The organism is Mesorhizobium abyssinicae, assembly GCF_049887195.1.
Lineage (GTDB): Bacteria > Pseudomonadota > Alphaproteobacteria > Rhizobiales > Rhizobiaceae > Mesorhizobium > Mesorhizobium abyssinicae.
This window is the reverse complement of the sequence record NZ_JARAKC010000023.1, coordinates 1-57,671: the sequence shown is the minus strand read 5'-3', so window position 1 is coordinate 57,671 and position 57,671 is coordinate 1. Positions and strand designations below refer to the sequence as shown.

Here is a 57,671-nt window from a genome sequence, read left to right as displayed (position 1 = left end):
GTGCGCGCGCGACCGCCCTTGGTCCAACTGGGCTTCAGGGCGATATGGTCGCCACGGATGGCTTCCTCCGGCTGGAACTTCATGGCTTCCTCGCGCCGCAGGCCGAACGCGGACTGGAGCAGTAGGGAGGTCTGAATATAGGGGCACTCGATGTCGCCGTGCTTGGCGGGGTCGAGAACCTGTGCGCGGTTGCGGGTGACCTCGCCGCGTTCGGCGACGCCGTACGCGGCATTGTCACGGTTGACGACGTTGGGCTTATTGATCTTCTCCGCCCACCACCGCAACCAGGTGAGGCGGTTGCGGACACTGGCGTCGGTGGTGTCGCCGTCCAGCCAGCGCTCGACAAGCGCCTCGACGTGCTTGGGTTTAAGGGAGCTCGCGGCCGGCAATTTGTAGCCGAGGTCCGCCAGGTCATTGGCCATTGCGGTCAGGCCGCGCCGGCGGTTGTTCTGAGTGCCGTAAGAGCCGTCCCGGTTGCGTTGGCACAGCCGCACCAGGTCCATGGTTAGATCGTCCATCTTGCTCGCTTCTTATTTTTGGCTGAGTGTTGATGGCCGATGCACGTCCGTAGATCGTGACACCCCGCGAAGGTCATTCGCGGCATGGCCGGAATGCGTAGTCTTCCTTACGGTATGAGCCTCCCGAGCCAGCCGGAGGGCTGGCCGAAGTGGTTTGCCCTGTTGGGCGTCCGGTCACCGAGAGGTCGAGACCGGAGATGTGCCCGCCGCGGCGGCGCACGAATCGATTGAGCAGGCATGTGTGCTCTCCTTTTGCTGGGGAAATGGTCGGTGAGATGGATCGGGTTTTCTTGACCCGCCCGGATAGTGAATGGGGTTGCCCGCCAATGGCCAGCACATCGCGCCGGAAATGATTGCCGGGTGCGCAACCGAGGCGCAGCGTCATTTGCAGGTCATGCGGCAACGTTTGCGCAAACCCATCGTCCACCGAGGCTTTGAGGGCGGTCTGTCACTCCCCAATGGATTGGCGAGTGACAGACCGCCGGCCGCTCGCTTTGTCGGACATCCTATGTCCAACCAAGCCGGCTCATTCCTCCGCGCGCCAGGCCAGCGCCGCTGGCCCAGCACCCGAATGACTCGGCGCGCGAGCGGTTGGCATCGTCCAGGCCGAAGCCAGGCTATCGTGGCCACTGTTCGCGTGTTTTCAGCGGTGAATCGCCGCGCCCCTCGATTGGAGAACGAGTCAGCCGCCTGGCGGCGTTTCTGCGTCTTTCGCTCCTTTGTGCCAGCCACGGTCAAAACGGCCAGCAATGGGTCGTGTGTGCGCCGTCCACGCCGGTCTGCAAGGCATCCAACCGTCTCCCTGCGGGACCCTCGGTCGGACCCTCCGTTGCAGGCCGGCTCAGTCGTACTGCGCCTTGAGCACCCGACCGGCCGCAATGACGTGGCCGGAATATCAAAGGAGAAAGACGATGTCAGAAACCACCACCAAACGGCCGACCCACACCGTATTCGTTGTCGAGGGCGAGGGCGATAAGACCACCTGGACCGAAATCGGCGCGCTGTGGAGCCACGATGACCGCAAGGGCTTCAACCTCAACCTGAAGGCCATGCCGCTCAGCGGACGCCTGGTGATCCGCGAACGCCGCGCCAATACCAAGGCCAAGGAAAGCGTGGGGGCATGAGCCCCCACCGCTTTGGCGGCGCGGTGAGTGTCGCCGGCCACACGCTCGCGGGCAGGGCTGCCGTGCCTACCCGATGCCGGTTTATTCCAACCCAGCGGCTGGGACCTGTCCCGGCAGTCGCTGCCGTCACATGTCCCAAGAATACCGTGCTGCACGGTGACTGCATCGAGATCATGGCCGGGCTACCGGCGGAATGCGTCGATTTTATCCTTACCGACCCGCCGTACCTTTGCCGCTACCGCGATCGGAGCGGGCGTACGATTGCCAACGACAATGACTCGCGCTGGCTGAAACCCGCATTTGCCCAAGCCTATCGCGTTCTGAGGCCGGACAGTCTTTGCGTCAGCTTCTACGGTTGGAATGCGGCCGACCAATTCCTTGACGCGTGGCGCTCGGCGGGATTCCGCATCGTTGGGCATCTGGTTTTCAGCAAGACCTACGCCTCGTCGACGCGATACGTCGCGGCACAGCATGAATGTGCCTACATCCTTGCAAAGGGACACCCACCGATGCCTTCAGAAGCGCTTCCCGACGTTTTGCCGTGGCGCTACACTGGCAACCGGCTTCATCCTACAGAAAAGCCGGTGGACCCCCTGCGTAAGCTTGTGGATGCCTTCTGCCCTGCAGGCGGCGTAGTCCTGGACCCGTTTTGCGGGTCGGGCTCTGCGCTCGTTGCCGCGCAGGAGTGCGACCGCACCTGGCTCGGCATAGAACTCGATGCTCGACACGTTACGACGGCGCGGGGCCGAGTGCCCTCCTAGATTGGTAGGGCTGCGAAGGGCGCCTGTTCAAGGCGCCCTTCGCGTCGGCTGGCACGTTTCGGTCAGGGGGGCAAGGACCAAACTGCCGCCGATTTGTTTTCTTAATTTAGCTAGGTGCAGGCTGGGTTGGGAGCTCAAAAAGAAGGGAACCGCGCCGCCATTGCCCCTCCAACGTGGCCTAAACGGCGAAGCCATTCAACAGAGATTTTGTCGGTGATGGTGATTCTCTACTGTTCCAAGCATTGTTGTTGCTAAAATATCACGACATGTATACAAAAATGGCACACATTAGACAAATGAACGAGTGAAATGTGGAGTACATTTTAGCAATATGACTTTGAACCGATTTAGATGTGCTATCAAGACGATAATCCAAAAAGCAATTGTAACTGAGGCATGGTTCTGATTTTTCGGCCATGAAACTATGTTGGCTACCACGCCCGCCGGAAGTTGCCACCGCCGTGGAATAACCTTATGGAAAGAGTCAGGTCGAAGAAAATCGGCGCGCGGCCGCCACCACGTCGCACACCATGTCCTGTTCGAGGACCTCGATGCCCGCAAAGCGGTGAAAAGCCACCTCGCGCGAGTGCAGTGGCTCGTGACGACCGGCCACAAGGGACTCTGCTGGGACTGAGAAGCAGTATACACCTCTACGGACCGTGCACGGCGTGTTCCGACCGCGTCAGGGTTTCGCCAAGAGCAGCTTCACCTTGGACAATCTTATACGGGCCAGTCGTCGCGCTGAATTCTGGGATGCCTCTCTGCCGCCTTCAACGAGGAATACCAGCGTCATCAACTCGATCAGAAGATCGTCGATCGCCGTCGAGGTCAACTGAGAGCAGCCTTCGAACTGGCGGAGCAAAGTCCGAGCTTCCGCAACGGCATTGGCGCCCCCGGCATCGATTAAAGATTCGAGCTTGTCGAAGCAATCCAACGCCTGACACCTTGGCTATTTCAATAGGCTATCGCAGGGCAAGATATATCAGTGCCACCATCACCAAGACCAGAGTAGAGCCGACACACCTCCTGACGAATACTTCCGACAGTTCGGATGCACCTTTGTGTGCCGGCTCTTCAGTATTCCGAATTTCCACCTCAACAACTTGCCGTCAGTTCGTCCTGAGGGCTTATCGAGAAGCCCGTAGCCGCCGTTAGGCGATCTGCAAGGTCAGTCTTCTCCCAGGAGAAGGACCCGTCCTGGCCTGCCTTGCGGCCGAAATGGCCGTAGGACGAGGTTTTCGCGTAGATGGGCTTGTTGAGGTCGAGATGACGGCGGATGCCCGACGGCGACAGGTCCATCACCTCGCGCAGCGCCTCCTCGAGCTTGGCCTCGTCCACCTTGCCGGTGCCGTGCAGGTCGACGTAGATCGACAGCGGCTGAGCGACGCCGATGGCGTAGGAGAGTTGGATGGTGCAGCGGTCGGCGAGCTTGGCCGCCACTACGTTCTTGGCGAGATAGCGCGCCGCATAGGCAGCCGAACGGTCGACCTTGGTGGTGTCCTTGCCGGAAAAGGCGCCGCCGCCATGGGGTGCCGCGCCGCCATAGGTGTCGACGATGATCTTGCGCCCGGTGAGGCCGGCATCGCCGTCAGGCCCGCCGATGACGAACTTGCCGGTCGGATTGATGTACCAGTTGCAGTCCTCGGCGATCTTCAGATCGCCAAGCGCCTCGCGGATATAAGGCTCGACGACCTTGCGGACCTTCTTGGAATCCCAGTTGGAATCGAGGTGCTGGGTGGAGAGCACGATCTGCGTGACTTCCGCCGCCTTGCCGTCGGCGTAACGCACGGTGACCTGGCTCTTGGCGTCCGGGCCGAGCCTGCCGGCCTCGCCATTGCCTTCATGGCGCGCGGCAGCCAAGAGCTCGAGGATCTTGTGGCTATAGTAGATCGGCGCCGGCATCAGGTCGGGCGTCTCGCGGCAGGCGTAGCCGAACATGATGCCCTGGTCGCCGGCACCTTCCTCGCCCTGGCGGTCGGCGGCATTGTCGACACCTTGGCCGATGTCGGGCGACTGGCCGTGCAGCAGCACGTCGATCTTGGCGGTCTTCCAGTGGAAACCGGACTGCTCGTAGCCGATCTCGCGGATCGCCTTGCGGGCGACCGACTTGAACTTGGTCGGATTGACGACCGGATGGCCGGAGGCATCCGTCAGGATGTTGCCTGCCTTGTCCTTCTTCAAGAGTGTGTCGGGGACGCGGACCTCGCCGGCGATGACGACGCGGTTGGTCGTGGCCAGCGTTTCGCAGGCGACGCGAACCTTCCACGGATCCATGCCTGTCTTCTTGGCTTCGCGATAGACCAGATCGACGATTTCGTCGGAGATGCGGTCACAAACTTTGTCGGGATGACCCTCGGAGACGGATTCCGAGGTGAAGAGATAATTCTGCAGCGTCACGGGTGTCCCCTCTGAAAACATCGGCGGGCTGCCGATTTGGCGCGCCACGTGTTAGCGGTGGCGGGCGGCCTCCGTCAAGCACTACTGACGTCGGAACCGGTCGGTAATCTATATTCACATCAGTTTTGTGACAAAATACGAAATGCAAATAGCTAACATACCCCAGGAGCACCGCCGATGTTAGGTATATGCGGAGGATATTATTTTATACGGCGACAACGTGCGACGCAGATATGCTTCAGATAGTCATATCAGAAGAAAAAAACCCAAAGAGGTCGAGTAAATTCGGACGCTCTTCATTGGCGATGGGCATTTTGTCACGCTGGACTGCGTCGCCCCGGATAACGAGATAAATGACATTTAGGAAGTACCCTGCCTGCAGCACCAAGGCGGCAACGGCGGCCCAAATCAACGAATACCGGATCGAGCCGGTCATAATATATATCGTCATCAGAAAAATCACTAAAACGGCAGTCGCACCCACCAGAAACCGCGGGAAATACATTTGTTTGCCCCAATAACCCGGCTTGCCATCGACATCTTCATTTGGCGGGCGCTTCGGTGAGCGGTCGGACCCGACGATGAAGGCCGATTTCCAGCCAATCTCTCTACAGTAAGGATATGGTTGAGTCTACTGGAACATCTTTGCGGACAACAAAAAATCAGCCAATTATTACAATTGCGAATTTTTCTATAAAAAAAGTTTGGCTTCGCGTGACTCTGTTTGTATGATCCAAAATTCCTTGGAATCCCTACACAGTGCACCAAATGGCGATCCCAATCGCCAGGACTGTTACGATTATCCAGAATAAACATGCCTGGTCTCCGTTTTGGCCGTCATCGAACAAATTTCACTCTCCATCTCCTCCAAATCAAATAAACCCAACCGCAACTATCGCTTAATCAGCGTGCCTCGACACGACGTCGTTGAACCTGATTCGATTAGCCTGCGCTTGGAAGTGCTTTGTAAAACATAGTTTTTTGCAACTGAGACATGATACATCCCATCGTCGCGCCACCGGTTCCTCAGACTTTTGAAATTGACAGAGCAGCGTTCTAGAACAAGCCCGATATCAAAATCCCAACATAATGCATTTGCCATGAGCAGCATCGTCCGAACATCGGTGAATTTTTAGTTAGGGAAACCTACCACGAAACACTAGACCTGCGCCCGGGCGACATGGCAGAAGGCGGGCGGGTCGTTGGCGGAGACACTGATGCCGGAATATAACGTACTTTGCATCGGCAATGCCATTGTCGACATCATCGCGCAGTGCGACGATGCCTTTCTCGAGACCAACGGCATTATCAAGGGCGCGATGAACCTCATCGACACCAAGCGCGCCGAACTGCTCTACAGCCGCATGGGGCCGGCGATCGAGGCTTCGGGCGGCAGTGCCGGCAACACGGCGGCGGGCGTGGCGAGCTTCGGCGGCCGCGCCGCCTTCTTCGGCAAGGTTTCGAACGATGCGCTCGGCGACATCTACACCCACGACATCCACGCCCAGGGCGTGGCCTTCGACACCAAGCCGCTCAAGGGTGAGCCGCCAACGGCGCGTTCGATGATCTTCGTCACGCCGGACGGCGAGCGCTCGATGAACACCTATCTCGGCGCCTGCGTCGAATTCGGCCCGGAGGATGTCGAGGCCGACAAGGCAGCCGGCGCCAAGGTGACCTATTTCGAGGGTTATCTGTGGGATCCGCCGCGCGCCAAGGAAGCGATCCGCCAGACGGCCAAGCTGGCGCACGCGGCAGGCCGCGAAGTGTCGATGACGCTGTCGGATTCCTTTTGCGTCGACCGCTACCGCGACGAATTCCTCGAGCTGATGCGTTCGGGCACCGTCGACATCGTCTTTGCCAACAGCCACGAGATCAAATCGCTTTACCAGACCGCTTCCTTCGAGGAAGCGCTCGCCGCCATCCGCAAGGATTGCAGAATAGCCGCAGTCACCCGTTCCGAGAAAGGCTCGGTCATCGTGCGCGGCGACGAGACCGTCACCATCGAGGCGACGAAGATCAAGGAACTGGTCGACACGACCGGCGCCGGCGATCTCTATGCCGCCGGTTTCCTCCACGGCTACACGACGGGACGCGACCTGAAGGAGTGCGGTAACCTGGGCTCGCTGGCTGCCGGTATGGTGATCCAGCAGATCGGCCCGCGGCCCCGGCAGAGCCTGCGCCGCGAGGCCGAGCAGGCCGGACTGCTGAAGGGTGTTTGAGGCTCTGCGTCCCATCTTCCCGCCAGATCGCGAGCTGCGGGGGGGCAAAGTTGAACTACTCGCGTGGAACGGAGATCAAGCAAGTCCGAAACGTTTAACCATAGTGCCAATGTGGTTTTGGTTCTGTACCCAAAAACATAACCCCAAGCTTGTCCGCTCGGCGCCACTGGACCACTGCCTTATAACCTACGCCATCAGTTGGGATGTAAAGAACGAAGTCATTCGGAACACGGGAGTCCGCTGGTACCTGTAGCTCAGCCCCTTGGGAATGCATATTTCGAACGGTGCATTTGACTTCAGAATTTGAAATACCTGTCAGAATTGATGCTCCTTTTAGAACACGCCTCCGGCCAAGTTTTCGGGTATCTTCAGCGTTGTTCATTAGAACGCCCATGAGTCAGTAAGGGAAAGCTTGCTTCGTCCGTTCATTTACTTTACCGCAGCGCGGTAAGCAAGGCCTGTTATTGAGGAAAGGACACTTGCGCCATTCCTACGGGCGGCAGTAGTACGGTCGACCATTGACCATTTTCATGGTGCCATAGGCGCCGGGACCGCAAGTGGCCGGAGGGCCGTCGGCCAGTTGCAGGATTGTGGCGGAGACGGTGCCGGAGACGTCGAGGCTGGCGGCGGGATTGGTGACGCCGACGCCGACGTTGGTAGCGAAATAGGCTCTGCTGCCGCTTACAGTACCTGTCGTGGAGATGCCGCTCGCGACCCAGACGCCGTTGTAGTAGTAGCCGGTGGTGACCCCGGATTCGGTAATGGAAATGCTGTTGGTGTTGCCGTTGGCGACAACCTGAGCGGTGCCGGAGACGATACGGTCGGCGGTGGCGACGGTAGAGGAGGTGTCGGCAAGGTTGGCCCAGCCGCCGGAGCCGTAGCAGACCTGGAAGGTGGAACCGTTATAGCGGAGGGCGCCGGAGCGGTTGGTGTCGCAGGTTTCGCCGCTGTTGGAGAACTTAAGGGTACCGGAGATATCGAGTGTGGTGGACGGTGTTTTACCGGGCATGGCCACACCCATGGAGCCTTGGGTGGTGGCGATACCGCTGTTATCGATAATGAGGCGGGTCAGCCCGCTGGTGCGCAGAATCACGCCGTCGGCGCTATTTGTGCCCATTACCATGTTGCCTGCGGAGTAGTCGATGATACCCACCGAAGAGGGCAAGCCGGCGCGGCTGATAAAGATCGTGCTGCTGGAGGCGCCATAGAGGTGCAGAGTACCGCTGGGGCTGGTTGTACCGATTCCGACGTTGCCGGAGAAGTAGCCGTTGGTGCCGGAAATGGGGCCGGTGGTGCTGACCCCCTTACCGACGTAGACCCCGGCGGTGGAGACCTCCACCACGTTGCCATCACCGAGGACGACTTGATTGGATTTGTTGGGCTGGGCGTTGAAGCCGACGCCGGTGACGTTGCTGTAAGTATTGGATACGCCGCCTGTGAAGACGGCATAGGCGCCAAGGGCGGTGACGTTGCTGCCGATGTTGTTCCGCGCTGCAAGATACCCCAAGGCGGCGGCATTGAGGCCGGTATTGTATTGGCCCGCGTAGGATCCGATTACGGTGGAATTAGAGCCTGTATTATACTTCCCGGTCGCCACCCCCATTGCGACCAGGGCGTAGCCGGAGTTCAACTGCCCGGCTTCTTCACCCACCGCCGTCACGTAGGCGGACGTATTGTCCTTCCCGGCGAAATAGCCGACGCCCGTAAGGTGGGTCTGGGTGTTGTTCTGCCCGGCAAAGCCACCGACCAAGGTGGAATAGTCCCCGCTGTTAATCTGCCCTGCGGCATAGCCCAAGGCGGAGAGATAGAGGCCGGTGTTGGTCTGGCCTGCCAAGTACCCAGCCGCCGTTATGCTGTTGCCTGTATTGTTCTGGGCGGCATAGGTACCCATTGCGGTGACATTGGTGCCGCTATTGTTCTGGGCGGCGTAAGCACCCGTAGCTGCAGTGTTGGCGCCAGCATTGCTATAGCCGGCGTAGGTTCCTACCAGCGAGGCCGTGCTGCCGGTATTCTGGTAGCCCGCGCCATAGCCGAGTGCCGTTACGTTGCCAGCGTTGTTAAGGCGTGCTGCCGAGGCGCCAAAAGCCGTGACGCCGGTGCCGGAGCTGCTGAGGCCGGCACCGCTGCCCACGACCACGACGTTGGTGCCGGTGACGATATCGAGCAGGCCACGGATGGAGAGGTTGCCGTTGGGGCTGAGGGTGGCGACAGAGGTGCCGGAGGTAAGGCGGTCGGTGACCGTGCTGACGCCGGTGAGGCCGGACCCGTTGCCGACGAAGTTGGTGGCGGAGACGGTACCGGAGACTTCAAGAGCGGTGGTGGGGGTCGCGGTGCCGACACCGACTTGCCCAGTGCCGAGGATGCGCATTAGCTCGGTGCCGCCAGCCATGAAGTAATGGTTACGAGCACTGTTGTAACTGCTGTAGTAAAGGTTTCCGCTGGAGCCGTTAAGGCTGGAGTAGAGGCCGGTTATGTCGCTCAGACGGATAATGGGGGATGAACCCATAATGTTGAGCGACGTGCTGGGGGTTGCCGTGCCGATGCCGACATTGGTGCTGAAGTACCCGCTGGTGCCGGAGATGCCACCGGTGGTGCTGACGCCTTTGCCGACGTAAACGCCGGCTGTGCTCACTTCGACAACGTTGGCGTTTCCCAAAACCACCTGGTTGGACTTGTCGGCCGTATAAACGGCATAGCCCAACAGGGTGACGTTGCTGTAGGTGTTGGACGTGCCAGCCCAGCCCCCGACGGCGGTGACGTTGTTGCCGGTATTGGTCTGAGCGGCGGCATGGCCAACCGCTGTGAGTGCGGTGCCGCTATTATACTGCGCGGCGAAATCGCCAACTCCCACGACGTTGGGGCCAGCATTGCCGTACCCAGCCGACTTCCCCACGAAAGTGGCAGCGCTGCCGGTATTGATCATACCAGCCGAGCTCCCCAGTGCCGTTAGGTTGTCTGCGGTGTTGGAGGTGCCGGCCCAGCCCCCGACGACGGTGACGTTGTTGCCGGTATTGGTCTGTGCGGCGGCATGGCCAACCGCTGTGAGTGCGGTGCCGCTATTATACTGCCCGGCGAAATCGCCAACTCCCACAACGTTGGAGCCAGCATTGCCGTACCCCGCCGACTTTCCCACCAATGTAACGGCGCTGCCGATATTGGTCATGCCGGCGTTGGTGCCAACGGCGACAACATTGGTGCCAGAATTGGTTAACCCCGCATTGTTGCCGAGCGCGACCACATTGGTGCCGGTGACGATTTCAAGCCTCCCGGCCACGGTCAGAGCACCGGTCGGATCGATAACCGCCGAGCTTGTGCCGCTTACGATGCGATCGGTTGTAACTGTGAGGCCGGTGAGGCCGGACCCGTCCCCCACGAACGTGCCCGTAATGGTCGAGCCGCTAACAATCGGCGCGTTGGATGGACAGCCAATGTCGCCTCGTGAGGCTTCTCCATAGCAAAGCCGGTTGCCGGTGATGCCCATGGTGGTGGAGACGTTAACGACTGCGCCCCAGTCCTGCCCCCACGCCGGCCCTGCCACCAGCACGGCGGGGATCAAGAGGCGGAAAAGGAGGCGCATAAGTCACTGTACCGCAACCTTAACCGGTTGGCGTCGCTGTTGACGCCAAATGGGGCAACCGTCGTTGCGGGTTCGCCACTGCTGTGATTAAGGATGATGAGCGTGAGGTAGGCAAGCGAGAAGCCGAGCGCCAGTCCGAAACCCGGAAATGACGCTCGGCTGTCTGAACCGGCACCCCGCTTTGCGGGTGCTGTGGTCATGCTGTTCTGGATCGTCGTCGCATTCGGTCGGTATGCCCATGAGGCTTACCGGCCGTCCGTCCTCACTGGCCCGGCTTGTAGATCTGGTCGAATATACCACCGTCGCCGAAATGGTAAGGCTGCGCCTTCTTCCAGCCGCCGAATTGCGGGTCGTCGATGGTGACCAGCTTGATTGGGGGCAGCTTTGCAAGGTCCTCGGCCGGAACCAGGTCGGGCTTGGCCGGACGATAGTGGTTCTTGGCGATGATGGTCTGGCCTTCCTTCGAATAGAGCCAGGAAAGATAGGCCTCGGCCACCTTGCGCGTGCCTTTGGCGTCGACATTGGCGTCGACGACGGCGACCGGCGGCTCGGCCAGGATCGAGGTCGGCGGGTAGACGATGTCGAAATTGTCGGCGCCGAATTCGTCGAGCGCCAGATAGGCGTCGTTCTCCCAGGCGATCAGCACGTCGCCCAGGCCCTTCTGCGCAAAGGTGACGGTCGAACCGCGGGCGCCGCTGTCGAGCACCGGGGCATTGGCATACAGTTTGCCGATGAATTCCTTGGTCTTGGCCTCGTCATTGCCATCATGCGCGTTGGCATAGGCCCAGGCCGCGAGATAGTTCCAGCGCGCGCCGCCGGAAGTTTTCGGATTCGGCGTGATCACCTGGACGCCGTCCTTCACCAGATCGCTCCAGTCGTGGATGCCCTTGGGGTTGCCCTTGCGCACCAGGAAGATGATGGTCGAGGTGTAAGGCGCCGAATTGTTTTCGAATTTCTTGCGCCAGTCGGGGTTGATCTTCTTCGACTTCGAGACGATGGCGTTGATGTCGCCTTCGAGCGCCAGGGTCACCACGTCGGCATTGAGGCCGTCGATCACCGCCCGGGCCTGGGCGCCCGATCCGCCATGCGATTGCTGGATGGTGACGGTTTCGCCGGTTTCTGCCTTCCAGTGCGCGGCGAAGGCCTCGTCATAGGCCTTGTAGAGCTCACGTGTCGGGTCGTAGGACACGTTCAAAATGGTGGTGTCGGCAAACGCGAATCCGAGCGTGCCGAGCTGGACGGCCCCTGCCAGTAAAGGGGCAAGTAGCCATGTCTTGAGAGATCGAGTCATTGTGGTCTCCGTTTGCGATCTCATCAATCTACTAATTTAGTAGGAATTGGAAATGCGCTGCCGCTTCGTTTTTGGACCATTCGCGATTAGGTCATTCCAATTCTTCCGGAGGACACGAAATGGACTACTCGCGGGAATGGAACTGAAAGCCCTCGTCCAGAATCTTGCGAGCAGGCAAACTGACGATGGCGGCAGCCAAATTGCATCCAACAGTTCGGACCTGTTGGGCGCTGGTAGCTGTGCCAGACCAGCTCATCGGCAGAGAGCCCGAGAAGTACAGCGAGCTGATCGGGAAGATCACCGGCGTCTGATTGCGCGGTCCGTCCGGCGACGTTCACGGCTGGCGAAATGGGGCTTTCGCGTGCGTTACCTGCGAAGATAATAGGGCTAACAGGGGGCAAGGCTAACCGCCCGCTTTTCGCGCTGTGTTCTCGTGCGTAAGTAAAAGCTAATATGCAATCGGCGCACGTAAATGCCGCCCCTTGAGGCGGCATTTGGCAGAACCAACGTTAGTTGATGGTGTTGGCAGCGTAGCAGAGGATTACGGAGTTGGCCGTAGGCTGGGCAGACGGGATGGTGGTTGCGCCGCCGCTGGTGCTGTTCAAGCAGGCGGTGGTGCCGTAGATCACACGGCCCTTGGTGGCATCAACGCTTCCATCAATGGCTTTGTCGGCTTCCTTGGCATCGGCCAGTGGCATATCGGCAAACTGGACGACCAGGCGCTGGTCGGGACCGGCGGTAGCCATGGTGTTGACCTGTTGCGTAATGGTGCTGGTGGTGGACGAGCCGCTGCCGAAGTTGTGGTAGACCACGGCGGAGGTGCCAGCACCGCTGGTGCGGAAGCCGGGGAGGATGTTGCGCAGGTTGGACTGGTCGATGGTGCTGGCCCAGCTGGCGGCGGGGATGGTCTGGTTAACCAGCACCGCCATGTTGGTGGTCGGCGTGCCGGCGCTGGACAGCGCGTTTTGCGGCCACAGGCGTTGGCCGGAGTAGAACTGGCCGTTGGCGTCTTCAACCTGCTTGAGTTGGGCACCGGCCTTGGTACCGCTCGAGCGGTTGAGCAATTGCCAACCGACCGTGATGATCACGAGGGTGATAAGAATAGCGATGATGGCGACGATCAGAATGGTTTGGTCGATCGTATAGCCCTTGTTGGAGGTAAGACGGTTGAATAGGCGATTGAAAGTAAGTTGCATTCTCAGGGGGTCCTTTGCTGATTGTTGGTCTTGAGACCTATGGTACCCCGCTCCAGATGTTCTGACAGGCAAAGGAGAAATTTCTGACAGCGCTGTGTGTGATTTGTGCACTGAACCAGAGGGTTGCGCTGCCCGACGGCAAAACCGCCGCGGCGGATTTCGGTTCGGCAGGAGCGCCAATGGCGTCGTTGCGACCTGGTGGATAACGGCCACGCCGGGGCGCACTTGGGCGGCCGGTTATTGTCGCGCCGCAACAAAGGGCAGCGAGAGAACCGGCTGACAGAGGTTGGAGGCTGCTGTCATCCCCCCAAATTGTATTCCTACGTCAAACCCGAAAGCTCAGCTTTCGAGCGAGGGGGGCGATTCACCCTGGGGCCTGGCGGTTGGCTTGCGACCGAAGCCAGCGGATTTGGCAACGAGGGACCGCTGGGCGGCATAGTTGGGTGCTACCATAGGATAATCCGGGTCGAGTCCCCACTTTGCCCGATACTCCTCCGGCGTCATGCTGAAACGGGCTCTGAGGTGCCGCTTAAGAGACTTGAGCTTTTTCCCGTCCTCCAAGCAGACGATATAGTCGGGGAACACGGACCGCTTCCGATTGACGGCCGGGACAGGCTCAGGTTCTCGGAGCGCAGGCGGTTGCAAAATGCTCCTCAGCGCAGAACTGACACTTGCGATTAAGTCAGGAACGGCGGCGGCGGGGATCGCGTTGCTCCTGACAAACGCCGCGACGATGGTGGCCGTCACAGCCACCACGTCCACTGTTACGGGTTCAGTTTTGTCATCATCCATAGACATGCTCTTCGCCTTTCGCTGGCCCTCGTATTCGAGACACTGGCAGCACCATCTTGTGCGAGGGCGTTAACTGCACCGCCACGTTGGTGCTCGCCAAAAATAGCCGTAGGTTGTCGCTTCCGCATTGGCCGGGATGTCTGTCAGGATATAAGCGCTTTGCTTGCCGCGCTTGGCATGTGCCCTGCCATCATCTCCAGATGCCACGGTCAGCCTGCGCCATCCGATTAATTTCACGTAGGTTCTCCAACTTTCCGGCGGTTCCACCGGAATCGGCCGTCTCTTCGTTTCCTCTTGGAAGATACCTCCAACCAAATCCGACCCGAGAACTGTCGGATCTCCCGATTCCGACCGGCTGCGACCCCATACGGCATTTTGTCGCACGACCATTTTTTGTCCCCTTTCAGACCATGGCAGGCTCTCCGTCGCCATCCGGGAGATAGCATGGGACCTCCTTTTCGAACGCTAAATCCACGGTTGTACCCCTGCGTTACTATTACTTTTTGGCCGACCGGTCGGCTGGGACGGGGTTGCGGTGGCATTCGCAGGGCTGATCCTGCCGCGACACGGTGGTCCGCGCCGCCTGCGAGGCCGATGCTGGCTTCGCGGAAGTCCTTGGCAATCGATCCGCTCGGCGGCTGGGTACCATGAACCTTCCGATGGCCCCTACGGGCTCTTGGCGCGATTTGTGACGGACAGTCGCCATCATTGCGCATGCCAGCATCACCAGCGATACGTGGCGGTGCCATCCATGCCAAGAGCGGGTTTCATTATGGTCGAGGCCGAGTTCGGTCTTCGCAGCACGAAGGCCTTCCTGGGCAATCCCGCAACATTGCTGCACCGCAATCAACGTATCGATCGGGGTCCCGGCCGGAGACCAGGTAGAAAAGTAACGTAGGACGCGGTTTGCCTCGCGGTGTACCAAGAGGGCTGGAGTCCACAGCCCAGACCGGGTTTTGTCGTGTTCTGCCACATCCAGTTCAGGGAAGGGGCAGTAGGCCCATGCTTCAGAGCTTTCACCTCCTTCTTCCAAGGGCAAGCTGCGCCACAGGCAAGGATCGATGTTCCGTGCGATTTCCTCGGCCGTGCCGCCTGTGGCGGTTTGGCAACCGAAGTGATGGTTGGGGCTAACCCCAAGCACGTACCCCTTACACCAGCGGCGCAGGGTCATCTCAACATCGGCGCCACCTAAGATGCGGTCGGCGGCCACCCAGTTGAAGGGAACGTCCGCAGCCTGGGCGCGGCCGATCATTTCCAGCGCCAGATGGGACTTTGTAGCAAAAGGGATGCCCGCAGGCACGTGGGTCCGCGCCAAGCGGGAAGGGTCGTCCGTCCAAGCCTTGGGCAGGTAAAGGGCGCGATCAATGAATGCATATCCGTGCTTGGATACGTAGGCTCCAAACAGGCCGATCTGGCAGTTGGCCATCTTGCCCGTTGAGCCATTGACCTGCCGCGCCACCCCACAGGATGTCTTGCCCTGTTTGATAAAGCCCGTCTCGTCTATCGCTAAGACCGCATCGTTGTCAGCCAGAGTTTCGAGTGCGAATTTGCGTACGATGTCGCGCAGGAGGTCTGCGTCCCACTTGGCTCTTCCAAGAATGGCCTGCTGGCGCCACGGCCCGGGGTCGCCCGCAGCCTCAGCGCGCATCCAGCCGGTCTTGCGGTGCTCATCCCGGAGCAGGCCTTCGAGGAATAGACCAGCTGAAATCGCCACACGCTCCTGAGGGAACAGCCTCCTGATCCGGGACTTCACATCGTGCAGCGTCGCTGCCCAAATTCTCAGAGTCGTTTCAATCGATTCAACCACCGCCAATAACCCCTTTTGCCAGCCCGAACAAAAGCGAAAAAAACCGAGTAAACCTGTTGCGAAACGCAACTGTAATACTGGCTTCTTTCTCAGCATTCTTTTAGCGAGACAATAACACCCCGTCGACAATTTAGGCGGCGCACAACTCTCACATTCTGTTGTTAGAAACAAGCTTGACTTAGCAAATTCGCGTTGGCATAACCCCGATGCAAACGAAAAGAGAAGCATCTTTCCCAAGCGAGCAAGGATAGTGCAGGAATAAATTTGCTCATCTGGCCGTTATATTAGAAAATGGCGGCGGTGTATCATGTGTTAAAGAAACTCAGCCAAATGCTAGAGACCGTGTTTTCTAGCAAGTGGGGGCGAGTGTCAGCGTGTATCAAGGGTGTCGTTGAAATCTAGGTGAAGACGCTACGTCGAAGCAACAATATGACTGGCGGAAACCTGCCAATGTTTTGGAAGGCTTTGATGCATGGCAATGTATGGGCGAGACGCGCGATAATATTCGATATCTAATCGCAGATATGTCTTTTGGGTCACTTTATAGCGGCAGGTTAAAGCCGGATACACCGGACTAAAGAGGGCCGGATGAACGGTTCGTGGATAGCGTGCCGCCTGCGAAGACTCATAGTCAGCGCAACGGAGGCACTTTCTACTGGCCCACGCTTGCGACGGCGGTTGCTGATCGACGGGTAAGGGCGCGGGGTGAATGAGAACAGGAAGTCGGGCTGAAACGATGGAAATGTCCGAAGTGCCGCTCTCGATGGCCGCAGCCAGTGCCAATGGCATTGCCCACGTAACGGGCGGGGACCCAGCAAAGGTTCTTGCCGTCGCCGAAAACCTGCAACCCGAAGTCGCATCCTCCATTTTCGAGTTGGTCGAGGCTGGGCGGGCTTACGAAGCCCTGGCGTATCTAGATCGCCAGGAGGGTGCCCTCCAGTCTCCGGAATTGCGCCGGCTCCGTGGCGATTTGGTGCGCGCACTCCAAGTTTTGGAAGCCCACCGTCGCCCTGCGCATGGCGAAAGCACTTCATTGGCCGCGCTCGACTGCATTCTTGATGCCCAGTCGGCCCGCCGGGTCCCGCCGCCGCCCACCAAGCGTTTGACGGGAGTGGCACTCATGACAGGCCACCTGGGCGCCGGGGGAGCTGAGCTCCAGATGGCGCGGACCGCAGAGATGCTTGCCGGGGCGGCGGGTAGCCAGCAGAAAATAGCGGGCGTGAAGCTCTCGCGTCCATTCCATGTGGTTGTCAATTCGCTGACGCCGAACACCAACCGTCCGCTCAACTTTTTCGGCCCGGTTCTCGCACGCAAGAACATTCCTGTTTGGGCTTTGGAGGACTTGCCCCCTGCCGGCCTTGAAGACAGCCTCATAAGCGACGAGACGACCAGGGCTCTCTTGCCGCTGCTCTACCCGAACATTCGGAAAGGCCTGCGTCTCGTCTCCTGGTTCCAGCAGCAGAAGATTCAGGTCGCCTACATATGGCAGGACAACGCCATTCTGCATTTCGCGGTGGCGGCGTTGCTTGCAGGAGTGCCCCGCCTGGTGCTCAATTTCCGGGGTATGCCGCCGGTTCTGCGCTGGAAAGAACATCTCCCGGAATTCGAAAAGCTTTACACGGCGCTCGCCGCAATGCCGGGTGTCACCTTCGTCTGCAATAGCAGCAAGGCGGCATCAGCCTATTCGGACTGGATTGGGTGTTCGCGTGATGCCTTCCACGTGATCTCCAACGGATCCGACCTCCATTCTGCCCACCCCACTGCGCGCGAACTGAAAACCTGGTCGGAGTTCGACGCCCGGACACGGGATGCCACCATAACGATCGGTGGCATCTTCCGGATGCACCCCAACAAACGGCCGTTGGAATGGGTGCAGTTCGCCCGGTATTACCTAAATTCGCATCCAAAGGCGCGGTTTGTGTTGATAGGCTCGGGGGTGTTTTTTGAAACGGTCCGTGATCTCGTACGCACCCTTGGGCTCACCCGCCGGCTACTGTTGGTCCAGCAGACGAAGGCCGGAACCTACTGGCTCAAGAAGATGGACGTGTTCCTCCTGCTCTCTCGGTATGAAGGCACCCCGAACGTACTGATTGAGGCTCAATTAGCCGGGGTTCCCGTCGTCTGCACGCCGGTAGCGAACGCGACCGACACCTTTGTTGACGGGGTTACGGGACTGGCGACCTCAGTTGCCATCGATGTCGAGGACATAGCCGCAAAGGTTGACCAGATAGCGACCCACGCTCGCTTGGGGGATGCCGTTCCCCATTACGCCCGCCGCCACATCTCTGCCCGTTACTCGGCTCGGTCGATGATCGAGCACACCGTGCGCGTGCTGTCGGGTCAGCGTGACGAGTGGCGCATTTCGGTTGGGTGATTTCGTGACACGATTTGAAAACAAGGAACAAGATATGCCCGGAACCCCCAATACTCCCAAGCTCGCCGTGAAGGTAAGAGGCACGAGGATTGCAATTGCCTTACAAGAAATCGAGGACGCTTGGGAGGCGGAGGACTATGCGGGTGCGGCTATTTTGAGCCGGCAGCTTTTGCAGTCCGACCCCGGCGCCATTCAGGGTTTGGTCCATCTCGCCCGCGCGGCCGCGCTCATCGGCGACTGGGATGACGTTGCTGAAGCGGGCGGAGCACTGGTTCGGAGTAGCCCGAAAGATGCTTTCGTGGCCGCTGGCAAGCTAAACCGTGCCGGACGCGCGTTGGAGGCGGCCAAGATTTTCGCCCAATTAAACGTGCAGGAAGACTGGTTCGATGCAGAGGCAGCCAATCTGGCTCGCAAGGATGCCGATCTACTGATCGCCGCAGGCGAAGCCGCCGTGACGAAGGAAGACAGCGAGGCAGCGAACGTCATATGGGTCGCCGGCGTCCAAATTGCGCCGCGGAGCCAGATTCTCGCTGGCAAGGTGCGACGTCTAACACGGGGTCTGAAGATGGCCCTTGCCAATCTGGATCCCGATAAGGATCCGGACGACTATGCCGACGTTTGCCGTGACTTGGCGTGGGTTAACCCCAGCAACCTTGCGGCGGCCGTAAGGTTTGCGCGAGCGAGCGAGCGATCAGGCGAGACCACCGCTGTCGATGCGTGGCTGAAGGTGCTTTCGTTGGCGCCCGATAACGAGGCAGCGGCGGCGCGGCTTGGCAACCTCGCCGGTAAGGGCCAACTGGAAGACCACGCAATATCGGGTCTGCTCGCTCTCGGGCGCGGCGAAACGTTCGACCCAATCATCAAGGTGTTGGCCGCTGGGCGAGATGCAAGAGCCAGGAAGGCCCTCGACAAAGACATCCGTTTGGCAACCCAGCGGGCCGCAAAGTTGAAACGCGAGGCAAACCCCAAAGCCTACTTGGCTGCCTGGAAAGATGTTTTAGCCCTCGAACCCGATAACCTGCGCGCCGCTCGGAAGGTGATTGGCGGAGCCGGCCACTTGCGTGACTACGCAGCTTTAGTGGACGGCTGGGCGGCTTACCTGGAGATCACACCAGAGGCGGCCGGGGCCGACCGCTTGGCTGCGGCAGCCCTGCGCGCCGGTGATGAACAGCGCGCGCTCGAGTGTCTCGCGCGCAACCGACTTACCGGCGAATTGCCCAAAGCAAGGCTCAATGCACTTTGCAAACGTGTTCTCCAAGCGGGCAAGGTCGCTTTGCGGGATTCGGAGTTTGACTTCACCCTGGCTTGTTATCAAACGCTGACACTGGTCGACCATGCCGGGGCGGACGGTCTGCGGTTTGCTTTGGCCAACGCGTTGGCCGCAAGTGCCAGGAGATCGGAAATTGAGGGTGATCGGGCTGGGGCAGTCGCCCAGGCCGAGCAGGCGCTGGAACTCGTTCCGGATCATGCTGCGGCGCTCACCCTGGTTGCACGCCATCGGGGCGATAAGGGGCCTAGCCACCTTTCTCGAGCGCTGCGTGATCAAGACAGCCACGGAAGTAACGCGGCACTTGAATTGACGGAAAGCTGAGCGGCACATTTGCAAAGCTACATGTAGTCGTCGCAGTCACGAGAAGTATTGAGCAAGCCACGAGTGCTACGAACCTCACGGAAAGGTTCTCGAAGCAAGAGCGGACATCGGAGAGACGGACGTGAAGATCGTAGGTTCCCGAGAATTAGTTGAGAATGCAAATGCATCCGGTGCAGCAAGCAGAGCATCGTCTACCCTTGAGTCTTCGGCGAAGCCGAAAAGACGGAAGCAGCCTCCAAAGGCTGCAACGCCGACAGCCGAGCCAGTACCTCCTGTTGACATGAAGGAAGTTGGTGAAGCCGTCCGCCGGATCAAGCAGGCATGGAAGGATAAGGACTATCCCGGCACGGCGACTTTGAGCCGCAGACTGTTAGGATGGGAGCCGGGCAACATATTCGGCCTGCTCTACTTGGCACGCGCCGCCGCGTACACCGGAGAGTGGAAAGACGTAGCTGAAGCCGGGGCAGCGATAGTCCCACATAGCCCGCGTGACGCTTTCAACGCCGGGCGCAAGCTCAACCGTGCAGGCCAAACCCTTCAAGCTGCGCAGATCTACGCCAAACTGGAAATTCATGAAGACTGGTTCGACGCCGCCGTTGCGGATCTGGCCTGGAAGGAAGGTGTTTCGCTTCTCAAGGCGGGGCAGATAGCCGACAAGGATGGGAATCACGGCCTTGCCAAGGTGCTTTGGGTAGCGGGCCTGCGGATCGCTCCGCGGAATGAAGTGCTGGCCCGCCGTGTGCGGCAGCTTGTGCTACAAGCGATAAAGACAGCCAAAGGCCAGGACCGAAACAAGGACGTTGTGGCCTATGCCGATGCCTGGCGCGAAGTGCTTTGGCTTTCTCCGTCAGACGTGCTCGCGGCGGCCAAGCTGGCCTGGGCACACGAGCGCCTTGACCACAAAGATGCCATCGACGCGTGGCTCAAGGTTCTTGCAATCGCACCGACGCACGAAAAAGCCCTTGATCGGCTTCGCTACCTGGCATTGCGCCACGACCTTGAAGATCGTGCGGTCCGAGGGCTTGTTCAATTGGATCAGAACGAGGCTATCGAGGCACTGGTCAAAGAACTGTCCGAAAGCCGGGACGCCAAGGCCCGTGAGAGTCAAGACAGTATCCTCAAGGTGCGGCTGCGCGAGGCATTGGCTCGCGCTCGTGGTTTGGATCGCGATGCGGAACCTCGGAGCTATTTGGGCGCATGGAAAGATGTGCTGGTCCTCGATCCGATGAATCTCGGCGCCGCCAAGAAAATCGTACAAGTTGCGAGGCAGTTGGGAGACTACTCGGAGCTTTTGGAGGGACTGATCACCCTTCTTGAGATCACCCCGGATGACACCGTCCTTCGAGGGCGGCTCATCAAAACTGCGCAGCGTGCGGGTCGAGAGCAGCGCGCGTTAGAATGGCTGGCCGACCACGGGCTGGCGAACGTGCCGAAGGACCAGGTTCAAATCCTTCGCAAGCGGGTATTCAACACCTGCAAGCACGCCCTCCGGGCATCGGACCTTGATGCAGCCATGGGTAGTTTCCGCACCCTACAGCGCATCGACGGGCAAAATTCCTCGATCACGGCGCTAAAGCCGGCTGTTTTAAAGAGGGCGGTCTCAAGCGCTTGGGAGGCTGAGAAGGCTGGCAACCCGGCCTTAGCTGTTCCCTTAGCTCGACAAGTCCTGGATATCGAACCGGATCACCCGATTGCGCTGAAGATAGTAGCCAGGGATCTGTTGCGCCATGATCGTTGTGAGGAACTGGTGACTCTATGCCAGCCCTTTATCAAGCCCGGCCCGGAATATGTAGCTGTGCAAAAGCTGCTGGACCGGGCGAGCGCCAAGCTGGCGTGTTGACCAAGATGAATATGGGTCGCTTTCCGGCCGAACGACCTCCCGCATAGCGGCGGATCAAACCTCCTTCGGCCTTTCGCCCAAAATCCTCACCGGGAGGCCGTGTGCCTCCCGCTAGCTCAAGCCGCTCTATTCGTCAGGTCCGGACCAGGAGTTATGCAGTGACGGCCAAGATCATGAAGCTAGCCGCGGGTAGGGCGGCTGCAGAAGAGCCTGAGGTCGCTCTCGCATCCCGCGTTGCGGAGCTCGAAGAGCGCCTTGCTGAAACCGAACTCTTCAATAATCACCGCGTGCTGAGGTCACGGATTGAAAGGTTAGAGCGAGACATCACCACCTATCGCGAAGCGCGGGAGACGGCCGACTTCGCCAACATTGACCTGCGGCAAGCGCTGGAACAGTCCACTGCCTCGGCCGACGCAGTAAAGGCCTCTCCGGCCTTTCGCTTGGGCACTTTGCTTATCGAGACGTGGCGAGATTGGCGTTCGATAGGCGGACTGCCGAGCGCTATATCGCGATGGTTGCGCGAGAACCGACAGCAGCAGGAAAACGCTGAAGGACTGCTGGTCCCTGACGGTTCGGTGACGGAATACACCGCAGCAACAGAAAGAGCGTTAGAGATTGCTGGGAAACAGGGCCTACAAGAAGCCAAACGCTGGATCGCCGATCAGCATTTGCGGGATTCTGTGGCCGCAAGGGCGCTTTCCGAACTCGCGTCCTTTGCACGAAGGAATGATCCGAGTGAGGCCGTTCGTTTGGCGGAAGCTGCCCTGGAAGTGGATCCGCACGAGAACCGTGTCAAGCGTCTTGCTTTTCTGATGGCTGAATCCGGATCGGTTACGAATGCCGCCCAACTTTTGCGTTCGGCGATCGGACGGGGCGCGAGGTTCAATGCAGCAGAGGAGGCCCGTGGGCAGGAAATGCTGGCGATGGCCGATCTGGCGTCGACGGGCCTCGTCTTCGTTTCTAAGCGGAAATGGGCACCGGCGGTGGGGTCAGCGAACCGACGAGTGCTCATTCTTGCTCCGCAAGCCTTCCCATATCACTGGTCCTCACTTTCGATGCGGACCCACGCCGTCGCGGAGAGCCTCGTACAGTCGGATATACTAGTCGACGTGGTTACCGCCCCCGGCTATCCCGATATCGGCAACAGCAACGTGGATCAGGCGAAACGACCACCTTCACGCAATGTGGATGGCATCGACTACCACCTTCTTCCGCCTGTCAAGGCGCGGCCAGGCGTCACCAACGAATACGTCCAACAGACTTCGCTTGCCTTGATGTCATGCATGCGGCGCCTGAAAACGACAGTTCTCATCGCCCCCCTGGAGTTGATGCATAGCTACCCAGCCGTAGTGGCATCACAGAGATTGGGTGTGCCACTGTTGCTGGACTGCTGGAGCGCCACCCCGGAGGAGAGCCAGTGCCACACCGAGCGTGGGCGGATTATGTCACGGACCGAAGACTCTTTGCTTCACTACGCGCAAGCCGCCGTGGCGCGCACGCCCGCCATCGCTGCCCGGCTAAGCCTCGCAGCACGCGGTCCGAAAGTGTTTTTGGATATAGATGGCGTCCCTGGGCGCAGTTCCTCCGAACCTGTATCGAAGTCGCCTGAAAATGCCGAGTTTGTCTTCGGATATGTGGGGGACAATAGCGGCGATGTCGACTTGGAAAGCCTTATCACCATCGTGAAAGGCCTGGTCGCGGCCGAGCTCGATGCCAGACTTGTCATTCACTCGGTCGGGGCGCGCATCCAGGCCGTGCGGGACCAACTTGAGCTTGCCGGCCTAGGCCAGCGGGTCAGTGTAGTCTTGAAGTCCCCTCCGGGCCGGCGTGCTGGCCTCGCCTACCAAGGGATTGAGGCTATTGTTGTCCCATTCGCGCCCGAGGAGGAGGCAGTCAAGTCGCCCTACCAGATTGTGGCGGCCCTGCGACACGGTAAATGCGTGATTGTCGTTGGCGGCGAGAGTTACCGGGACGTGTTCGGCCCGGCCGTGGTGTGGGCAGAGGATACACAATCAGCCATTGATTCCTTGAGAGCGTTGGCTGTCGACGTTGAGCGACGCACCCTACAGGAGTCGCAAGCGCGCGCCTGGGATGCGGCCCATCCGAGCGGAAAATCGCTCGTAGCAGCAGTCGAGTCTCTATGATGGACAGGCAATGACGAGCGTACCTATCGCAACCGCTGCAGAAGGCGCGGTCCGGGACATAGTAGACGACGAACTCGACAGAGTAACGGCTGCAACTGGTATTCGGCTGACGTCCAGTGAACACGCGCAGCTAAAGGCGCGCGTGGAAGCCATGCGCAAGACGGCAGACCTGACGCCGATGCTGGGTGAACTGTTTCCGCTGATAAGGAAACAGCCAAACGATGAGCGTCTTCAGCGTCTGGTGGCCACAGCTCTGGCGCGGGTACAGGATCCCCGCGCGGCCCTAGTCTGGCGCGGGATTGACCGCCGTTTTCCTGAATCTGACACGGCGCCTGTCCGCGTTGTACGTGACATATACAGAGCCAAGGGGCTTGAAGCAGCCGAAGCCTACATCGAAAGGAAATTCCCGGAAGTTCCGGAAAAACCGATACGACGGTTCGTGCTTGCCAGGGCGCTGATCGAGGCGGGAAAGGCGGACGCAGGCGAGGATTTGCTGGGAGACCTCATCGAGGAGCCCGGTGCAACCGCTTCCCTGCTCATCAAGGTTGCCCAACTCCTACTTAAGCAGGGCCTGTTCTCCGAAGCCGAGACAGCTGCAGAAGTCTTGATTTCCCGCTTCGGCAATACGCAGGAGCACAATGCGGTACTGCACGAGGTCAATCATGCCCAACGGATGGTCGGCGTGACAGGCACGCCAGACGATCACCGCTCGGCTATGCTGGTTCGGACGATCCACAAGGTCCTGGGCGATGACCTGCCAATCCCCTCACTGGTCCCTGACAACCGGTCGCTTAGCTCACTGGGTCCTGTCGTGATGATTGGCGGCTCGCTTGCTGCGGGCGGGGCTGAGCGCCAGTTCGCGGTAACAGCACTTGGCCTCCACGACGCCGCCACGGCTGGGGTGCCGATCGATGGGATCGAATTCCAGGGGCCTCTGACCCTCATCTTGCGTTCGCTCACCTCTCGAGCAGGTGATGATTTCTACCTGCCCCGTCTTCGTGACGCCCACCTGCAGGTGCACGAATACTCAATGTTTCAACCCTTTGGAGGACGGCCGCGGCGGTCGCTATCGAGATTCGTCGCCCCCTTTCTTCCCCATTTGCCCGGCCGTATGCGGGAAGGCATCGTTCACCTCGCCGATGCGCTGCGTTTTTTATCGCCAGAGGTGGTCCACATCTGGCAGGACGGTTCGATTCTGGCGACTGGGGCTGCGGCAGTCCTGGCCGGGATTCCTCGCATTGTCCTTGGCGTGCGTACCATGCCGCCCACCGATCGCCACGATAGGGCCAAACCAGAATACCATCCGATCTTTTCTCATTTGCTGAGGCGACCGGGCGTGACAATGGTTTCGAACTCCCGCCTGGTCGTCGGCCGCTATGCCGACTGGCTAGGCGTGGGCCACGACAAGGTCCGCGTCATACCCAATGGTGTCGCACCGCCTGACACCACGCCCGCCCCGGAGAGCCCTGCGCAAGCGGCGCTGCTGCCGGCATCTGGCAAGCGATTTGTGGTGGGCGCGGTAATGCGCATGGCCGAGGTCAAGCGCCCTTTGCTTTGGGTTGATTGTGCCGCCGCCATACTGGCGAGATGCCCGGAGGCTTGCTTCATCGTTCTTGGCAAAGGGCCGCTTCTGGAAAGTGCGATTGAGCGCGCGCGCGGCCTTGGGATCGGTGATCGCATTATCTTTACCGGTACAAAACCCGATGTCGGATTCTGGTACTCGCAGATGGACGTGCTGCTGCTGCTCTCCAGATACGAGGGTTTGCCCAATGTGTTGATCGAGGCGCAGATGTGCGGCGTACCAGTCGTCACAACGCCTGCGGGCGGGTCTGCAGAGGCGCTCGAGCCAGGTGTCACGGGTACCGTTCTGCCGTCGATCGATGTTGAACCAGCGGCCGTGGCAGACGCCGTGCTCGCCTGGCGCCGCGATACGAGCCAAAGAGCTGAATTGGCCGAGTCACTGAAGGAATGGGCAAATGCGCGCTTCTCCGTTCGCCGAATGCTCGAGCTGACCGTTCAGAGCTACCTCGAATGAAAGGCCTACGGTTGAATACGAGGGATCTTCTCAAGTCGGATAAGGATCCATCTTTGGCAAGAGTGCCGCGACTCCGCTCGTCCTGTGCTGCGGCGACGGTGAGAGATCGAGACGAAGCGGCAACGGGGAGAAATGACATTCGTCTGAGCGTCATGGCCCGCCTAATGACGGCTCGGTCCCTCGGATCTTTCCAGAAGGCGAACATTGCTCAGTCGGGGCTTGCTTTTGCAGGCGAGGCGTCTGGTCGGTCCCATACTGCTCAGGGCTATCAGGTCAGCCTTGGATTTGGAGGCTCATGATGTTGACCCGGAACAAAACAATACTTGCCGATGCGCCGGGAGGTCCCGCCATCGATGCGCCGAGAGAAATCCATGGCGGAACGGCTTCAATCAGGACGCTGCCGTTCGGCGGCTGCTTTCTTCATAACCCGATCAATGCCGTTTTGAGAAAAGAACAGCAGGCCAGCATCTTCACTGAAATGGGACTGCGGGGTACTCCATTCTCCCTATCCGCAAATACAAATCATCAACTTATCGATTTTGTAACTGGGAAGCTGAACTTCCCTGATTGGCTGAAGAACATTGTTTACGGCGAATTTGTCGACCCGCCGAGCCCTGAGAAAGCGGAACTCATCTTTGGGAGTGACCTTGCGCTGGTTGGAATGTCAACGCCTACGGAGCTGATATTCGATAAAGCGTTGCTCAACGTAAACAAGGTTGATGAGTTTATCAAAGAAGAGTTGTCAGCGCTTTCCGCCGAAAAAAAATTGGTGAGCAGCTGGAGAAAGGCTCTCCTGGAATCGAATGAAGGCGCTCGAAAAGATCTCTCAGAAGAGCTTTACAACGCTATATTCAAATATGGGAATGTTCGGGAGCACGTTCCGGACGTCGTCAGGCATACGTTGTCCCGGTCGCTTAATGTCGACGAAATGACAAAATCCGTGGCTGACCTGCGCGACCGGCTCGACATGCCGATGGGAATGATCCTCTACAATTTCATGTTCATGCCGGACGGCCGTCCTGTTCAATGGCCAGCGGGTTTCAAAGGAGATTGCATCGAAGTCGCGCGCAGACTGGACATCCCGGCTTTCGACTTTGCCCCGTTTGTGGCGCAGGAGGGGGTCGACAAGGTGTTGATGGACGATCGACGCCACTGGAATGCGCCGTACTACTTGCCACTCGGTGAAATCCTGTTTGACTTCTGCACCGGGATCGTCGACCGGTCGCCCAAGAGGAAAGTGCCGAAAGCTGGGAGTTCTCGCCTCGAAAGGGCGAGGGCCGATGCGCCGGCAGCGGAGACAGTAAAGCATCCCGACAAGGCTTCGAAACCAGCATCCAAAACGGGCAGCGCACCAAAGATAAACACGCCCAAGGAGACGGTTGGGAAGGCGGTTGTTGCGCCGGCAACCGTAGCAACGCCGCGCGCATACGCGTTTGATGCTAGGACAGGAAGCTATCTTCCCGATCATGCATCGAGCATTTTTGCGGTTATCGTTCTAGGCGGCGCCTGGGCCAATGGCTTCAATGGCGACCCCGATGATATCACCGTCTCCCATGTTCCGGAACATCCAGGCAAGGCCTTGATGTTCGACGTCGGCCTGCGATCACGTGGACGAGACGTGGCTAGTTTCGTCGATCTGCGCGAGCGCGGCGGGGGCGGTGCCAAGGAGACGCCTTGCGCGGGAATAGCCGACCAGCTGATCCGAAATGCGTCGGCCCGTTTCCAAGACGCGCCGCCGATGCTTTTCTTCTCGGTCTCCAAAGGAGGAACGGGCATATCCGGTGCTGGTCAGACGGACGAAGACGGTCTCCTCCGCGGCTCGGCCCAGCACCGCGAAGTGCTGCGTCTAGTCCACCGGGCGAGGGAGATCGCTGGTGCCCAGAAGCGCCGGCTTGAGGTGGCGGCTATCTGCTTGTTGCATGGGGAATACGAAGCCGCTCGCAATAGTTCAGGTTCTGCTTACCGCCGTGGGCTGTCTTTGCTCCAGGTTCAATATGACGCTGACATTCGCGCACTAACCGGGCAACCCGATCCGGTTCGTCTCTATCTGACGCAAACCAACCGGGGCTCCGCCCGCTTCAAAACGCCTGAGCTAGCCATGGCCCAGCTCAACGCCAGGTTCGACAACCAATATGTTCACTGCGTAGGTCCCGTGTATTTTGCGCCGCCGGAGGCGCGGCCGGAGCGCGCGTCAATGCATCTCAAAGCCTCGGGCTACCGGCGCATCGGCCAATTGTTCGGCCGATTTCTGCTCGACGACCTTTGGGGCCATCAGCGAGAGCCGCTGCGAGTAGAGGAAGCCTATTGGATTGGCCAGCGGACCATTCGCCTTCGCTACAATCGCGCCATCGCCTTGGAACAAGACAACAGCCGAGTGAACATTTCGGACCTTGGTGCGGGCCTGGGAATTGACTTTCATGACGGAACCCCTTGGTCCCCAACAGTGGAGGCCGTCCGTCTGGCGAGAGATCAGGATTGTGAGCTCGATGTGGATCTCAGCGCGCCATCCCTAGGATTCCGGAAGCTCCTGTTAATCGCGGCGCGAACAACCGGCGGAGGGGGCGTAGGGAGCCACCACGGCGCGCGCAGCGGAATACGGTCGAGCGAGCCTTTCGATGTCGATCCGCTGGACGGGTGCGAACTCTTCGATTGGGCCTGCTCCGAGCAGGTAGTCCTTCCATGAGCTCCAACAACTGCGATCGGCGCGTGGACTGGACGACCACCACGCGGGACCCCGTGGGGCGCCCGGCCGATTCTGACCTCATCGTCGCCCGACGTGCACAGGCTTGCTCAGCATGTCCCGCCGCGGGGTTCGAATGACGAACCAAGATCGGATCGAGGGATGGCGGAAAAAGCGTCAGGCCGGCCTTATGCCGACCGACCCGCAGGCAAACGCCCTTTCGGCCGCCTTCACCCAAATCCGCGCTCTAGTCGGCGAGCCAAATCGGGATATCCGCACGATCGTGCAAATTATACTCAATGGCTTACCCGCCTTTCCTAACGCCGACCGCCGTGAACTCTACCAGCGTGTCCACGATGGCACCGACGCTGCCATTAAGGAGCGGGGTCTTTCCGAGATCGCTGCGGACTATTGGACGCGGCGCGTCAAAGGCGCTGTCAGAATGCTCGAAGCTGACCTGCGCAAGGGCGTTGACGTGTTCGCCTCCGGCTATCTGCCTAACGGTCTTGCCGAATTCGATGCCAAGCTTGAGGCTGGTTACCGTCTTCGCCTTCGTCAAATGCGGGTCACACGCGCACGCAAAGAGCGTCGCCGGGCAACCCGCGAGGATCGAGCCCATGTCATACCAGTGTTGCCTGACGAAGCCGCCGACCTGGCGCGTCTTCGGCCGCTTCTGGATTATCTCCATGCCGTCCAGCGACCGACGCACCATGGCACCGTGCCCCGCTTCCAGACTATCGGTCCGCTTTTCTTCCTTCGGCTTCTACTGATTCAAGCAGACAGCCGCATCGCGCTGATTTGGCTTTTCGTCGGCCCGTTGGTCATAATGGTTCTTTGGTCATCCATGTACATCCTCAATGGGATGAGGTTCGTCCTTGGAATGGATACTGTTACATTTACCCTGACCGGTGTCGTCGTGTGGGTTATGCTGCGCCAGATTGTCTTCAGAAGCAGCGAAGCCTATGTAAGTGCGCGAGGATGGCTTAACCTTGAGCCAATTTCGCCGGTTTTGCTGTCGGTTATGACAGGAGGAGTTTATCTCCTCGTGTATTTATTCGTTTTGTCTGCGATGATTGGATTTGGCCGATTCTTGGGGGTTATCTCACTCCCCGATGATGTTCTTGGCGCCTTGTCGTGCATTGCGGGCATAGCGGTCATAGCGGTGTCTATGGGCATAATATTTGCAAGTATAGCGTCGCGTTGGCACTATTTCATGCGTTTTTCGTCGGCGATCGAACGCTTCCTGCAGGTGTTTTCCAGCGTTTTCTTCGTCTCGGAGCAACTGCCGTACGAATACAGGAGTTACTTCCTCTGGTGCCCACTGGCTCATGGATTTCAACTTCTGCGATCGGCCTACTTTGTGGCCTACAAATCGCAGGACGCCAGCCCGAACTACTTTCTGGTTTCGATCACTGTTTTTGTCATCTCGGCGCTCGTTGCAGATCGGCTTGCGCGACCGAACCTCCAGCCCACATAACATAATGATAACGCTCGAAAACGTACTGGATGTGCCCCATATTTTTGGGGATAGTCATGTCCTATTGGAAAACGCCAACCTCGTGCTCCCACTTGGGCGCTACGCGCTGCTCTCAGCCAATCCAGAGTACCACCCGGCGCTGATCAATGTTCTGGCAGGCTTAAAAACGCCGCGGCAGGGATTCGTGCATCGCAGCGGATTTATTTCGTGGCCGATCGGCCGCGCGGGTTTCCTTCGCGGAAAGCTGACGGGAGTCCAGATGACTAAGTTCATCTGCTCCCTGTATGGCATTGACGCTGAGCAGTGTCTGACTTTCCTTTCTGAGATAATGACAGCTCCTGAATTTATCGAAAAGCGAATAGCCGAATGGCCAAGTTACGTACGTCTAGAATACACATTCAGCATGGCATTGGTTCCGAAATTTGATATGTTCATCATCGACGCATCTTTACCGATAGAAGAGACTAGGTTTAGTCGGCTATGGAGATCAGTCTTCGAGGACGAGATCGTTGGTAAAGGGCTGATACTATCCACTTTTCGTGAAGAGCAGCTGATTGACTATTGTACTAAGGCGCTGATACATGAGCAGGGTAAATTCTGGATCGACGATGACCTCGAAGCTTGCATTAGACGATACCCTCCTCGACAATCCCGAGCCGAACAGCCAAGCGGCGAGGGATTTGATGGTGCCGACTTCGGAGACCCTTCTGAAGCGGATGGATTCCTCTGATGGCACCTTGCTCGAGAGGGTATCGACGATCGACCATCGGCGTCGCTTACGCTCAGAGGCGCAACGGCACCGGATACGCCGGCGCCTGATGACGCTGGCGCTTGCTTTAGTTCCGGTTGTTGTTGCCGGCGCCTATCTCATTTTTCTAGCGGTGCCCCAGTTCCAAGCGGAGGCTCGTTTTTCGGTGCAGGCGGCTCAATTGGCCGCGGCTCCAATGAGCACGGGATCGACAATGAGCAGCCTGTTGTCGCAAGGCAACGGCGCAGCGAGCGCCGCCGCCGGTTTTGTCGATGGATGGGCGGTTCTGGACTTCATCAATTCCCGCGATTGCATGCAGCAGCTCGACCAGAAGATCGGCCTTAAGAAATACCTGCCCAAATCGCCGCTGGAGCTCCTGACCGGAACTTGGGAGCGCTCAAGCAACGATCCTTTCAGGGCATATCTGAGAATGATCCATGCTTCGTACAACATGATCGAACAGATCAATGTTGTGGAAGTCGACGGCCTTTCGCCTTCGGACTCCGAGGCGGTAGCGAACGGACTGATCGCAGTCGTGCAGGACTTCGTCAATCGGATGAACCAGGAGGGTATCAAAGATGCCATAAAGGTCAGCCGCGAGGCTGTTCAGCAGGCAGAACAGCAGGGGAAAGCGGCCAACGCTGAGATCTCGCAATGGCGTTTGGAACACGGCAATATAGATCCTTCCGCCGAAGCCGGGATGCTTCTTAACCAGGTAAGTGAACTGGAGACAAACCTTACTGCGGCCGAAGTGAATCTAGCGGGCATCAAGGCACAGGGAAATCCCAAACATCCTATGCTTGCCCCAGCACAACAGCAGGTGGACGCGCTCAACAGCCGTTTAAATGACCTTCGTTCTCGTATGAGCGGCAAAGGGGACACACTCGCGTCCCAGATGAAGACTTATGTCGAACTTAGCAACCAGCAGACCTTCGCCGACAGCAACCTGATGCAGGCGAGGCAGTCCTATCAACAGGCGTTTACCAACGCCATGGCATTGCAGAGATACTTGTCGATCATTGCACGACCGGTATCCGAAACACAGCCGAGCATTCCCAATGTTCTGATTGTACTGCTTCTGGCGCTAGGCAGCGGCTGCTGCCTTGCTGGCGGCTACAATCTTATTCAGGCGCTGTACCGCAGTTTCCGCTATGCATGAACCGCAGATCAGCCCAATTGCAAGCGTTCGCGCGGCACCCCGCGGCGCGCCTTCTGAGACACAAGCGAGGAAGGCCTTCGCACGCGAAGACTGGAAGCGATGCCTGGCCCACTTCCAAGCGGCGGTTGAAGCGGGATCCGTGCTGACCGCGCCGGACAAGCTGATGGTGCAAATAGCCGAAATTCGCAGCGGAGACGAGGGTGCCATTGTTTTAGATGCGACTCTCATACGGGATGCAAAAGGGGAGGCGGCAATACGCCGCCATCTTTTAAAGCCCTTCCACAAAGCCGAGCGTTGGGTGGCCATGGCGGGGGTCCTTGAAAAGCTCCTTATGGCTTATCCCGACCTGGTGGATGCCCGACGCACGCTAGCCAGCGTGCTGGCCCGGTTGCAGCGTTGGGATGAGGCAATTGCTCACTTAGACATGGCTGCGGCCGCCGAGCCCGACAACATTGCCATGCAGGCCAGCCGCGTCCAATACAGAACACTGGCCCGCCAGATAGCGGCCGCCGCGGACATTGCCTGCCATCTCAAACCTCGCCTGGCGCCAAAATCGCGCGAGGCTTACGTCGTTATGACGGCCCTCCTGCGCGGTGGCTTTGCCGAGGAAGCCGCCGAGATTGCGAGGGCACTCGAGCCGGCTGATTTCCCGGCCCCGCACCACGCTGCAATTGCGACTGAAGCTTTGCTTGCCGCTGGCATGGCGCACAAGGCAATAGCCATGGCAGAAGCCGCAATTGCGGCTGGCAAGGACTCCGGCGTTATCCGGGCTCACCTTGGCCAAGCCATGTTGGCGGCCGGCAGACCGCAAGACATTGCATCCCGGGGAGTTGAGCATCTTCGCGCCGGGGTTGAGAAGGAGCCGGAACACGGGCGCATTAACGCCCTCTACGGCGAGGCCTTGCTTCGAGCTGGTCGGCATCAGGATGCCATTGGCCCTCTCAAAAAGGCCATCGACAGCGAAATGAAGTCGCCAAAGACAGTCAAGCTCTACGCCCGGGCTCTGCGCTACGCTGGTCGGTACGAGGAATGCGCCGATCAATATGTCCAGCTTTTGCGCGATGCGCCCGAAAGCTGGACGACGCACCGCCAGGCGGTTGGCGCCCTATGCCAAGCGGGTCGACAAGCTGACGCCTCGGAAGTCTTCAAGGCGATGATCGCGAAACGCAATGCCGCCCTCGAACCGACCTTTGATGAGGCGCTGGCTGGACTCAGCAACAAGCTTGAAGCAGCAAAAATCCCTCAGGCAAGGCTCGATTGGGCTTGGCGACTGCGCCAGGTTCAGGAAGGAACCGACCGAGCCGAATGGGAGCGGCGGGCCCGGTGGGGTCTACTTGCCGACCTCCTTATCATCGAATGGCTGGAATGCCGCGAACAGCAAGCCGAGGAAGCCATGGGCCTGCTGGCGGACCTCACCCCGGCGGAGGCGGCCCTCAGGCCGTACAGAGGACGCGGCCTTATTGTGGCCACTGCCCACCTTGGTCCAATGTTCTCAGGGCCAATCCTCCTTGAACTCCTAGGCCTCCCATCGCGCTGGGTCGCCTCGACGCCAAGCATCGCCGACGCGCACTACGCCACCTCGGTCATCTCCACAAGCGATCAGACCGATTCACAGGTCGTTAAGGCATGTCTAAAGGCGCTGGATTCTCACTATGCGGTCGCCATCGCTGTCGATGGATCGGGAAAAATCGGTTCGCCTACGATACCCTTTGAGGGGCAGGACATCACCTATTCCAGCTTTGCAGCTCGGGCAGCACACCGTGCCGAAGTGCCTTCCATCTTCTACGCACCGCGTTGGCAGAATGGCCGCATCGAATGCGTTATCGCGCCTCTGCCGTCGCCGCGTCCCGACGAGGACCTGCTCCCCTTCGCAGAGCGGTGGCGCGCAGCCTACCTGGCTAATCTGCGCATCTGTTTGGCAAGTCCGCCGGAAAATCTGCGTTTTGCAGGGGGGTTCTGGAGTTGCATCCGCGCTGCGGCATGACTGAGCACTGAATTATAATAGCAAATAATAGGATTGTTGTCTTGGTTAGTACTTTGGTTGAGAAGGAACTTACGATGGAAAACCAAACCGCCCTAGGAGATGACGTTATGACACACGAGGAAATCTCAGATCAGACGTTCGAAAAAATTCGGCGGATTACCGCCGGAATGCTGAAGTCCGATGTATACAAGGCGATCTATGAAGCGGCGCTTGATGTCGAGAAAGGAATTTACGTAGATATCGGTCCCGCCCAAGGGGGTAGCACGATCTCGATAGCCCTCGGGCGTCAAGTCGCCGGGCGGCAGGATCTGATCTACTCAGCCGACGTCTTCACGGCTTCGAATGCATTGAAAAGCTCTGATGTGAATACCAACGTGAGAGTCCTCCAGGAGAACTTGGCGGCATTCGGACTGGGGGAAGATATAAATATCATCGTCGTGGGTCAGCAGGACATCGCAACGACAGTTCCCTTGGACGCAGCCATAGGCCTCTTCTTTGTTGACGCCGATGGCGCACTAGATCGCGATTTTGAGCAGTTTTACGATAGGATAGTGCCCGGCGGGATCATTATCCTAGATGACTGTGAAAACAAGAGTACTGACAAGTACATTCAGTATCCGCCAGACCGGCTTGAAAAATACGTGAAGTCGAAGGGCGCAAAGAAGATCAGCGAACTCACACCGCTCGGCAAGCATTATACTGTGTATAAATTTACACGTAAGCTTGTTGATCTTGGACTCATGGAAGAAATAAAGACGGTCAATAACACGATCTTCCTGCGTAAAATCGGAGGAAAGAGTTACGTGGCCAGCGGGGCGCGTCAAGCGTTATCGGATACACGGGACTCGATAGCTCGCGAGTTCTTTGAGGCGCGCAACGCATTCTTTGACATGGCGGGATAGGAGCGTCCTGGCCTAGGAAAAGCTCAGGTCTCTCTCAGTTTGTCTTTTTCCCAAGACATCTGTAGGGGGCCAGGCAAGGTGGCAATTCCTGCAGGAGCAGGAGCCTGGCCCCCCGGAGCGGTACCGATCCCTGCGCGGCGCAGCGCAGGGGCTTCGCCGAAAAGTTCCGGCGCGGTCACGAGATGCGCCTCGACAGGCTTGGCCAAGGGTAGCCGAACGATTTCACTCCGCCAGAAATATGCTGCTCCTGCCCCCTCCCGGACCCGAAAGTCACCCCATTCGACAGCATGGCGGAATAGCAAAAGGCAGGAATCTCCCTTCGTGGAGGTCCGCACATCCAGGAGGCTGAAATCTTCTGGCGTTGCGTCCAGCTCGAGCTCTTCCCTAATCTCACGGGCGGCACCGTGGGCCGGGGTTTCGTCCGACGTCGATAGTCGGCCGCCCCACAAACCCCACCGCAAAGCGAAGACAGGAGCGAACGCATCACGGAACTGAAGCAGTGTGCGTCTTTTGGAGTCGCGAACGAGGACGCTTACATTCAGTACGGCCACGCGGCCCTCCATCATTTCGCGGGAGCTCTTGTACGTTAAGACGGGATAGCTCTCTCAGCTTTGCGTCGCTCACCGCACAAATTCTCAGGCGCGATCCTTCAGTTTGCACGTGCAGTTGATAGAAGATCCTGGCAAAATCGCACCAATGCAGGATCGAAACGGGTCGTATCAAGGGCGAGTACGTCATGCCTATCAAAGAGCAGGGCATAGCCAAGGCCCGTTAGCCAATCGCGTAGGTCGGACGACACCTCGGCCGAAAGATGCACATGTTCGAACTGCACGACGTTGGGTTTGTGGCTTGAAAAATCATAGGTGCGCAGCACGACAGCGTCGCACCCTTCAGTATCAACGACGAGCACGTGCGGTTCTGAATGGCCGGTCTCTACGAGGAGGGTGGCGAGACGGCGGGTTGGCACCTCGATCGTGAAAATCTCGGATCGCAGATCGTCGTACTTCGGCTCGTGGCGCAATATCGTTTCCAACGAGAAACTGCTGAGAACGTCGCAACCCTTAACCACATGCATCGTCTTCTCGCCTTCATCCGGCCAAATCGCCACGTTGGCGAAATCCACACCGGACGGCGCCCCATAAGAGGATTTTAGTCTGTCAAAGGCCTGGGGGACCGGCTCGATGAGAAGGCCCTGCCAGCCGCGACGGAGGACATGCCGACGCAAAGGATCGGTCCCCATACCGTCGTTGGTCCCCACTTGAACGAAACGGACAACCCCCTGGCGGCTCAATTCATCGAAAATGTAATTGCGCACCAACGCATAGATGAATTTGGTGTTACGCGGTTCAGGTGCGGAGAAGATTGACTCAGAAATACTAGCAATGCCTTTCCAGCCGAGTCTTTTTTTCAGGCTCATGGCTTTGCCGATCCTGTGTTTTTCGTTACATAGCAATAGGTATCAGAGTATCAGCTCAGGTCAATATTGTTGCGCAGAAAAACGACGAAACTTTAGAAATAAGTTGGATAGCCGGCAATCTACATCTAAGCAAAAAAATGGGAAAGTTTTCGTGGATTTATTCAAAGCGCGCGATTTGATGGTTGGTGCGATCCTTGAAGCGGGATTAATCGCATTGAGGTTCTTCAAAGCCGGAAACATTAATCAGTCTCTGAAACCAGATCAGTCGCCCGTTACCGCAGCGGACCTTGCCCTCGAAGCGTTCCTCAGGGGGCGGCTTACGTCGTTCAGACCGGACATTGGATGGCTGTCCGAAGAGCGACCGGATTCCTCCCATCGGCTGAGCTGCCGGCGGGTCTGGATAGTAGATCCAATCGACGGGACACGAAGCTTTGTGGCTGGAACGGACGAGTGGACGATATCACTTGCCTTGGTGGAGGATGGTCGACCCGTCGCTGCCGTACTCTTCCGGCCGGCAACTGACGACCTGTACGATGCCGTGCTCGGCGGTGGCTCCTCTCTTAACGGCCAGCGGTTGTCGGTATCCGATGGCTCGCTGGAAAGCGTTCGCGCTTTCACCGGCCCTAAGAAAGTTATGCAAGAGGCGGCCGCGGATATGCCCGAAGCCGTCTGGATCCGCAGCTCCTCGTCCCTGGCCTTGCGGTTAGCTCTTCTAGCCACTGGTGCGATCGACACTGCGCTGGTGAAGGCGGGCGCACGCGATTGGGATATCGCCGCTGCCGATCTTATCCTGTCGGAAGCGGGCGGATATCTCACCACGACTGACGGTGCCAGGTTGGTTTACAACGGGCTGTCGGTAAGTCGTCCGGCACTAATCGGTGCAGGTCCTCGTCGGCACGCTGCCTTCGTTTCGGCTTTTCGGGCCGGTATCTTGCATTTCGAGTGATCCTCACCATTCGGCCTCACGAGATAGAGAGCCCTGCAAACCTTGTTCAAGTGCCCGACCTGACCTGTTCAGAGAGCAGATCATCGCTTGCCCGTGCCAGGGTGTCCCACATTGCAAGAAGAGTCTCCGATCTTGCGGTACTGCCGGATTGAAGAGAATCGCCGCGTCCGACGGCGTAATACAGCAGGCCGTGCTTCATGACCTCCGCCGGCTCATAGAGATTGCGCCCGTCTACAACGATTGGAAACGTAAGGGTCTTGGCCAACCAATGAAAATCCACGACCCGGAATTGTTTCCATTCCGTGCAGATTACGAGCGCATCGGCGCCCTGAACGGCATCCTTTGCGGTGGCGCAAAAAACAATGTCGTCCACACCGGCCAGACGACGTTCTGCCTCGCCCATCGCCTCTGGATCAAATGCCCTGACCGTGGCCCCTGCGTTGACTACGGCTTCGATGAGAACACAGGAAGGCGCGTCGCGCATGTCATCGGTGTTCGGCTTGAAGGACAATCCCCATACCGCAATTGTCCGGCCCGCAAGCTCGCCATTGAACGCGGCTGATAGTTTCGCGAAGAGCGTCTGCTGTTGTGCAACATTCACGGTTTCGACCGAGGCGAGAAGATGCGGCTCATGATTGACGCTGCGTGCCATATGGACCAGCGCCCGGACATCCTTCGGAAAGCATGAGCCACCATAGCCCGCACCTGGGTAAATGAAGTGATAGCCTATGCGTGGATCGGAACCGATGCCGCGGCGAACCTGCTCGATGTCCACCCCGAGGCCTTCGGCTATGTTGGCGACCTCGTTCATGAAGCTGATCTTTGTCGCCAGCATCGCGTTAGCGGCATATTTGGTCAGTTCCGCTTCTCGTATGCCCATGAACATGAGCTTGTCGTGATTGCGATTATAGGGGGCGTAGCATTCGCGCATCGCCTCCCGAACGCGCTCCGAGTCCGTCCCCACGACGATTCGTGCTCCTCGAGAAAAATCCTCGATGGCGCTCCCTTCCTTGAGGAATTCTGGGTTGGAACAGACATCGAAAGAGATGTCAACGCCACGCTTCTCGAGCCGCTCCTCGATTCTGGCGCGAACCTTTTCGGCTGTCCCGACGGGTACAGTGGACTTGTCAACCACAACAGCATAGCCGGCTAGGTGGTCGCCGATCGTTTTGGCCACACTCAGTACATGCTTCAGGTCAGCTGAGCCATTCTCTCCGGACGGGGTGCCGACTGCAATGAAAACAAGCTCTGCATCCTGGAGCGCGTCTGCCGGATCGGTGGTGAATGATAGGCGGCCTTGTTCCGCATTGCGGGAGATCAATTCACCCAGTCCGGGCTCGAATATGGGGATTTCGCCATGTTGCAAAAGCTCCACTTTGGCGGAGTCCGTATCGACACCTACAATGTGGTGGCCGACGTCGGCCAGACAGGCTCCCGTAACTAAGCCCACGTAGCCAGACCCGAAGATGGCAACTTTCATTTCAGACCTCATCTATACCGGAAATAGAATGTGGGTTGCGGAGGCCAGCCAGAGTTAACGCGGCCCATTAGTGAGTTCAGAATGAACTCACTCCGCGTGCGACGTTGAGGGGTTGGGCCACCAACGAGAGAAAGTACTGCAGCTCGACGGCAGGATGCCGCGACGCGTAAATGACATCGCGGTTTTTGACCTGGAAGGTCTGGCCATTGACCAGGCTATCAGGTCGGTTCATGTCAAGGCGGTAAACGATAGGGTACTTGCCGTCTTTGTTTGGCGTCAGCCCCTTGGAAACGAGTTCATCAAAGCGCTTCCCGCCAAGCAGCGTCCGCACGATTCCTTCCTCTTCGTAGCGGAAGACGAAGAAGCCGGAAGCGCTTACGTTGCGATCATTGCCCCCGCCTGCGAGCGCCATCGCCTCCAGCAAGTTCAGGTCATTGGCGCCGAATGCAATCCGATTGTTGCTGGCTGTCTGCCCCAGCATGGTGAATGTCCTCGGATCATGCGAAACAAAGATCTGGTCGTTCGGTTGAATGAAAACATTGTTGGTCGGGCTTTCGATGATCGTCTTCATGAGCGCCGTTGCGGTTCTGGTTCCGCGGGTCAGCGTCACGTAAGTTTCATATGGTGGATCAACGGGTCCTCCGGCCTTAGCTATGACATCCATCAGCCGGTTGCCGTTCAGGTTGAGCGGGACCTGAGCAGATGCCTTCACCGAACCTGTGACAGTGGCCACGCGCGAATCCGTCCCGAGACTGGTGACGATCACATCAGGCTCCACGGCTTTCCCCCTTAAGGCGGCAAGAATGGATTTTCGGGTTTGCTCGGATGTGCGGCCAGCGAAGCGGATCAGCCCGGCGTAGGGGATAGGGACATTCCCGTCCGGCTGCACCTCCAGGTCCAGGCTCATCTGCTTGGAGGCCTTAGTGGAAAACAATCCGGTATCGCTGGCCTCAAAGATAATGACGCGCACGCGGTCCCCCACACCAAATACCGCGGTGTTGAGTGGGCCGCCTATGCCGAACCTGTTGCTAAAGATCTGAGATGAATAGTCGGCAACAAGGCGGGCGCTGTAGCCGTCAATGTCTACGACATCGAACACCGCTGCATTGGACCGATGCTGTTCCGGACCGGATTTTCCGGATGCCGCCAATATCGTGCTGGCATCAGGGCCTGCCCCAGGGACGACCTGGCAGCCTACCAAGGGCACCACGCCGACGCAGAGAGCCAAGACCTTCGTTCGTAAACGGCTGCTAGGTAGCTTGGCAGGCGCCGCGTCCCGGATCGCCGCGCTCCGGAGATCGCCGGGGCGGTCATGGGGTGACCCGGCGCGGTGCTGCGAGCTGCTGTTCATCGAACGCGCCTTTCGGTCTGCAGCCGCGTGAGCGCCTCAATTATCTCCGGCAATGTTCGCGGGCTGTCGGACAGTGCAGCGAAAAAGCTCTCTGATGGCGCAGAGTGTGCGGCGAGGGCGGCGCTGGCGCCCGTAGTTGTGATGCAGTGTCCTGCGCCATGGTCGACAAGCGGGTCCCGCAACGGCTCGCTCACCCGCACTGCATCATGCTGCGACGCCATCAGCGAGACAAAGGCGGGAGCGTCATAGACAGGTTGGATTATGTAATATCCGGGCTTCGCCGATTCGGTGAGATGCGCATCCCTCGTGAATCGCCATTCATCGGAGGGTTGAGACCCGACGCGATAGACGTAACCGAATGGCTTCGGCTTCAAGGCCGCTGGGGCAAGGCGGTCGAGCTCGGCGCGCATTACGCCAATGTCAGTGATCGTTCGACAGTCACCGCTGCTCGAACATATCCTCAGCTCAACGCTAGGGGACCGGTCTCCAGAGGCGCTTGGTATCTCGCTCATCTGTCTACTCTTCGAAGCTTGCAGGCACAAGGCGGACGGGCGCGCAGGAGAGGGTCTCGCTCGCTGCAATATTCGACGGCCATTCAAACAGCATAGTAATCACGATACCATTTGACGAATTGTGGAATTCCGCGATCTATAGACGTGGATGACGAGAACCCGAGATCCAATTGAGAGTCCAGAGTATCAGCAGATGTTCTCTCAACGTCCCCTGGCTGCATCGGCATAAACTTCATCTGCGCTTTTTTTCCGAGCGAAGCTTCAAGAACAGAGATAAAATCTGTTAGTTTTTCGGATTTGCTATTCCCGAGATTGTAAACTCTATGAGGCGGAATAAGATTCGAAGGCCGCTCCATAGCGGCGATAATACCTGACACAATATCGTCAATGTAGGAAAAATCGCGCCACATCTTTCCATTGTTGAATACATTAATAGGAGAGCCTTCCAAAATGGCCTTCGAGAACAACATTGGAGCCATGTCTGGCCTGCCCCAAGGCCCGTAAACCGTAAAGAACCGCAAGCCTGTTAGCTTAAGGTCATAAAGGTGTGAATATGTGTATGAAATAAGTTCATCAGCCCGTTTTGTAGCGGCGTAAAGGGACTGTGGCTCGTCGGCTGGTGTATCGACTGAAAAAGGAACTGTGGAATTGTTCCCATATACGGACGACGAACTGGCATAAACGGTATGCACAAGTTGCTTTAGCTTGCGGGCAAGTTCGAGGACAACGACATGCCCCATAATATTGGAGGTGATATATGCATATGGGTCGATCAGGGAGTAACGAACGCCAGCCTGAGCGCCAAGATGGACAATATGGGTGATGTCCGGATATGTCTCTGCCAACTCAAGCATTTTGTCCCGGTCGGACAAGTCGAGCCGGCGAAAGATAAAGCCTTTCTGTGCGGTCAGCTTCTCAAGCCTCGCATCTTTCAGGCTAACCTCATAGTAGGAATTCAGGTTGTCTACGCCGACGACCTCTTGCCCTCGCGCCAAGAGGGCGTCGGCCACGTGATATCCAATAAACCCAGCGGCGCCAGTCACCAGGATTGTCATTTACCTACCTCTTGAATGACCCGTTATGGGATGGGGACTTGCGTTCGTCGGCTGTCATCCACGCTTGGTGTGCCGCTGCTCTAGATCTGGGTTGGCCAAGCCTCAAAGCCCTACTGCACACCGATGCCCGCGGGACATCGATCGATCGCGTAGGGGACCTCATCTGGTGTATTTCCCGCCTCACGGCGTATACGCGCCGCCAATCCTGTGCTGGGTGCCTGATAGGACGTGCAGTACGGGGGCACAGGCACATTTTCCGGATGGTAGTCCACAATCCCCTGGCGCGCGTCGCCGAGATAGAGATTGTCGCGAATACGAATGAACGCCTTTATATCATGTTGATACTGGTATTGATCGGTCGTCGAATTGTAATTCTTTTCGTCCGCCTTGCCGTTGGGAAGCTGGGAATTGGCAGGCGCACTGGAGATATACTTGCAATAGTTCATCTCCGGCCCTTCCTTGGTGGCAAAGGAGCCAGGCTCTCGGCAGGGTCGCGAGGCGCTGTTGGCGAAGATGTTTCCTTCGATCAGGGCGCTCGCCTCAAGGCTGAAGCTCATCCCATAGACGTCCCAATTTTCCAGCAGGTTGTTGTACGCGTGCAAATGCCCGATTTGCACTCTCGGATTGCGCTGGACGGTGTTCAGGAAATAGGAGTGATGAAGCGTGACGCGCGCTATCTTGTCCCTGTCGTAGAAAGCAAAAAGATCTTTGGAAGGAAGGTTATTGATCAGCATCACCTTGTTGTGGTCATGGAACTTCACCCACGAGATTGTCACGTCTGTGGAACCGCTCTTCACGTTGATAAGTCGGTCGATGAAGCGCGAAAGATCGAGATGATCCACCCAGATGTCGTTTGAGAAATTCGCGATATTGACCGCCTGGGCGATCGTCTTGAAACGCCCGTCGATCGTCAGATGCGTAAGGATGACGCTGCGGGTGTGATCGGTGATGCTCAACCCGTAATCGTAGAGCGTGATTATGTGGCCGCGGCCGTCGATGGTGGTGTCGGAAGGAACCTTGAGTTGCGATTTCAATTCGATGGTCATATCGCTCGCAAAGCGGATCCATCGCCTGCCGTGGCCAGACAGCGCCTCTCGGAGCGAGCCGGGACCGGAGTCCGAGGCCGAGGTCACGGTCACGAAAGCACCCTTCAGCCCGCCCTCTGCTAGACGCCCATAGCCTTCGCGCTGGCTCAACAGAGACTGAACGAATGGGCACGCCTGGGTAGGCGAGGTGCAATCGTCTGCCGCTCTCGGATCTGACATGAAGCAGGCCAGGGTGAGTAGAACCGTCGCGACGGCCGCAACGACCTTCATGATCGGGCGCTCACTGAAAGCGCGAGATGATTGAGTAAGCTTCATGGGCCTTAAAGCGCGCTTTCGATCTTCATCGGCAGCGATTGCAATGTACGGTCCGTGACCGACACTTCGTACAAGACGGCGCCGTCGGCGTGCTCCTTCACTCGTGACATTCCCAACCGATCGAAATGCTCGCTCACCATCCCGTTCTTCTTGGTCGGTAGATAGCTGGCGTTCAGCCTGCGGACGCCCCGCTTCGCCAAGCTATTCAAGAGGACTCCGTAGATGGCCTCCTCGACCTTGCGGCCCAGCACACGGCAACTCATGAGCCAATCGGTAACCGTGGCACTGGTGCCGTCGATCGAACTGGTCACCACCCCGATCAGCCCTAGATCGCCGAAGCGGTCGCTAAGCTTTGCCTGAAGTGTGATCATGCGCGGGTCGGCCTCCATGGACGCGACCTCGTTCTCTGTGAGCCGGCGGGTAACTAGGTTGAACTGATTGGACTTGTTCATCAACTGCGTGACCCTCGAACGGTTTGTGCCGTCGATCGGTCCGCATCGCAGCACCATGTCGAGAGAAGTGAGGTAGTCGCCAAGATCGCGGGCCTTGGCAAAGACTTCGGCGCGCTGGGCATCTTGCGCATAGGAGGCCGCGCGCAGAACGTCGTCGCCGTTGAAGCTCACTGCCTCAAAGTATCCCGCGGCCAGCAGGGTGGCAGCGAAATATGCGGGGTCGGCGGGGAGTTCCGGAACAGCCACCATTGGCAGGGCCGCCCGAACGTGGCCACGTTCGGCCGGATTGTCGTCCAGCAACACCAGCGAATCGAGCCCGATGTTGAGTGTGGTGGCGATCGCCTCTAGGTTCGACGACTTGTCAGTCCAGTTGGCCTGAAAAACCGCGATGTCGTTCTCTTTTAGGATCATTTCCGTGTGCTTGCGGAATGCCGAACGGGCGACCTCGTCGTCGTTCTTCGAGCTGACCGCCAGGATAACGCCGCGCTCTTTAAGAGCCTTGGCGGTGCGCTGAACGCTCAGAAACGCCTCGCCGGCGGCCGAACCCTGACCGAGCACAATTCCCTCGAGCCCCTCGTCACCAATCGCCCCGCCCCAAAGTGTGTTGTCGAGATCCAGCACCAGGCATTTGCGGGCCTTACCCCGAATGGCGCCGAGTAACCGCCCCAAGCGGTCGGCGTAAAGGGCGCTGAAAGCCGGCGCAAAAGGTTGTTTCTGTGCGTTCCACGTAATGGGATCGAACCACTCGGCCACTCCGACCGAGTTCGCTATGGCGGCTACGTCCAGGACGTAGGCGCCTTCGTCCCGCGCAAAGTCGAGAATGGCCTGGTTCACCAGAGCAATCTTCGACGCGAGAGATCCCGCCAGGCTTCGCTCGAAGCTGCCGAACAGCGCATCACCGGGCGTCGGGAGGAGCGACAGGATCGGTGTCCCTCCGCTGTTGTTCTTGAAGTGGCGTGCTGCCTGGAGCAGCCTGGTGACAGCCCCTTCAACCTCTGCGCCAGATGCGTCCACGGCCAAGCCAAGCCCGAGCCAGCGGTGGTCCACCGCCAGAAGTACCGCGTTTGGATTGCTGGCGTTAACCTTGGACGTCGCGGCGAGTGCCTCTTGCATCACCACGTCGAAATCAGTTTCGATTACCTCCAGGGCGACGCCATGTCTCGCGGCCGCCGCCGCCAGATGGTCGGCCACAAAATCCATCGTAGCGTTTGAGACCACCGCCAACTTGAAAGTTGAGAGGGGAGCCAAATCCCTTCCTGCCGCCTGCGCCTTGGCCAGCGCACGGCGGAAGCCCAAGGCCTCGATTCCGTTGAGGCGGAAGCCGGACAGCCTTTGGAAATCAAGGCCCAAGTCCTTTTCGATGCCCGCGAGGGCACGACATCGCGCAGAATAGTCAGACGGCGCCTCAGGAAGCCAATCAAGATCTCGCACTGTGCATTCCTCCAGCGCCCGACACGTCAGATCGCGCAGCCAATTTGGAAGATATCAGCGCGACCAACTCTCCAACATTCTCCGGCGCTGTAATCTCCTCAGGCGCGAAACGTATCTCGAATGCCTCTTCGATGGCCATGATGAGGCGGATATGGTTGGTACTATCCCAATCTGCGACATCATCTGCTGTTGTTTCGTTGGTAGCGACCAAGTCTTCTTCGTCGAAGACATCCTTCATTAGCCCATTGACCGAGAACAATATCCTTAGGTGGTCCATGCTCCATTTCCTTCTTCTGGAGGCTATTCGCGAATGGTATAGAAACGCGTTTGCTTGGTGGACATAGAACCACCCTGGACCTCTCAAAGAGCAATCCTCACCTAGCGGTGCTCCAAAGCTCCCAGGGCCGGCGCGGCAAGCTCTGAACCATCGCTGCAACCATTGTCAACAGGATTTTCGCAATAGACCAAAAGATGACAACTCCGCGACAGTGCGTGGATGGTATGAGCCTGCAAAACCAATGATAACATTACTGTTATCTGATAGAGGCGAATTTGACAGTATTACAATTGCGTTTTGGAAATAGTTACTCGCGCTGCCGCTCCGCGGGGCGGGAGCGAGAAGAGCTATTCGTAAATCTCAATCGATTGAATTGTGATTTGGAGACTGATCTCGGGCGGCGAGGACTGGCGGATTCGGCTCGCTTTTCACATGCCGCGCCCAACCCGCCGAGTCACTGCGAAGGAGCCTCTCTCCGGAAACACCACAGAAGCTAGGTTGAGGCTTCCGGGCAGCTTGATCTTGGCTCCGCTCCTCGACTGGTCGGGATCCGAAAGAACGACACTGTTGCAAGGGCTGGAATCACCCCCCCCGTCCTGCGATGCTCATGTTCGCTGCCGCAAATAACTGGGCGGCCAGCCATGCTCCCTGACCTCGATCGTCAAGTGGGCTCTGGATTAAGACAAGCTGCGAAATAGCAGGCGAGGGCTCTATCTTTAGCCCGCCGTCACCGCCGGAAATGCCAATCCGACAACCATGGATGCCGCATGTCCCTGCAGACTGCTTCTCCGTCATGGTCAGATTCCAATCGATCGCGACGTGCCCGATGGGTGGGCTGCGCGTCGACGGCATGGCAGGACTCAAGGGAAGCGGGCTGATCGTCGCAGAGTTCAAGGCTGACACGCTAGGGATCCATCTCGAAGGCTTATTTCCTAGTCCGGTGATCGCCTGTGGGCGTTGTCGGTCGAAGCCCCGGCCGGGGTCGTTTCATGCCGTAGTGCCACTTGGCCTTTCCTGTTCCTGGATTGCCGGGAGCTGATGACGTTCCTTTTATTCGGCCCGGCCGGCGGAACGGCCATCATTCTGCTAGCGAAGCTTCGTTGCTCGGGTTACTTTTCACCGCCCCTAGCCGGCTGAGCGCTGCTTTGATACCGAGCGGGAAGACATGTTCCCCCGTCGGCACGGTAGCTCTAGACAAGAAAAAAGGCCCGCGACGTCCTCACGGGCCTTCCGCTCTGATCGGCAGGGACTCGATCAGAACGAGCGCTGGAAGCGGAGGATGCCTCCAATGTTGTTCTTCTTGTCGGCTTTGGTCCAGTTGGTGACGGTGTCATCGCCAACGTGCAAGTAGTCGACTTCGGCCGTGACCTTGAAGCCCTTGACGATTTCGTAGGCAATGTTCGCCGCGACGCCGAAGTTCTTGCCTTCATCATAGGAGAGCTGGGTGTTGAACGAGGTCTTCTCGTTGAACTTGTAGGTGCCGCCGCCCCAGACTGCCCAGTTGCCGCTCCACTGCTTGTAGAAGCCGCGACCGTGAGCATCGATGACGTTGCCCGCATCATCGTTGAGGTTGTCGTCGGTGCCGTAGCCGCCCATCACGAACAGTGACAGTTCATCGCTGGCTTTGACATCCAACCGGACCTTGCCGGCGACTTCTTCGTAGTTGCTGTCGTAGGCGACGACGCCGCTGATCCCGCCCCAGCCCTGTGTGTACTTCACGCCGCCGACCACATGCGGAACATAGCTGTCGATCGTGCCAACAGTGCCGGATCCTTCTTCGAGCGAAGCCACCGCCGAAAAGCCGTTGCCGGCGTCGAAGTAGTACTGGACGACGTTGGTGTCGAAATCGCCATAGGGAACCAGCGTGTCATTGATGACGTTGCCGGCATAGCCGATGAACGTATCGAAGGCCGATTCGTCCTTGCCGACGCGCAGGCCGCCGAGCTGGATCCAGGCGAAGTTCAGCGTAACGCCCTTGTTGACGGCGGGGTTGTCGGTGACGACGCCCCTTACGACGGAGGCTGTAGCGTTGCGGTTGCCGAAGTTGAAGCGGGTCTCGGTGTAGGTCTTCAGAGTCCCGAGTTCGGTTTCCTGGCCGGTCCAGGTCCTCAGCGAGAAACGGGCATTCTTCTTCCAGGTGGCCTGAATGGAGCCGTCCTGGTGATCGACGTTCTTAGCACCATCGAACGACCCGATGTCGCCACCGGCGATGTCGTATCGGACATAGCCGCCGATGCGCAGGCAGGTCTCGGTGCCGGGAATGTAGAAGTAGCCGGCGCCGTAGACGTCGCAGATCTTGACGTATTCGGCGGGCTCCGGCTCGGCGACGGTCACCGCGTCGGCGGCGCGCGCGCCGGAAACAGCGACCAAGGCCGCAGCGGAGCCGAGAAGAAGGCTCTTGATGTTCATTTTTCTGATCTCCAGACAAAAGTTAAAACGGGTTTGATTTCTTTGCTGAAGGGCAGCGTTGCTACCCGATCCCCAACTATTGAAAAAGAGGCGCATCGCGCCGCCCTTTCGCCCCCGACATGGCCTAACCCGCGGCGGCGTTCAACAGAGATTGTCTCCGAAACAGGCCTTTTGGAATCTTATGAAAGTATTGTTGCGCAAATAGCACGTTTTCGACATGAAAATTGCACATATTAAACAACTGGCACGAGTGAAACGCGAATTTAGATTTGAACTATATGGCGACTAAACCGATTTAGATGATTTTAGGAAGAATATCATGTTGGCGCCAAAAAGAGATTCGCGCGCTCACCTTTCGGGAAACCCGAGGCATTGCCGCCATCCGAGTGACCAACGCTAAGAGAGCGGCTATCTCTTCAGAGCCGTCTGTCTGAATCTCGGGATTGTGCGGCGTTGGCGCTGCCGTTCGCCGACACGCCCCATTTCGGTCATCATTCCGGCAGAAGCGCTCACGCAGAATGGGATCGTGCCGGCTTACCCGGGCGAAGGCTGAAGGTGCCGTGGAACATTGAACTTCCTGTTCTTGCGTGTGCCGCAAGCTGGAGCCGACGGCATAGGCCCAGTGAAGAAGCTCAAGTCGATGAAAACTTGCGGGCAGCCGACACGACGTCACACACCATGTCCTGCTTGAGCACCTCGATCGGAATGCGTCCGCGGAGTTGCGGCGAAGGGCGGGTCAGCCAGAACCATGCGAGCCGTGGATTCCCGATTGCGGACATCACTTCGCTAATCCCCGATGCCGGCCTGCCGTCGACGAACTGGGCGAGCGGGAAGACATGTTTGCGGCCGCCCTTGCGCAAGGCAATAACCTCATTGCGCCTTTGCCAGCGATGCAGCGTCGAGCGCGGTATGCGGAAATGCTCTTCCAGAAAGGTCGATCCGGCGACTTCGCCCGCCCAGTCCTCAATCAGCGCCGATTGCAGATCGTTTGTCCGCTTCGCTGATGAGGGTGCTGCGAATGGCGGCATCGGGCCATCATCCGCGCGATTGGCACTGGCGGAGCCGGAGCGTGCGAACTCCCCCAATCTCCGGAAGAATTCCGGGGCGAACGCAGCGCATTCGCCCTTGAAAGAGCCGATCGCGAGTCGCTGTGCTTGTGGAAGGAAGGGAGCGGCGGCGGCGAGGCCGCCGGCGATGGCGCTGACTGAAACCAGAGCTTGCGTGTCGAGAACAGTGCCCTGCTGGATCAGGGCCTGTTGCACGGCTTCCGTCACCAGGTCTGCCAAGGCATCCTGCGAGATCCCGTGTGTTCGATTTTGAAATCTGGTCATGTAACTGTCTTGCGCGCCCCTCGCTCCCGTCACCGGCTGCGGCTGAGATTTGAACGGCTACACCGGGAAGCGAAAATCGCAACGGCACATGCAGCGACCCGACAGGTTGCTGTCTTGCATTTTGACATCCCCAACTGACTGTCAAGGCGTCCCGAAATGTCAGTCACGGGACGCATCGGTTTTTCGTTTAGGTGCGAATTATGACGGCTGCGCGACAGAGGCGGCCGAATAGACCTTCTTCCGAGGGAACGACCAAGGTTACCAACAAAAAGGGCCGCATTCGCAGCCCTTTTTTACCAAATTATATTGTTTTACGGTCTATCTTTTTCTCCCTACGAGAGAGAAACGAGAAACGCCGTCTTCTCTTATGACTTTCCTTTTTCTAGCGCGGTGCGCCAATCGTGAGCGGCGACCATGTGATTGCGGTGATTCTTTGCTCGGGCCAAAGCTCCTGCCTAGTCTTTTCCATGCCTTAGGCGTTCGCCTTGCGCCTCGAGGAAGACTTTTTGACTGGAGCCGCCTTTCTCCCCAAGCCTAGCGATTTCGCGAGCGCTGATCGGGCTGCCGAGTAATTCGGGGCGACCATGGGATAATCTTTTGCCAATCCCCATTTCGTCCGGTATTCATCAGGCGTCATGCCGTGCCTGACTGCAAGGTGGCGCTTAAGCGACTTGTATTTCTGACCGTCTTCCAGGCTGATGATATAATCCGGATAAATCGACTTTTTGGGATTAACTGCCGGCTTTAGACTAGGCGCCTCAGGCGGAGTTGCATTTCCAATATTAGACAATGCCGAATTCACACTTGCGATCAAATCCGGCAATCCAGATGCCGGCACCGGGTTCTTCTGGACATAAGCGGAAACGATATCAGCAGTAAGTTCGATGAGATTATTGCCTGATTCCAGGGACATCTTTGTTCTCCTCAATTCCCCCCAGATTCCCATACCCGCCAAATCCGGAATGTGCAATATGCGAATATTCTGGCTATGAGCTCTACACGCGCAATTTCGCAGCGTTCGCGACTTTCTACTGAGGATAGGTCACGTCGTGGTCTACGTCGCACGGTTGAGGGTGCAAAGAATCCTGTTTCCATTATTTGGCTGGAATAGGCTCAAGCAGGGTCGCACACTTAACCGTAGTGCCAATGTGGCTTAGGCTCTGTGCCCAAGAACATAACTCCGAGCTTGTCCCCTCGGCGCCACCGGACCACTGTTTTATAACCTACCCCATCAGTCGGGATGTAGAGAAGGAATTCATTTGGAACGCGCGCGTCAATTGACACTTGCAGCTCCGCGCCTTGCGAATGCATGTTGCGAACGGTGCACTTGACTTCAGAATTTGAAATACCCGAGAGAATCGACGCTCCTTTGAGAACGCGCCGACGCCGCTGCTCCCTTGATTCTTTTCCGCCGTCCATAGAACACCCAAGGTAAGATCGGCTCGCGCTCTGCCACAGCCAGCTTGCGCTCCGGAGGTCACGTCGCAAAACCCGGTAACATTACTGTTGTCTGGTAGCAATGACCGAAAGAGAAGCTAGTATTACAGTTGCATTGTGAGTTGCATTACTCACTTCCACGTTCCGCGCGCGGAATTGAAAAGGATTATTGGCGCCGATTGAGCTGGATCTCGTCTCCCCACCGGATGGCAAACGTATTCTTGATGGCCTTGCGTCGTGCCCTAATCGCGATTTTAGGCCTGCATCCATGTCTGCAGCATGGCCCAGCAGACTGCAGGAGCTTCCCGTTCCCCATCGCAACTCCTTCACCGGATGGGACGGCGGGTATGCATTGCACGACGGCCAGGACCGGGAGGAGGCGGCCTGATCGGAGCGGAGTCCCAAGGTTACAGCTGGCAGCTGCTCCATGGCGAAACCTTCATTTCCTGGGCTGGTTGTCGTCTGATGTGACGCTCTAGCGATAAGCCGGGTTGACGTTCTTCCCTTGTCTGTCGGCCAACAGCCTTTCCTGTTGCTGTCTTGCCCGGAGCTGATGACGTTCCTTTTATCCGGCCCAGCCGTTTTGTCCCGTTCCTGCCCGCTCCATTCGCTGCGCTCCCGTGTTGGGGACAATCCGGCTCAGTGCGCCGTCTCCTTTGGAACCGTCCTCCGGGACAGAAACAGCAACCAAAGGAAAAGACCATGACCAACAGACGTAACTCCGAAACGAAACCCGAGCCGAAATCGCCGCTCTACCACGCCTATACCGTGCGCGACGGCAAGGAAGGCCAGAAGGGCTTCTGGACCCGCATCGGCGCCTTCTTCGCCCATGACGACGGCGAGGGCGGCACGCTCCTTCTCGAGGCCTTGCCCATCGACGGCCGCGTTGTCCTCCGTGCACCGAAGTCCGATGAGTAGGAGGCGGCCATGCAGATCCTCACCCAGAGTCTGCGGGAAAAGCTGCTGGCGAATGGTCGCCAGCAGCAGCCCCTTCGCGGAACGGCACACGAAATCGACTTCGTCCCGGTCGTCAAGCTGTTCACCCCGGACGCCGGTGCGACCTGGCTCCTGACCGAAATCGACCCGGATGACCCGGATGTCGCGTTTGGCCTCTGTGATCTCGGGCTTGGCTGCCCGGAAATGGGCAACGTCAGCCTCTCTGAGCTGTTCGCGCTACGCGGGCAGCTTGGCCTGCCGGTCGAGCGGGACCTGTACTTCAGCCCCGACAAGCCGCTGTCGGAATACGCCGACGAGGCTCGGCGACTCGGTCGTATCCGGGTGTAGGCGTTTCCGGCGTCGCTCAACGCCGTCCGTTGGGACGGCGTTGATTCGCGAAACGGATTTGGTGCGGGCGCACAAGCGCAGCGCGGAGCCGCGGTCGAGTCGATTTCGCTTGTGGGAGAACGGGGCAGTGTCCCTTGGTTCCCATACTATAAATCTCTGCAGGACGAGCTAAACGGCCAGGTCGAATACGGCTATTCGAACCACTCTTTCATCAATCCAGCGGCGAGCAGAAGGTTTTTGTCGATCGTCTCCGGGGTCATACGCTGGTTGTGCATATAGGCTATTAGCTGCCGTTCAACCTCATGCCAGCTTAAGCCAGCGGCCAAGGCTTCTTGCATATAGAGGAGCGCCCTTTCCCTATCCTTGGCATGGACAGCGAAAGAAGCATCCATATAGGCAAAGCCGCCTGCCACCAGGCGTCCCCAATCTGCCATGCAAAATCCCTCGTAGCCTGTGTGAAGTGCTGTCGATTTCTTGCCTGAGTTCTTTTTTTGTTCTATCCAATTTGGCTAATGGAAGCAATCGGTGCGATGCCGGATTTGCGAGGAAGGATGAGGCATTCGATGCTCTTCAGTCAGCGTTACATGCGCGCTATCGATCAAGGACGGCTTGTTGTTGAAATCCCTGAAGCTGCTCGCCGCAAACTATGGTCGTGGCTTCAGGCCAACAATTCGCCGCTGCATCTCCAGCGTGCCCCCAACGACCGTTGGATTTCCCAGTCATCGATTCTGGACGAGGTTTCGTCGGATTTGCTCGTCGAGCATGGTTGGGACCGGCTGCCCGTGTTGCGCACACCGTCTGAACGGCCCGGTGAGTTGCGTCTGCTGGTTCAAGAAGGGGCCGCTTCTTGGGTTTTCGATACGGTAGAATTGGCTGCCCGGTATATGGATGCTGCCGAGAAGGAAGCACTACGCCAGAAGCTCAACCAGATATTTGAGCTGCATGATTGCCCCTGGCGGCTCTCTGACGGTGAGTTTTTCAAGCTGGACGGTGATTTCATTGGAGCCAGGCTTGCCATGACTGCCCACGACGCCCTGACGGCCAATCGCTTCGAGGGTGCGGGCGATGAGTTCGCCAAGGCCCGCCAGTATCTCGGCGCCGGCGATGTTCGCGAAGCCATTTTCTATTCGGGTCATAGTTTCGAGAGCGTGATGAAGGTTCTTACGGGCCTGGACCATGCTAACGGCGACAAGCTTATCAAGGAACTTGCTCAACAGGGTTTTTTCGATGATCTACCCGAAGCCGTCAGGAATGGCTTTACAGACCAGGTTCTGAAGGCATTGCCTTTTCTGCGCAATAAGCTGGGCGGACATGGACAGGGTGCAGCGGTGGTCAACATTCCGCCCGTGTACGGAGATCTGGCTATTCAGATTGCCGCCGCCTTCCATAATTTTCTGATCTCCAAGCATCTGGAGCGCTCGACGCCTCCTCCGCCAGAACCGTTGCGTGAGCCAGCAGCACGTGAATTGACCGACGAGATACCGTTTTAGGGGAAGAAGAATGCGCAGCGCTGGGCAGGTTGTTTTTGTTTCGAGAAACGGCGGTATGATCGTCGTGCACCATGTTGACGGTTACGCTGTCGTGGAACTGATCGGCGATGAAGGCTCTTTGAGTGTCGGCGACCGTGTGAAGGGAGATTGGGACGCGCTGGGCGGTGAGCCTCTGTTTGCCAACGACCACACGCTTGATGCGTATTTTCAGGGCAGTTGGGGTTCACGCGACGCGGCGGTGCAGATCGCCCGGAACACCGGCGGCGGCTGATGCCTCTCGATCACTTCGTTCGCAAGTCCATTTGAAGAAATTCTATTCCGACGGTAGATGCGAGCCACTGGTCGGAATCAAAAAAGACGATCTCCAGATCGTCGCGCGGGCGGCCGCCATTTGGAACGTCACCGATCTTTCGGCACCGCGCCATGATCCGTTGCACAAATCCCGACGTCACCATATCGCTCTGGCTGGCCTCGGCGATAATCCGGTAAATGCCCTGTAAGTCGGAAATGGCCTGTGGTCGGTAGGTGACCTTAACGCGCCGCATGGCGCGCGGCTTTGCTCTCGCTTTCCATGAAGCGCGTCATTTCCGCTTCTGCCTCGTCCGCAGCCAGGGCTCGGCCATGGATCCTCTATCGATGCCTTGATCCGTGCGCGGAGAACCGCATTGATCGCTCCTTCTTCGCGGTCGAGGGCGCGCAACGCCGCCCGCATGACTTCACTGGCGGATTCGTAGGCGCCTGAGGCCAGCCGTGCGAGCAGTTGGTTGGCTGCTTTCGCGCTGGGTCGTGGACACGCGGCTAAGGCGCCAGGTGCACGGAATGGTTGAATCTTCGCCTCACTATGATAGGGGAGGTGCAGAGAGGCTCTTGAAATGAAGCGTATGCGAGAAGAGGATATTCCGGCGTTCGTGAAGGAGGTCGCCGCGACCGGCTGTCATATCTGCGCCGTCGGTCCTGCTCATTACGCTATGGGCGATACTGATGTTCCGCGCGGCAAGCGTAGGGGCCTGTATAAAAAGCTCCGCGAAATCGACGCTCGTTACGGCAACCGCGACCACCTACGCAACAAAATCGCGTCCCACCTGAGATCGATTGGCCGCTACGTCGACGCGACTTCAGTAGAGGCAGAACCCTGGGCGATATTTCCCAGCTCCGAACATGACATTGATGATGAGGCCCCGGACGTGCCCGCCGTCACGGCCTACGATGAGGCGCATATCTCGACTTACGCCGCCCTGCTGGTCGCGGAAGCCGAGGGCGCCGATTGGGTCGACGTGGCACGGTTTATCTTGAAAATCGACTCCGAGCGTGAGCCGGAGAGGGCGCATGGAGCCTGGGCATCGCACTTGGCGCGGGCGCGGCGGCTGGCGCATTTCGACGACAGAACCAGTGACGAAGCCGACCTACTGCGGACCGTCTCTAAAGCGGAGTAGAGCCTAGTGACAGGATCAGCCTAAAAAATGTTCGGCGCGGCTTTCTGTTTTGACCGGTTATTCTGCAATACGAAGTGTTTTGAATCGCAGTCTTCTAAAGGTTATGAATATAGACGAACTGTGCATTGACGCCGCTTTTGGCGATACTGGAGTTTGGTTGTCATACGGCGCCCTTCGCCGGGGGCTGTCGGTCCCGCATCCGAGCGCCGGAAAAACCGGCAAGGAATAGAATGGTGAAAGTCCATTTCAGTGAGGGAGTAGCAATCCACATTGGCTCCGAGCCGTGCGCCGACGCCCGCGAGGTCGTTGGTGAAGCGTCGGTAGGAGAAAGCACAGGCCAGCCATTGAGCCGCGTAAGGGACCTAATCTCGAGTGCCGACGGCGTGGATGCTCCGGAAGGCAACATGGTAGGGCGCGTTAGTGCGAGTGCCCGACCAACTCGGCGTGGTCGTAGAACCTGGCATGTGCGGAAATTCCTTGTTCGGGAACCGGGAGATCTCACGATTGACCAAGGCGGTAACACCTTCCTTGGTCCGTATCGGGAAAGCGAAAGCATGAGCCGATGATGAACGATCGTGAGAAGTCAGACGTTGCCGTAGTAGCTATGAAGCTGACGAACAAGGCCGGGAAACCGGCTGCGGAGTCGGCGGAGCCAAGGGCAGCGACCAAGGGAAATGCGGATCAGCAAACTACGCGCCGGGCACAGGACCGGGAAAGCGTGTCACATGCGCTGGAACGCATACGGCAAGTTGCAAGACTTAGGAAGCAGGAGAGGTTCACCAGCCTCTTTCACCATCTCAATCTCGAAACGTTGAGGACGGCATTCTACGCTCTACGGCGTGATGCAGCCCCCGGCGTTGATGGGCTGACATGGCGAGCCTACGAAGCTGACTTTGATCACCTGATCGAGAATCTGCGCGATAGGCTCCAAGGAGGTGCATACCGGGCAAGCCCCGCACGGCGGCAATACATACCAAAGCCGGACGGACGCCAACGCCCGCTCGCCATCGCCGCCCTTGAGGACAAAATTGTCCAAAGAGCGACGGTCGCGGTGCTCAACGCGATCTACGAGGAAGACTTCCTCGGGTTCTCGTATGGGTTCCGGCCCGGACGCGGCCAGCACGATGCGCTGGACGCACTCGCGGTCGGGATCGAAAAGCGAAAGGTGAACTTCATACTGGACGCCGATATCCAGCAGTTCTTCGACCGGGTCAGTCAGGAATGGCTGGTCAGGTTCCTGAACCATCGGGTCGGCGACCAGCGTATCATCCGTCTCATCCAGAAATGGCTGAAGGCGGGCGTTCTGGAAGAAGGGATCGTCACGACGTCTGAACAAGGAACGGGTCAGGGATCGGTGGCTTCGCCACTGCTCGCGAACCTCTACCTGCACTACGTCTTCGACCTTTGGGCCAACCGCTGGCGACAGCGGTCAGCCACGGGCAACATGATCATCGTGCGCTACGCGGACGACATCGTGGTAGGCTTCGAACGAGAAGCTGACGCGCACCGTTTCCAGATCGAGATGCGAGAACGGTTGGAGAAGTTCTCTCTGTCATTGCATCCTGAGAAAACGCGCCTGCTGATGTTTGGCCGCTACGCGGCCAGTCGTCGACGGGAACGTGGTCTCGGAAAACCGGAGACCTTCGACTTTCTCGGCTTTACCCATATCTGCGGCAAATCACTGCGGGGAGACTTCATGCTTCTGCGGAAGTCCCGCCGCGACCGTATGAGGGCGAAGCTCCGGGAGATCAAGGACCGGCTGCGATGGTTGAGAAATCAGCCAATTCGCGAACAAGCGAAATGGCTCAGGCAGGTCGTCCGCGGATACTACGAGTATCACGCGGTGCCCGCCAACCTGCGATCACTTCAGGCATTTCGGGAGCATGTCATCTTCCTCTGGAAGCTGGCTCTGAGACGCCGTGGCCAGATGGACACGACGTCGACGTCCCGAGTGGAAAAGCTCGCAGTCCAATGGCTTCCGAAACCAAGAATCCTGCATCCCTGGCCGGCAATCCGCTTCGCCGTCAAACACCCAAAGTAGGAGCCGTATGCGGGAATTCTGCACGTACGGATCTGTGCGGGGGGGCGCTCAGCAATGAGCGTCCCTACCGCGATGCCCTGCGGCGACGCTTCTCTAATCGGCGAGGCGAGGTCAAGCTCTTTGGCAATGTCTCCTCTTGGCACGTTCCAGCCAAAATCGCTGCTATGCAGAAGCAGGCTTGCCCTGTCTTCGTCCGGACACTGCAGTGTTCAACGTCTTTCCGCGGCCCGCGCTTCTCTCCGGGATCGGCACTCGGCCCTCCCACGATGGGGTTCAGTAGATGATATGGTCCAATCTATGCTGCATCCTGATGACGAACATCGGTATAAACGCCGCCACGAACTCACATCACCATCGTCCGCGAAGGACGTCTTCCGCCGCTACGCGGAACCTTGAATTCGAATGTCTAGGCCGAGGACTATGCCGCCTTGTTTGCTATAATCTCCTCCTTCGTCCAGCGAAACTCCGAGCCATCCACCCACATGCGATGCATGACAACCGCGAGCCGGCGAGCCAATGCTACCTTGGCTTTCTTACTGCCATGCCGCTTCGCGATGTTCATAGCCCAAGCCTTCAACCAGAACCACTTCACCACCCGAGTCATCATTGATTGGGCAGCCTCGTAGAGCAGCTTTCGCATCATTGCATCTCCGCGAAGAGAAACGTGGCCAACCCGGCTCACTTCGCCTGATTGCTTGAGTACGGGAGTCAGCCCAAGCACGGCTCCCACCGCTCGCGAATGTCGGAACCTGCCCGGAATATCGATCGTGGAGACATAAGCGAGCGCGACGATCGGTCCGACGCCAGGGATCGTCATCAGTCGCCTGCACACGTCGTCATGCTTCGCCACACAGCGAACTCTCTTTTCCAGCCTGGCCAGCCCTTCTCGCAACTTGCGGCGTCCAGCGAGCAATGGCTCCATGATTTCCGCCAGCTCAGCGTCGTGTTGGACGACTTCGAGAATTCTCTTCTCGAACGTTCCGCCTGAGGTCTGACCGACCTTCAGGCCGAAGTTGCGCAGAAGCCCGCGCATTTCATTCTCCAGATCAATCGCTTTTTCTTGCAACAGCGAGCGGGCAATTAACAAAGCACGCCGCTTCTGGCTCGTGAGCGTCTTCACATGCACATCCTTGAACAGGCCGACCCGCATCATATGGGCAATGCCGCGCGCGTCGTTCCGGTCGCTTTTGTTCTGCTGCAGGGCGTCCAGGAATGCCTTGGTGTGGCGCGTCTCGATGCAGAAGACCGGGAAGCCAGCTTTTGCCAGCCCTTCGAACAGCCATTGCGATAATGGTCCAGCTTCAAGGCCCACTCTATCCAGACTGAAGGCCGGATCGCCCAGGATGGC

At 58.3% G+C, this 57,671-nt stretch carries 44 protein-coding genes and 1 pseudogene (1 of these 45 running past the window's edge); 20 read left to right on the top strand and 25 right to left on the bottom strand.

Features of this window, described 5'->3' with window-relative positions; translation table 11 throughout:
• Positions 1–518 carry the 5' portion of a phage integrase N-terminal domain-containing protein gene (locus PU724_RS28840; RefSeq protein ID WP_354424937.1) on the bottom strand. The gene continues 355 nt to the left of window position 1, outside the view, so the window shows 518 of its 873 coding nt (coding positions 1–518); it begins with the start codon at positions 516–518; its stop codon lies beyond the left edge, outside the window.
• 911 nt (positions 519–1,429) lie between these two features.
• Here PU724_RS28840 and PU724_RS28835 point away from each other — a divergent pair.
• Both PU724_RS28835 and PU724_RS28830 read left to right on the top strand, forming a co-directional pair.
• Positions 1,430–1,642 carry a hypothetical protein gene (locus PU724_RS28835; RefSeq protein WP_354424939.1) on the top strand — a complete coding sequence of 71 codons (213 nt, stop codon included), beginning with the start codon at positions 1,430–1,432 and terminating at the stop codon, positions 1,640–1,642.
• A gap of 146 nt (positions 1,643–1,788) precedes the next feature.
• Complete coding sequence (locus PU724_RS28830) at positions 1,789–2,403, top strand: DNA methyltransferase (protein ID WP_426213713.1); 615 nt, start codon at positions 1,789–1,791, stop codon at positions 2,401–2,403.
• Positions 2,404–3,085: 682 nt separating this feature from the next.
• On the opposite strand, the gene PU724_RS28825 is transcribed toward PU724_RS28830, so the two are convergent.
• From PU724_RS28825 to PU724_RS28815, 3 genes are all read right to left on the bottom strand, one after another.
• Positions 3,086–3,337 (bottom strand): hypothetical protein, encoded by a 252-nt coding sequence (locus PU724_RS28825; RefSeq protein WP_354424943.1) that lies wholly within the window; start codon positions 3,335–3,337, stop codon positions 3,086–3,088.
• Positions 3,338–3,498: 161 nt separating this feature from the next.
• Complete coding sequence (metK, locus tag PU724_RS28820) at positions 3,499–4,821, bottom strand: methionine adenosyltransferase (RefSeq protein WP_354424945.1); 1,323 nt, start codon at positions 4,819–4,821, stop codon at positions 3,499–3,501.
• Between the two features lie 217 nt (positions 4,822–5,038).
• Positions 5,039–5,305, bottom strand: a complete 267-nt coding sequence (locus tag PU724_RS28815) for an exopolysaccharide production repressor protein (RefSeq protein WP_354424947.1) — start codon at positions 5,303–5,305, stop codon at positions 5,039–5,041.
• Positions 5,306–6,017: 712 nt separating this feature from the next.
• On the opposite strand from PU724_RS28815, the gene PU724_RS28810 reads away from it, so the two are divergent.
• The gene (locus PU724_RS28810) at positions 6,018–7,019 is read left to right on the top strand and encodes an adenosine kinase (RefSeq protein WP_354424949.1); all 1,002 of its coding nucleotides are present in this window, start codon (positions 6,018–6,020) and stop codon (positions 7,017–7,019) included.
• A 490-nt stretch (positions 7,020–7,509) separates the two neighbouring features.
• Here the strand turns inward: PU724_RS28810 and PU724_RS28805 are convergent, their stop codons facing one another.
• From PU724_RS28805 to PU724_RS28785, 5 genes and pseudogenes are all read right to left on the bottom strand, one after another.
• Positions 7,510–10,596 (bottom strand): beta strand repeat-containing protein, encoded by a 3,087-nt coding sequence (locus tag PU724_RS28805; RefSeq protein WP_354424952.1) that lies wholly within the window; start codon positions 10,594–10,596, stop codon positions 7,510–7,512.
• A 262-nt stretch (positions 10,597–10,858) separates the two neighbouring features.
• Positions 10,859–11,887, bottom strand: a complete 1,029-nt coding sequence (locus PU724_RS28800) for a sulfate ABC transporter substrate-binding protein (protein WP_354424954.1) — start codon at positions 11,885–11,887, stop codon at positions 10,859–10,861.
• 509 nt (positions 11,888–12,396) lie between these two features.
• Positions 12,397–13,083 carry a hypothetical protein gene (locus PU724_RS28795; RefSeq protein WP_354424955.1) on the bottom strand — a complete coding sequence of 229 codons (687 nt, stop codon included), beginning with the start codon at positions 13,081–13,083 and terminating at the stop codon, positions 12,397–12,399.
• 339 nt (positions 13,084–13,422) lie between these two features.
• On the bottom strand, positions 13,423–13,881 hold the full coding sequence (locus tag PU724_RS28790; protein ID WP_354424957.1) for a Ros/MucR family transcriptional regulator: 459 nt from the start codon (positions 13,879–13,881) through the stop codon (positions 13,423–13,425).
• A 676-nt stretch (positions 13,882–14,557) separates the two neighbouring features.
• Positions 14,558–15,682 (bottom strand): annotated as a pseudogene (locus PU724_RS28785) (IS701 family transposase); the annotation flags it as partial.
• Between the two features lie 742 nt (positions 15,683–16,424).
• Between PU724_RS28785 and PU724_RS28780 the strand changes: the two are divergent.
• From PU724_RS28780 to PU724_RS28735, 10 genes are all read left to right on the top strand, one after another.
• On the top strand, positions 16,425–18,056 hold the full coding sequence (locus PU724_RS28780) for a glycosyltransferase (protein WP_426213712.1): 1,632 nt from the start codon (positions 16,425–16,427) through the stop codon (positions 18,054–18,056).
• Positions 18,049–19,647, top strand: coding sequence for a tetratricopeptide repeat protein (locus tag PU724_RS28775; protein ID WP_354424963.1), 1,599 nt, complete (start codon positions 18,049–18,051; stop codon positions 19,645–19,647). Before PU724_RS28780 ends, PU724_RS28775 begins: the two co-directional genes overlap by 8 nt.
• Before the next feature lie 280 nt (positions 19,648–19,927).
• Complete coding sequence (locus tag PU724_RS28770; protein WP_354424965.1) at positions 19,928–21,487, top strand: tetratricopeptide repeat protein; 1,560 nt, start codon at positions 19,928–19,930, stop codon at positions 21,485–21,487.
• Between the two features lie 158 nt (positions 21,488–21,645).
• On the top strand, positions 21,646–23,631 hold the full coding sequence (locus PU724_RS28765; RefSeq protein WP_354424967.1) for a glycosyltransferase: 1,986 nt from the start codon (positions 21,646–21,648) through the stop codon (positions 23,629–23,631).
• Between the two features lie 10 nt (positions 23,632–23,641).
• Positions 23,642–25,666 (top strand): glycosyltransferase, encoded by a 2,025-nt coding sequence (locus PU724_RS28760; RefSeq protein ID WP_354424969.1) that lies wholly within the window; start codon positions 23,642–23,644, stop codon positions 25,664–25,666.
• A 295-nt stretch (positions 25,667–25,961) separates the two neighbouring features.
• Positions 25,962–28,349 (top strand): hypothetical protein, encoded by a 2,388-nt coding sequence (locus tag PU724_RS28755; protein WP_354424971.1) that lies wholly within the window; start codon positions 25,962–25,964, stop codon positions 28,347–28,349.
• A gap of 133 nt (positions 28,350–28,482) precedes the next feature.
• Entirely contained in the window at positions 28,483–29,823 is a 1,341-nt protein-coding gene (locus tag PU724_RS28750) for an ABC transporter permease (protein ID WP_354424973.1), read from the top strand.
• 608 nt (positions 29,824–30,431) lie between these two features.
• The gene (locus PU724_RS28745) at positions 30,432–31,730 is read left to right on the top strand and encodes a KpsE/RkpR family capsule polysaccharide export protein (protein WP_354424975.1); all 1,299 of its coding nucleotides are present in this window, start codon (positions 30,432–30,434) and stop codon (positions 31,728–31,730) included.
• Positions 31,723–33,714 (top strand): tetratricopeptide repeat protein, encoded by a 1,992-nt coding sequence (locus PU724_RS28740; protein WP_354424977.1) that lies wholly within the window; start codon positions 31,723–31,725, stop codon positions 33,712–33,714. Before PU724_RS28745 ends, PU724_RS28740 begins: the two co-directional genes overlap by 8 nt.
• Before the next feature lie 74 nt (positions 33,715–33,788).
• Positions 33,789–34,616: a class I SAM-dependent methyltransferase gene (locus PU724_RS28735; protein ID WP_354424979.1), complete on the top strand. Its 828-nt coding sequence runs from the start codon at positions 33,789–33,791 to the stop codon at positions 34,614–34,616.
• A gap of 23 nt (positions 34,617–34,639) precedes the next feature.
• On the opposite strand, the gene PU724_RS28730 is transcribed toward PU724_RS28735, so the two are convergent.
• Positions 34,640–35,179 (bottom strand): NUDIX domain-containing protein, encoded by a 540-nt coding sequence (locus PU724_RS28730; RefSeq protein ID WP_426213714.1) that lies wholly within the window; start codon positions 35,177–35,179, stop codon positions 34,640–34,642.
• Between the two features lie 86 nt (positions 35,180–35,265).
• Positions 35,266–36,033, bottom strand: a complete 768-nt coding sequence (locus tag PU724_RS28725) for an FkbM family methyltransferase (RefSeq protein WP_354424983.1) — start codon at positions 36,031–36,033, stop codon at positions 35,266–35,268.
• Between the two features lie 151 nt (positions 36,034–36,184).
• Here PU724_RS28725 and PU724_RS28720 point away from each other — a divergent pair, with 151 nt between their 5' ends.
• A complete protein-coding gene (locus PU724_RS28720) occupies positions 36,185–36,979 on the top strand; it encodes a 3'(2'),5'-bisphosphate nucleotidase CysQ (protein WP_354424985.1) in 795 nt (264 codons plus the stop codon).
• Between the two features lie 46 nt (positions 36,980–37,025).
• Here PU724_RS28720 and PU724_RS28715 read toward each other — a convergent pair whose 3' ends face one another.
• The 10 genes from PU724_RS28715 to PU724_RS28670 all read right to left on the bottom strand — a co-directional run bounded on the left by PU724_RS28715 (position 37,026) and on the right by PU724_RS28670 (position 49,551).
• Positions 37,026–38,459, bottom strand: a complete 1,434-nt coding sequence (locus PU724_RS28715; protein WP_354424987.1) for a UDP-glucose dehydrogenase family protein — start codon at positions 38,457–38,459, stop codon at positions 37,026–37,028.
• Positions 38,460–38,535: 76 nt separating this feature from the next.
• Positions 38,536–39,810: a polysaccharide biosynthesis/export family protein gene (locus tag PU724_RS28710; RefSeq protein ID WP_354424989.1), complete on the bottom strand. Its 1,275-nt coding sequence runs from the start codon at positions 39,808–39,810 to the stop codon at positions 38,536–38,538.
• Positions 39,807–40,220, bottom strand: a complete 414-nt coding sequence (locus tag PU724_RS28705) for a hypothetical protein (protein ID WP_354424990.1) — start codon at positions 40,218–40,220, stop codon at positions 39,807–39,809. Before PU724_RS28705 ends, PU724_RS28710 begins: the two co-directional genes overlap by 4 nt.
• Before the next feature lie 185 nt (positions 40,221–40,405).
• Positions 40,406–41,377, bottom strand: a complete 972-nt coding sequence (locus tag PU724_RS28700; protein ID WP_354424992.1) for an NAD-dependent epimerase/dehydratase family protein — start codon at positions 41,375–41,377, stop codon at positions 40,406–40,408.
• 110 nt (positions 41,378–41,487) lie between these two features.
• On the bottom strand, positions 41,488–42,738 hold the full coding sequence (locus tag PU724_RS28695) for a pectate lyase family protein (protein ID WP_426213711.1): 1,251 nt from the start codon (positions 42,736–42,738) through the stop codon (positions 41,488–41,490).
• 5 nt (positions 42,739–42,743) lie between these two features.
• Positions 42,744–44,540, bottom strand: coding sequence for an HAD-IIIC family phosphatase (locus PU724_RS28690; protein ID WP_354424996.1), 1,797 nt, complete (start codon positions 44,538–44,540; stop codon positions 42,744–42,746).
• Between the two features lie 67 nt (positions 44,541–44,607).
• The gene (locus PU724_RS28685) at positions 44,608–44,898 is read right to left on the bottom strand and encodes an acyl carrier protein (RefSeq protein WP_354424998.1); all 291 of its coding nucleotides are present in this window, start codon (positions 44,896–44,898) and stop codon (positions 44,608–44,610) included.
• Between the two features lie 1,254 nt (positions 44,899–46,152).
• On the bottom strand, positions 46,153–47,307 hold the full coding sequence (locus PU724_RS28680; protein WP_292216103.1) for a porin: 1,155 nt from the start codon (positions 47,305–47,307) through the stop codon (positions 46,153–46,155).
• A 632-nt stretch (positions 47,308–47,939) separates the two neighbouring features.
• On the bottom strand, positions 47,940–48,638 hold the full coding sequence (locus PU724_RS28675) for an antitoxin Xre/MbcA/ParS-like domain-containing protein (RefSeq protein ID WP_354425000.1): 699 nt from the start codon (positions 48,636–48,638) through the stop codon (positions 47,940–47,942).
• Between the two features lie 472 nt (positions 48,639–49,110).
• Positions 49,111–49,551, bottom strand: coding sequence for a Ros/MucR family transcriptional regulator (locus PU724_RS28670; protein WP_127410395.1), 441 nt, complete (start codon positions 49,549–49,551; stop codon positions 49,111–49,113).
• Positions 49,552–50,777: 1,226 nt separating this feature from the next.
• On the opposite strand from PU724_RS28670, the gene PU724_RS28665 reads away from it, so the two are divergent.
• Positions 50,778–50,993: a hypothetical protein gene (locus tag PU724_RS28665; RefSeq protein ID WP_127229641.1), complete on the top strand. Its 216-nt coding sequence runs from the start codon at positions 50,778–50,780 to the stop codon at positions 50,991–50,993.
• 9 nt (positions 50,994–51,002) lie between these two features.
• A complete protein-coding gene (locus tag PU724_RS28660; protein ID WP_127229642.1) occupies positions 51,003–51,359 on the top strand; it encodes a DUF2958 domain-containing protein in 357 nt (118 codons plus the stop codon).
• 191 nt (positions 51,360–51,550) lie between these two features.
• Here the strand turns inward: PU724_RS28660 and PU724_RS28655 are convergent, their stop codons facing one another.
• Positions 51,551–51,793 (bottom strand): hypothetical protein, encoded by a 243-nt coding sequence (locus PU724_RS28655; protein ID WP_127229643.1) that lies wholly within the window; start codon positions 51,791–51,793, stop codon positions 51,551–51,553.
• Positions 51,794–51,922: 129 nt separating this feature from the next.
• Between PU724_RS28655 and PU724_RS28650 the strand changes: the two genes are divergently transcribed.
• Together PU724_RS28650 and PU724_RS28645 are read left to right on the top strand one after the other, a co-directional pair.
• Positions 51,923–52,849 (top strand): AbiJ-NTD4 domain-containing protein, encoded by a 927-nt coding sequence (locus PU724_RS28650; protein ID WP_354425003.1) that lies wholly within the window; start codon positions 51,923–51,925, stop codon positions 52,847–52,849.
• A 10-nt stretch (positions 52,850–52,859) separates the two neighbouring features.
• The gene (locus PU724_RS28645) at positions 52,860–53,120 is read left to right on the top strand and encodes a hypothetical protein (protein ID WP_135886359.1); all 261 of its coding nucleotides are present in this window, start codon (positions 52,860–52,862) and stop codon (positions 53,118–53,120) included.
• Between the two features lie 10 nt (positions 53,121–53,130).
• Here PU724_RS28645 and PU724_RS28640 read toward each other — a convergent pair whose 3' ends face one another.
• Both PU724_RS28640 and PU724_RS28635 read right to left on the bottom strand, forming a co-directional pair.
• Positions 53,131–53,394, bottom strand: a complete 264-nt coding sequence (locus PU724_RS28640; protein WP_354425005.1) for a type II toxin-antitoxin system RelE/ParE family toxin — start codon at positions 53,392–53,394, stop codon at positions 53,131–53,133.
• Positions 53,298–53,561: a hypothetical protein gene (locus tag PU724_RS28635; RefSeq protein ID WP_426213710.1), complete on the bottom strand. Its 264-nt coding sequence runs from the start codon at positions 53,559–53,561 to the stop codon at positions 53,298–53,300. Before PU724_RS28635 ends, PU724_RS28640 begins: the two co-directional genes overlap by 97 nt.
• 160 nt (positions 53,562–53,721) lie before the next feature.
• On the opposite strand from PU724_RS28635, the gene PU724_RS28630 reads away from it, so the two are divergent.
• Together PU724_RS28630 and ltrA are read left to right on the top strand one after the other, a co-directional pair.
• Complete coding sequence (locus PU724_RS28630) at positions 53,722–54,282, top strand: hypothetical protein (RefSeq protein WP_354425007.1); 561 nt, start codon at positions 53,722–53,724, stop codon at positions 54,280–54,282.
• A gap of 562 nt (positions 54,283–54,844) precedes the next feature.
• Positions 54,845–56,323 (top strand): group II intron reverse transcriptase/maturase, encoded by a 1,479-nt coding sequence (ltrA, locus tag PU724_RS28625; protein ID WP_426213709.1) that lies wholly within the window; start codon positions 54,845–54,847, stop codon positions 56,321–56,323.
• A gap of 418 nt (positions 56,324–56,741) precedes the next feature.
• Here the strand turns inward: ltrA and PU724_RS28620 are convergent.
• Positions 56,742–57,671 (bottom strand): IS110 family RNA-guided transposase (locus PU724_RS28620; protein WP_426213708.1); only part of this gene is annotated, 930 nt, incomplete at its 5' end.

Coding starts and splice junctions, on each gene's coding strand:
- PU724_RS28675 (WP_354425000.1), bottom strand. CDS start 48,638: ATGACCAGATTTCAAAATCGAACACACGGGATCTCGCAGGATGCCTTG.
- PU724_RS28685 (WP_354424998.1), bottom strand. CDS start 44,898: ATGGACCACCTAAGGATATTGTTCTCGGTCAATGGGCTAATGAAGGAT.
- PU724_RS28770 (WP_354424965.1), top strand. CDS start 19,928: ATGAAGGAAGTTGGTGAAGCCGTCCGCCGGATCAAGCAGGCATGGAAG.
- PU724_RS28695 (WP_426213711.1), bottom strand. CDS start 42,738: ATGAAGCTTACTCAATCATCTCGCGCTTTCAGTGAGCGCCCGATCATG.
- PU724_RS28835 (WP_354424939.1), top strand. CDS start 1,430: ATGTCAGAAACCACCACCAAACGGCCGACCCACACCGTATTCGTTGTC.
- PU724_RS28680 (WP_292216103.1), bottom strand. CDS start 47,307: ATGAACATCAAGAGCCTTCTTCTCGGCTCCGCTGCGGCCTTGGTCGCT.
- PU724_RS28790 (WP_354424957.1), bottom strand. CDS start 13,881: ATGTCTATGGATGATGACAAAACTGAACCCGTAACAGTGGACGTGGTG.
- ltrA (WP_426213709.1), top strand. CDS start 54,845: ATGATGAACGATCGTGAGAAGTCAGACGTTGCCGTAGTAGCTATGAAG.
- PU724_RS28715 (WP_354424987.1), bottom strand. CDS start 38,459: ATGAAAGTTGCCATCTTCGGGTCTGGCTACGTGGGCTTAGTTACGGGA.
- PU724_RS28745 (WP_354424975.1), top strand. CDS start 30,432: ATGACCTCGAAGCTTGCATTAGACGATACCCTCCTCGACAATCCCGAG.
- PU724_RS28780 (WP_426213712.1), top strand. CDS start 16,425: ATGTCCGAAGTGCCGCTCTCGATGGCCGCAGCCAGTGCCAATGGCATT.
- PU724_RS28740 (WP_354424977.1), top strand. CDS start 31,723: ATGCATGAACCGCAGATCAGCCCAATTGCAAGCGTTCGCGCGGCACCC.
- PU724_RS28650 (WP_354425003.1), top strand. CDS start 51,923: ATGCTCTTCAGTCAGCGTTACATGCGCGCTATCGATCAAGGACGGCTT.
- PU724_RS28755 (WP_354424971.1), top strand. CDS start 25,962: ATGATGTTGACCCGGAACAAAACAATACTTGCCGATGCGCCGGGAGGT.
- PU724_RS28800 (WP_354424954.1), bottom strand. CDS start 11,887: ATGACTCGATCTCTCAAGACATGGCTACTTGCCCCTTTACTGGCAGGG.
- PU724_RS28655 (WP_127229643.1), bottom strand. CDS start 51,793: ATGGCAGATTGGGGACGCCTGGTGGCAGGCGGCTTTGCCTATATGGAT.
- PU724_RS28730 (WP_426213714.1), bottom strand. CDS start 35,179: ATGGAGGGCCGCGTGGCCGTACTGAATGTAAGCGTCCTCGTTCGCGAC.
- PU724_RS28810 (WP_354424949.1), top strand. CDS start 6,018: ATGCCGGAATATAACGTACTTTGCATCGGCAATGCCATTGTCGACATC.
- PU724_RS28645 (WP_135886359.1), top strand. CDS start 52,860: ATGCGCAGCGCTGGGCAGGTTGTTTTTGTTTCGAGAAACGGCGGTATG.
- PU724_RS28760 (WP_354424969.1), top strand. CDS start 23,642: ATGACGAGCGTACCTATCGCAACCGCTGCAGAAGGCGCGGTCCGGGAC.
- PU724_RS28630 (WP_354425007.1), top strand. CDS start 53,722: ATGAAGCGTATGCGAGAAGAGGATATTCCGGCGTTCGTGAAGGAGGTC.
- PU724_RS28640 (WP_354425005.1), bottom strand. CDS start 53,394: ATGCGGCGCGTTAAGGTCACCTACCGACCACAGGCCATTTCCGACTTA.
- PU724_RS28735 (WP_354424979.1), top strand. CDS start 33,789: ATGGAAAACCAAACCGCCCTAGGAGATGACGTTATGACACACGAGGAA.
- PU724_RS28660 (WP_127229642.1), top strand. CDS start 51,003: ATGCAGATCCTCACCCAGAGTCTGCGGGAAAAGCTGCTGGCGAATGGT.
- PU724_RS28665 (WP_127229641.1), top strand. CDS start 50,778: ATGACCAACAGACGTAACTCCGAAACGAAACCCGAGCCGAAATCGCCG.
- PU724_RS28805 (WP_354424952.1), bottom strand. CDS start 10,596: ATGCGCCTCCTTTTCCGCCTCTTGATCCCCGCCGTGCTGGTGGCAGGG.
- PU724_RS28705 (WP_354424990.1), bottom strand. CDS start 40,220: ATGCGCGCCGAGCTCGACCGCCTTGCCCCAGCGGCCTTGAAGCCGAAG.
- PU724_RS28710 (WP_354424989.1), bottom strand. CDS start 39,810: ATGAACAGCAGCTCGCAGCACCGCGCCGGGTCACCCCATGACCGCCCC.
- PU724_RS28725 (WP_354424983.1), bottom strand. CDS start 36,033: ATGAGCCTGAAAAAAAGACTCGGCTGGAAAGGCATTGCTAGTATTTCT.
- PU724_RS28635 (WP_426213710.1), bottom strand. CDS start 53,561: ATGCGGGCGGCGTTGCGCGCCCTCGACCGCGAAGAAGGAGCGATCAAT.
- PU724_RS28795 (WP_354424955.1), bottom strand. CDS start 13,083: ATGCAACTTACTTTCAATCGCCTATTCAACCGTCTTACCTCCAACAAG.
- PU724_RS28700 (WP_354424992.1), bottom strand. CDS start 41,377: ATGACAATCCTGGTGACTGGCGCCGCTGGGTTTATTGGATATCACGTG.
- PU724_RS28670 (WP_127410395.1), bottom strand. CDS start 49,551: ATGTCCCTGGAATCAGGCAATAATCTCATCGAACTTACTGCTGATATC.
- PU724_RS28815 (WP_354424947.1), bottom strand. CDS start 5,305: ATGTATTTCCCGCGGTTTCTGGTGGGTGCGACTGCCGTTTTAGTGATT.
- PU724_RS28750 (WP_354424973.1), top strand. CDS start 28,483: ATGACGAACCAAGATCGGATCGAGGGATGGCGGAAAAAGCGTCAGGCC.
- metK (WP_354424945.1), bottom strand. CDS start 4,821: ATGTTTTCAGAGGGGACACCCGTGACGCTGCAGAATTATCTCTTCACC.